The sequence below is a fragment of the Pseudomonas sp. Soil_N_39 genome, from assembly GCF_057655955.1.
On record NZ_JBDGLI010000027.1, the window covers coordinates 1 to 56562 of the forward strand.

General features: G+C 60.7%; 50 protein-coding genes and 1 pseudogene (1 of these 51 only partly in view). 30 read left to right on the forward strand and 21 right to left on the reverse strand.

All coding sequences use genetic code 11. The features are described 5' to 3' along the window. Window positions 1-261 precede the first annotated feature (261 nt). Window positions 262-540: a DUF3509 domain-containing protein gene (locus tag AC3A5O_RS27050; RefSeq protein WP_003204481.1), complete on the reverse strand. Its 279-nt coding sequence runs from the start codon at window positions 538-540 to the stop codon at window positions 262-264. A gap of 356 nt (window positions 541-896) precedes the next feature. Here AC3A5O_RS27050 and AC3A5O_RS27055 point away from each other — a divergent pair, with 356 nt between their 5' ends. From AC3A5O_RS27055 to AC3A5O_RS27070, 4 genes are all read left to right on the forward strand, one after another. Continuing rightward, a complete protein-coding gene (locus AC3A5O_RS27055) occupies window positions 897-2723 on the forward strand; it encodes a long-chain-acyl-CoA synthetase (protein ID WP_122565982.1) in 1827 nt (608 codons plus the stop codon). A gap of 94 nt (window positions 2724-2817) precedes the next feature. Continuing rightward, window positions 2818-3336 (forward strand): ankyrin repeat domain-containing protein, encoded by a 519-nt coding sequence (locus AC3A5O_RS27060; RefSeq protein ID WP_122565981.1) that lies wholly within the window; start codon window positions 2818-2820, stop codon window positions 3334-3336. 192 nt (window positions 3337-3528) lie between these two features. Beyond that, window positions 3529-4059, forward strand: a complete 531-nt coding sequence (locus AC3A5O_RS27065; RefSeq protein WP_122565979.1) for a hypothetical protein — start codon at window positions 3529-3531, stop codon at window positions 4057-4059. 71 nt (window positions 4060-4130) lie between these two features. Beyond that, window positions 4131-4322 (forward strand): PLDc N-terminal domain-containing protein, encoded by a 192-nt coding sequence (locus AC3A5O_RS27070; protein WP_003204476.1) that lies wholly within the window; start codon window positions 4131-4133, stop codon window positions 4320-4322. A 61-nt stretch (window positions 4323-4383) separates the two neighbouring features. Here the strand turns inward: AC3A5O_RS27070 and AC3A5O_RS27075 are convergent, their stop codons facing one another. The 9 genes from AC3A5O_RS27075 to gcl all read right to left on the reverse strand — a co-directional run bounded on the left by AC3A5O_RS27075 (window position 4384) and on the right by gcl (window position 15356). Continuing rightward, complete coding sequence (locus tag AC3A5O_RS27075) at window positions 4384-5571, reverse strand: MFS transporter (RefSeq protein ID WP_487753950.1); 1188 nt, start codon at window positions 5569-5571, stop codon at window positions 4384-4386. Between the two features lie 251 nt (window positions 5572-5822). Continuing rightward, a complete protein-coding gene (locus tag AC3A5O_RS27080; RefSeq protein ID WP_122565977.1) occupies window positions 5823-6821 on the reverse strand; it encodes a sulfate ABC transporter substrate-binding protein in 999 nt (332 codons plus the stop codon). 93 nt (window positions 6822-6914) lie between these two features. Then, on the reverse strand, window positions 6915-7736 hold the full coding sequence (locus AC3A5O_RS27085; protein ID WP_122565976.1) for an ion transporter: 822 nt from the start codon (window positions 7734-7736) through the stop codon (window positions 6915-6917). A gap of 20 nt (window positions 7737-7756) precedes the next feature. Next, window positions 7757-8656 carry an urea transporter gene (locus tag AC3A5O_RS27090; protein WP_305482328.1) on the reverse strand — a complete coding sequence of 300 codons (900 nt, stop codon included), beginning with the start codon at window positions 8654-8656 and terminating at the stop codon, window positions 7757-7759. 122 nt (window positions 8657-8778) lie between these two features. Continuing rightward, window positions 8779-10194, reverse strand: a complete 1416-nt coding sequence (pyk, locus tag AC3A5O_RS27095; protein WP_305482329.1) for a pyruvate kinase — start codon at window positions 10192-10194, stop codon at window positions 8779-8781. Next, window positions 10184-11464 carry a glycerate kinase type-2 family protein gene (locus AC3A5O_RS27100; RefSeq protein WP_305467933.1) on the reverse strand — a complete coding sequence of 427 codons (1281 nt, stop codon included), beginning with the start codon at window positions 11462-11464 and terminating at the stop codon, window positions 10184-10186. The genes pyk and AC3A5O_RS27100 overlap by 11 nt, the downstream gene beginning before the upstream one ends. A 147-nt stretch (window positions 11465-11611) precedes the next feature. After that, window positions 11612-12502, reverse strand: coding sequence for a 2-hydroxy-3-oxopropionate reductase (locus AC3A5O_RS27105; protein WP_305490922.1), 891 nt, complete (start codon window positions 12500-12502; stop codon window positions 11612-11614). A 159-nt stretch (window positions 12503-12661) separates the two neighbouring features. Then, a complete protein-coding gene (hyi, locus tag AC3A5O_RS27110; protein ID WP_487753951.1) occupies window positions 12662-13444 on the reverse strand; it encodes a hydroxypyruvate isomerase in 783 nt (260 codons plus the stop codon). A gap of 136 nt (window positions 13445-13580) precedes the next feature. After that, window positions 13581-15356: a glyoxylate carboligase gene (gene gcl / locus AC3A5O_RS27115; protein ID WP_487753952.1), complete on the reverse strand. Its 1776-nt coding sequence runs from the start codon at window positions 15354-15356 to the stop codon at window positions 13581-13583. Between the two features lie 268 nt (window positions 15357-15624). On the opposite strand from gcl, the gene AC3A5O_RS27120 reads away from it, so the two are divergent. Both AC3A5O_RS27120 and AC3A5O_RS27125 read left to right on the forward strand, forming a co-directional pair. Further along, a complete protein-coding gene (locus AC3A5O_RS27120) occupies window positions 15625-16065 on the forward strand; it encodes a GlcG/HbpS family heme-binding protein (protein WP_305490919.1) in 441 nt (146 codons plus the stop codon). Window positions 16066-16277: 212 nt separating this feature from the next. Further along, window positions 16278-16736 (forward strand): annotated as a pseudogene (locus tag AC3A5O_RS27125) (REP-associated tyrosine transposase). Between the two features lie 128 nt (window positions 16737-16864). On the opposite strand, the gene AC3A5O_RS27130 reads toward AC3A5O_RS27125, so the two are convergent. Then, complete coding sequence (locus AC3A5O_RS27130) at window positions 16865-17470, reverse strand: TetR/AcrR family transcriptional regulator (protein WP_014339596.1); 606 nt, start codon at window positions 17468-17470, stop codon at window positions 16865-16867. Window positions 17471-17760: 290 nt separating this feature from the next. On the opposite strand from AC3A5O_RS27130, the gene AC3A5O_RS27135 reads away from it, so the two are divergent. After that, the gene (locus AC3A5O_RS27135) at window positions 17761-18675 is read left to right on the forward strand and encodes a DUF808 domain-containing protein (protein ID WP_305467927.1); all 915 of its coding nucleotides are present in this window, start codon (window positions 17761-17763) and stop codon (window positions 18673-18675) included. Between the two features lie 133 nt (window positions 18676-18808). On the opposite strand, the gene AC3A5O_RS27140 is transcribed toward AC3A5O_RS27135, so the two are convergent. Next, the gene (locus AC3A5O_RS27140; protein WP_046063621.1) at window positions 18809-19597 is read right to left on the reverse strand and encodes an MlaA family lipoprotein; all 789 of its coding nucleotides are present in this window, start codon (window positions 19595-19597) and stop codon (window positions 18809-18811) included. Further along, on the reverse strand, window positions 19590-20888 hold the full coding sequence (locus AC3A5O_RS27145; RefSeq protein WP_122565964.1) for a serine/threonine protein kinase: 1299 nt from the start codon (window positions 20886-20888) through the stop codon (window positions 19590-19592). The genes AC3A5O_RS27140 and AC3A5O_RS27145 overlap by 8 nt, the downstream gene beginning before the upstream one ends. A 425-nt stretch (window positions 20889-21313) precedes the next feature. On the opposite strand from AC3A5O_RS27145, the gene AC3A5O_RS27150 reads away from it, so the two are divergent. From AC3A5O_RS27150 to AC3A5O_RS27160, 3 genes are all read left to right on the forward strand, one after another. Next, complete coding sequence (locus tag AC3A5O_RS27150; protein WP_122565963.1) at window positions 21314-22168, forward strand: glycine betaine ABC transporter substrate-binding protein; 855 nt, start codon at window positions 21314-21316, stop codon at window positions 22166-22168. Window positions 22169-22486: 318 nt separating this feature from the next. Next, window positions 22487-22798, forward strand: coding sequence for a DUF485 domain-containing protein (locus tag AC3A5O_RS27155; protein WP_122565961.1), 312 nt, complete (start codon window positions 22487-22489; stop codon window positions 22796-22798). After that, complete coding sequence (locus AC3A5O_RS27160) at window positions 22795-24453, forward strand: cation acetate symporter (protein WP_122565960.1); 1659 nt, start codon at window positions 22795-22797, stop codon at window positions 24451-24453. Before AC3A5O_RS27155 ends, AC3A5O_RS27160 begins: the two co-directional genes overlap by 4 nt. A 331-nt stretch (window positions 24454-24784) precedes the next feature. Here AC3A5O_RS27160 and gltA read toward each other — a convergent pair whose 3' ends face one another. Continuing rightward, window positions 24785-26074, reverse strand: coding sequence for a citrate synthase (gltA, locus tag AC3A5O_RS27165; protein WP_003204440.1), 1290 nt, complete (start codon window positions 26072-26074; stop codon window positions 24785-24787). A 365-nt stretch (window positions 26075-26439) separates the two neighbouring features. On the opposite strand from gltA, the gene sdhC reads away from it, so the two are divergent. The 11 genes from sdhC (at window position 26440) to AC3A5O_RS27220 (ending at window position 40622) form a co-directional block, all read left to right on the forward strand. After that, a complete protein-coding gene (gene sdhC, locus AC3A5O_RS27170; RefSeq protein ID WP_003179220.1) occupies window positions 26440-26814 on the forward strand; it encodes a succinate dehydrogenase, cytochrome b556 subunit in 375 nt (124 codons plus the stop codon). Continuing rightward, window positions 26808-27176: a succinate dehydrogenase, hydrophobic membrane anchor protein gene (gene sdhD / locus AC3A5O_RS27175; RefSeq protein ID WP_030138327.1), complete on the forward strand. Its 369-nt coding sequence runs from the start codon at window positions 26808-26810 to the stop codon at window positions 27174-27176. The genes sdhC and sdhD overlap by 7 nt, the downstream gene beginning before the upstream one ends. A 3-nt stretch (window positions 27177-27179) precedes the next feature. Beyond that, window positions 27180-28952 (forward strand): succinate dehydrogenase flavoprotein subunit, encoded by a 1773-nt coding sequence (gene sdhA, locus AC3A5O_RS27180; protein ID WP_053123969.1) that lies wholly within the window; start codon window positions 27180-27182, stop codon window positions 28950-28952. A gap of 11 nt (window positions 28953-28963) precedes the next feature. Next, window positions 28964-29668, forward strand: a complete 705-nt coding sequence (locus tag AC3A5O_RS27185; RefSeq protein ID WP_122565958.1) for a succinate dehydrogenase iron-sulfur subunit — start codon at window positions 28964-28966, stop codon at window positions 29666-29668. A 261-nt stretch (window positions 29669-29929) separates the two neighbouring features. After that, window positions 29930-32761 (forward strand): 2-oxoglutarate dehydrogenase E1 component, encoded by a 2832-nt coding sequence (locus AC3A5O_RS27190; protein WP_122565957.1) that lies wholly within the window; start codon window positions 29930-29932, stop codon window positions 32759-32761. 44 nt (window positions 32762-32805) lie between these two features. Continuing rightward, window positions 32806-34026, forward strand: coding sequence for a 2-oxoglutarate dehydrogenase complex dihydrolipoyllysine-residue succinyltransferase (gene odhB, locus AC3A5O_RS27195; RefSeq protein ID WP_487753953.1), 1221 nt, complete (start codon window positions 32806-32808; stop codon window positions 34024-34026). 111 nt (window positions 34027-34137) lie between these two features. Further along, entirely contained in the window at window positions 34138-35574 is a 1437-nt protein-coding gene (gene lpdA, locus AC3A5O_RS27200) for a dihydrolipoyl dehydrogenase (RefSeq protein WP_122565955.1), read from the forward strand. 196 nt (window positions 35575-35770) lie between these two features. After that, window positions 35771-36937 (forward strand): ADP-forming succinate--CoA ligase subunit beta, encoded by a 1167-nt coding sequence (gene sucC, locus AC3A5O_RS27205; RefSeq protein ID WP_003179235.1) that lies wholly within the window; start codon window positions 35771-35773, stop codon window positions 36935-36937. After that, window positions 36937-37821 carry a succinate--CoA ligase subunit alpha gene (gene sucD / locus AC3A5O_RS27210; protein ID WP_014339581.1) on the forward strand — a complete coding sequence of 295 codons (885 nt, stop codon included), beginning with the start codon at window positions 36937-36939 and terminating at the stop codon, window positions 37819-37821. Before sucC ends, sucD begins: the two co-directional genes overlap by 1 nt. A gap of 480 nt (window positions 37822-38301) precedes the next feature. Then, a complete protein-coding gene (brnQ, locus tag AC3A5O_RS27215; RefSeq protein ID WP_122565954.1) occupies window positions 38302-39615 on the forward strand; it encodes a branched-chain amino acid transport system II carrier protein in 1314 nt (437 codons plus the stop codon). A 269-nt stretch (window positions 39616-39884) separates the two neighbouring features. Continuing rightward, the gene (locus AC3A5O_RS27220; RefSeq protein WP_305467923.1) at window positions 39885-40622 is read left to right on the forward strand and encodes a DUF599 domain-containing protein; all 738 of its coding nucleotides are present in this window, start codon (window positions 39885-39887) and stop codon (window positions 40620-40622) included. 69 nt (window positions 40623-40691) lie between these two features. On the opposite strand, the gene AC3A5O_RS27225 is transcribed toward AC3A5O_RS27220, so the two are convergent. Next, a complete protein-coding gene (locus AC3A5O_RS27225) occupies window positions 40692-40943 on the reverse strand; it encodes a hypothetical protein (RefSeq protein ID WP_122565952.1) in 252 nt (83 codons plus the stop codon). Window positions 40944-41100: 157 nt separating this feature from the next. Here AC3A5O_RS27225 and AC3A5O_RS27230 point away from each other — a divergent pair, with 157 nt between their 5' ends. The 4 genes from AC3A5O_RS27230 (at window position 41101) to AC3A5O_RS27245 (ending at window position 44899) form a co-directional block, all read left to right on the forward strand. Beyond that, complete coding sequence (locus tag AC3A5O_RS27230; RefSeq protein WP_122565987.1) at window positions 41101-41577, forward strand: PaaI family thioesterase; 477 nt, start codon at window positions 41101-41103, stop codon at window positions 41575-41577. Further along, on the forward strand, window positions 41574-42035 hold the full coding sequence (locus AC3A5O_RS27235; protein ID WP_122565951.1) for a PaaI family thioesterase: 462 nt from the start codon (window positions 41574-41576) through the stop codon (window positions 42033-42035). The genes AC3A5O_RS27230 and AC3A5O_RS27235 overlap by 4 nt, the downstream gene beginning before the upstream one ends. 87 nt (window positions 42036-42122) lie before the next feature. Beyond that, window positions 42123-44027, forward strand: a complete 1905-nt coding sequence (gene htpG / locus AC3A5O_RS27240) for a molecular chaperone HtpG (protein WP_060743152.1) — start codon at window positions 42123-42125, stop codon at window positions 44025-44027. A 143-nt stretch (window positions 44028-44170) separates the two neighbouring features. Continuing rightward, complete coding sequence (locus AC3A5O_RS27245) at window positions 44171-44899, forward strand: dienelactone hydrolase family protein (RefSeq protein WP_122565950.1); 729 nt, start codon at window positions 44171-44173, stop codon at window positions 44897-44899. 153 nt (window positions 44900-45052) lie between these two features. Here AC3A5O_RS27245 and AC3A5O_RS27250 read toward each other — a convergent pair whose 3' ends face one another. Beyond that, the gene (locus AC3A5O_RS27250) at window positions 45053-45913 is read right to left on the reverse strand and encodes a pirin family protein (protein WP_487753954.1); all 861 of its coding nucleotides are present in this window, start codon (window positions 45911-45913) and stop codon (window positions 45053-45055) included. A 126-nt stretch (window positions 45914-46039) separates the two neighbouring features. Between AC3A5O_RS27250 and AC3A5O_RS27255 the strand changes: the two genes are divergently transcribed. Together AC3A5O_RS27255 and AC3A5O_RS27260 are read left to right on the forward strand one after the other, a co-directional pair. Then, window positions 46040-47056: an amidohydrolase family protein gene (locus AC3A5O_RS27255; protein WP_122565948.1), complete on the forward strand. Its 1017-nt coding sequence runs from the start codon at window positions 46040-46042 to the stop codon at window positions 47054-47056. 133 nt (window positions 47057-47189) lie between these two features. After that, window positions 47190-47654 (forward strand): DUF3859 domain-containing protein, encoded by a 465-nt coding sequence (locus AC3A5O_RS27260; protein ID WP_018610122.1) that lies wholly within the window; start codon window positions 47190-47192, stop codon window positions 47652-47654. Between the two features lie 213 nt (window positions 47655-47867). On the opposite strand, the gene fabB is transcribed toward AC3A5O_RS27260, so the two are convergent. The 5 genes from fabB to AC3A5O_RS27285 form a co-directional block, all read right to left on the reverse strand. Continuing rightward, a complete protein-coding gene (gene fabB / locus AC3A5O_RS27265; protein WP_122565947.1) occupies window positions 47868-49088 on the reverse strand; it encodes a beta-ketoacyl-ACP synthase I in 1221 nt (406 codons plus the stop codon). 11 nt (window positions 49089-49099) lie between these two features. After that, a complete protein-coding gene (fabA, locus tag AC3A5O_RS27270; RefSeq protein ID WP_003204400.1) occupies window positions 49100-49615 on the reverse strand; it encodes a 3-hydroxyacyl-[acyl-carrier-protein] dehydratase FabA in 516 nt (171 codons plus the stop codon). 248 nt (window positions 49616-49863) lie between these two features. Next, window positions 49864-51777: an ATP-binding protein gene (locus tag AC3A5O_RS27275; RefSeq protein WP_305467917.1), complete on the reverse strand. Its 1914-nt coding sequence runs from the start codon at window positions 51775-51777 to the stop codon at window positions 49864-49866. After that, window positions 51774-52706: an ABC transporter substrate-binding protein gene (locus AC3A5O_RS27280; RefSeq protein ID WP_122565945.1), complete on the reverse strand. Its 933-nt coding sequence runs from the start codon at window positions 52704-52706 to the stop codon at window positions 51774-51776. The genes AC3A5O_RS27275 and AC3A5O_RS27280 overlap by 4 nt, the downstream gene beginning before the upstream one ends. Next, window positions 52707-54830 carry a TonB-dependent receptor plug domain-containing protein gene (locus tag AC3A5O_RS27285; RefSeq protein WP_122565944.1) on the reverse strand — a complete coding sequence of 708 codons (2124 nt, stop codon included), beginning with the start codon at window positions 54828-54830 and terminating at the stop codon, window positions 52707-52709. A 199-nt stretch (window positions 54831-55029) separates the two neighbouring features. On the opposite strand from AC3A5O_RS27285, the gene AC3A5O_RS27290 reads away from it, so the two are divergent. The 3 genes in view from AC3A5O_RS27290 to sixA are tightly spaced (at most 30 nt apart) and all read left to right on the forward strand, a layout consistent with a single transcriptional unit that may run on beyond the window. After that, window positions 55030-56055, forward strand: a complete 1026-nt coding sequence (locus tag AC3A5O_RS27290) for an NAD(P)H-dependent glycerol-3-phosphate dehydrogenase (protein ID WP_122565943.1) — start codon at window positions 55030-55032, stop codon at window positions 56053-56055. A gap of 30 nt (window positions 56056-56085) precedes the next feature. Further along, window positions 56086-56433 (forward strand): DUF4389 domain-containing protein, encoded by a 348-nt coding sequence (locus tag AC3A5O_RS27295; protein WP_053123936.1) that lies wholly within the window; start codon window positions 56086-56088, stop codon window positions 56431-56433. Then, on the forward strand, window positions 56430-56562 hold the start of the coding sequence (gene sixA, locus AC3A5O_RS27300) for a phosphohistidine phosphatase SixA (protein WP_305482334.1). 311 nt of this gene lie beyond the right edge of the window; only the first 133 of its 444 coding nucleotides appear in the window; it begins with the start codon at window positions 56430-56432; the stop codon falls past the right edge of the window. The genes AC3A5O_RS27295 and sixA overlap by 4 nt, the downstream gene beginning before the upstream one ends.

Here is a 56562-nt window from a genome sequence, read left to right on the forward strand (position 1 = left end):
CATTAGTGCAAGCATGCTTTACCGCTCATCGCCCGTGGTTGCAGGAGATGGGCTGACCATACATTTGCTTACTTTTGACTGGGCCGGCTTCCGGGCTCTTCAAAAGTGAGCCGCTGTAAAAGCGGAACCGTCAGTAGCCGTTACCGCAGAAATGGATATACACACCAAAGCAGCCTCTCCCAACGCACAAAAAAACGGCGCTTCCCATCTCTGAAAAAGCGCCGTTTCCAAGTGAACAGCAAAGCGGATTTTCCAGCAGACTCAAGCGCTATGGTAAGTCGGCAGCGCAAACCGATGCTGGCTCTGCAACAACGTGATCTGTGGCAACTCACTAGCCTGTTCAGCCAAGTCACGACGAATCGCGCTGATCGCCCAGGACAACTGATCCCCAGCATGCAATTGAGCATAGGAAATCGTGCGTTTGAACAGCTTGCCGTCACTATTACGCAAGGTCAGCAAAATGCCGCCATCCGGGCGGGGCTGAGTGGTCACTTCGTAGTTGGAAAACAGGGATGCAAACTTTTCTTGAATCATGTTCATAGTTGACTGCTCCATGGTGTGGCAAACCGTGGAGAGGTGGTTGCACTGTCTGTGCCAGCATTTGCTCTTATAAAAAATACTTTAAAAACAACACGTTATGTTTTTTCTCTATTTTCGCTTTCGTGCATCTTGCATGAATGGTCATCGTGCATCCTGCATTTTGCGGGGTCGAGCAACGATTTTTGGAACCAAATCGTTTTCCGGCGCTCACGCACCTCCTGCCTCCGGCAGCGGATACAAAACATTGCAAAAACCGCATGTACAGCGCCGCAATCGCCAGCGTACTTTCGAGCCAAAATCACCGCCAGCCCGATAACAAGAACCGAGACCCACGAGGTCGAACGGGGAAGAACACCATGAGTCGTACACCCAGCGACGCCATTACCTGGGGCATGATGCTGCGCAAGCTGCCCGCCATCGCCAGAGTCGTACCCCGGATTGTCAAGGGCATGAAGCTGGCCAATGTCCAGGACCCGACCCAGCCATGTGGCCTGGGCTGGTGTTTCGAGCAGGCCACCCAACGCAATCCCCAGGGGCCGGCACTGCTGTGTGGCGATACGGTGTTGAGTTATGCACAGGTCAACGCGCAGGCCAATCGCATCGCCCATTACCTGTTGGCCCAAGGCATCGGCAAGGGCGATTGCGTGGCGATCTTCATCGAGAACCGGCCACAGCTGTTGATCAGCGTGCTGGCGATGGCCAAGATTGGCGCGGTCAGCGCCATGCTCAACACCTCGCAAACCGGTGATGCGTTGGTGCACAGCCTGGCCCTGGTCAACCCGGTCGCGGTAGTGGTCGGGGATGAGCGGGTCGCGGCTTTCAACGATGTGCGAGCGCGCACCGCACTGTCGAGCAGCAGGGCCTGGTGGCTGGCGGATCAGGACAGTACCGATGCCCCGTCCGGTTTCATCGACCTGTTGGCCGGTTGCGAGGATTACCCGGACGATAACCCGGCGTGCAGCCGGGAGGTTTTCTGCAACGATCCGTGTTTTTACCTCTACACCTCGGGCACCACCGGGCTGCCCAAGGCCGGGGTGTTTCGCCACGGTCGCTGGATGCGCACGTCCACCAGCTTCGGTCTGATCGCCCTGGACATGCAGCCCGACGATGTCGTCTATTGCACCTTGCCGCTGTACCACGCCACGGGCCTGTGCGTGTGTTGGGGGGCGGCGATCTGTGGGGCATCGGGGTTCGCGATTCGACGCAAGTTCAGCGCCAGCCAGTTCTGGAGTGACGTACGCCGCTACCGGGCGACCACGCTGGGTTACGTCGGTGAGTTGTGCCGCTACCTGATCGACCAGCCTGTCGCTGCCAATGACCGCCACCACGGCGTAAAGAAAATGATCGGCAACGGCCTGCGGCCCGGGGCCTGGTCGGCCTTCAAGACGCGTTTCGGTATCGATCATATCTGCGAGCTATATGCAGCCAGCGACGGCAATATCGGTTTCACCAACATCCTGAATTTCGACAACACCGTCGGGTTCTCCCTGATGGGCTGGGAGCTGGTGCAGTACGACCATGCCAGTGGCCTGCCGTTGCGCAACCTGCAAGGGCACATGCAAAAAGTACCCAGGGGCCAACCGGGACTGCTGCTGGCGCGGATCGACGAGAAGGCGCCACTGGACGGCTATACCGATCAGGCCTTGACCGAAAAGACTATCTGCCGGGATGCCTTTGCGCCGGGCGACCGTTATTTCAACACCGGGGACCTGCTGCGCAACATCGGCTTCGGGCATGGGCGGTTTGTTGACCGCCTTGGCGACACCTATCGCTGGAAAGGCGAAAACGTCTCCACCACGGAAGTCGAAAACGTTTTGCTGCAACACCCGCAGGTGGCCGAGGCGGTGGCTTATGGCGTGGAGATCAATGGCACCAATGGCCGTGCCGGCATGGCGGCGATCACCCCGTCCGAATCCCTGGCGACCCTGGACTTCAGCGAGTTGCTGCAATTCCTGCAATGTAAATTGCCCGCTTATGCCGTGCCGCTGTTCCTGCGCATCAAGGTGAAGATGGATACCACCGGCACCTTCAAGTACCAGAAGACGCGCCTCAAGGCTGAAGGGTTCGACCCGTGCATCATGGGGGATGAGCCGGTCTATGCCTGGCTGCCGGGCACTGATACGTACGTGCGGGTGGACCGACAATTGGCGACCCGGATTCAGGACGGACAATTGCGTTATTGATTCTGGCTATGGCGGGCACAGTGAAAAAAGGGATGACAGCGCCCAGGTCCCTCGGGAAACTAGCCGCTTTGCGAAGAGCCGAGTGGAGTTTCCCATGTCCGATACAAGCCGCCAGATGACCCCGGAAGAGGCTGCCGAGTTTGCCGAGCAGGTGTTCAACGTCGCACGCCAGGGCGACGCGGCCATGATGGCCGCGCTGCTGAGCAAGGGCCTGCCGCCCAACCTGCGCAACCACAAGGGCGACACCCTGTTGATGCTGGCCGCTTACCACGGGCATGTGGAAACGGTGAAAGTGTTGCTGGAGCACAAAGCCGATCCGGAAATCCGCAACGACAACGGCCAGAGCCCGATTGCCGGCGCGGCCTTCAAGGGCGACCTGGCCGTGGTCGCGGCGCTGGTGGACGGCGGCGCGCAAGTGGAAGGCGCCTCCTTCGATGGCCGTACCGCCTTGATGATGGCGGCGATGTTCAACCGGGTGGAAATCGTCGACTACCTGATCGGCAAAGGCGCCGACCCGAAAGCCAAGGATGCCAACGGCGTCTCGGCCCTTGATGCCGCCCGGACCATGGGCGCGGTGGACACCACGGCGCAGTTGGAAAAGATGTTGGGCTGATAGGCTGTGGGAGCAAAGCTTGCTCGCGATACAGGCACCTCGTTTCCAGAGAAACCGCGTTGTTTTCATCGCGGGCAAGCCTTGCTCCCACAAAATGCTCGTTCACCACAGGTCCTTCTCCAATCCTAATCCGCATGCGAATGCGCTATCCTGCCCGCCCTCAAAACACCCTTCGCCACAGGATTCATCCCCATGAAAGCCGCCCTCATCGAACTCATCGGCAAAATCAGCTCCGGCTGCCTTGGCGAGGCTGACATTGAACGAATCGCTGACGAAGCGGCCCAGGCCTACGCCGATCCGGCGGCTTTCCTGACGGCCAACCCCGATATCAACTACGACGACACCTTCCCGATCCCGTTGGGGGAATGGGTGGTGGCGGGCAGCCTGCCAGACACCGTGCTGTTCCAGGCGGACACCTACGTGGACCTGTTCGAGCAGATCGTTGCCTCGTTCGGCCCTGGCGTGGCGTTCAACCTCAAGCCCAAGCAATTGGCGAAAACCGAAGCCCTGACCGCGCTCAACCGTATCCAGATCCAGATGAGCAGCTTGAACAAGGAAAACGGTGGCTATGTGTTGATGAACTTCAGCCAGTTGCTCGACGATGAGTTGCAAATGGTGCTGGTGTACGGCAACGACGTGCCGCGAGTGCTGGAATTGTGTGCCGAAGTCGGCATCGCCGCCGCGCCGGCCCTGGAAGCCCTCAAGGTCGCGGTTCACGTCTGAAGCAATAAAACGGAACCCATGCCGGGGGCCCGCTATCCTAAGGGGGCACATCACCATTTGGGAGCGACACCATGGGTTCCACCTTCAACGGCCTGGTCGGCCTGATTATCCTGGCGCTCGATATCTGGGCGATCATCAATGTCCTCAAGAGTGGCGCGGAAACCGGGATGAAAATCCTCTGGGTGCTGCTGATCCTGCTGTTGCCGGTCCTGGGCCTGATCATCTGGGCGATTGCCGGGCCGCGGGGCAACGTGCGGATCTGACCGCTCCAATGAAAATGCCCGATCGCTTCAAGCGAACGGGCATTTTTTTATGCGTGGGGTTTCAGGCCGTGGCCAGGGCTGGCTTGCGCGAGGCACTCAAGAAGCGCAGCAAGGCCAACAGCGGGAAGGCGCTGCCGACGATCACCACCCACAACCAGCCGCCGTGCTCGTACACCGCACTGGCAATCGATGAACCGAAGGCGCCGCCGACGAAGATGCTGGTCATGTACAACGCATTCAGCCGGCTGCGGCTCTTGGCATCGAGGGCGTAGATGGTGCGCTGGCCCAGGACCATGTTCATTTGCACGCAGAAATCCAGGACCACGCCGGTCACCGCCAGGCCGATCACGCTGTAGAGCGGATGGATGAACGCCGGCAGGAAACTCAGGCTGGCGAACAACATCGCCAGCAGCGAGGCGTTGCGGGTATGGCCGGCATCCGCCAGGCGACCGGCGATGGGCGCGGCGATGGCACCGATGGCGCCGACCAGGGCAAACAGGGCGATTTCAGTCTGGGACAGGCCATGGTTGCGTGACAGTTCCAGCGGCACGGCAGTCCAGAACAGGCTGAACGTGGCGAACATGCAGGCTTGGTAGAACGCCCGTTGCCGCAACAGCGGTTGTTGGCGCAGCAGGGTGCCGAGTGAACCCAGCAGTTGGCCATAGGAAGCGCTATGGTCGGGCTGGCGCTTGGGCACGATCAGCGCCAGGACGATGCTGATCGCGGCCATCAACGCGGCGGCGATGATGAACATGGCCCGCCAGCCGAAGTGATCGGCCACGACGCTGGAGATCGGCCGCGCCAGCAGGATCCCCAGCAGCAGGCCGCCCATGATCCCCCCGACGACCCGCCCCCGGGACTCCTCCGGCGCCAGGTGCGCGGCCAGCGGAATCAGGACTTGTACCGACACCGAACTGAACCCCACCAGCAGCGAGACCAGCAGGAACACATTCGGCTGGTCAGTGAACGCCGCCCCCAACAGGCTGGCAATCGCCACCAGCGTGGTGATGATCATCAGCCGCCGGTTCTCCAGCAAGTCCCCCAGCGGCACCAGGAAAAACAGGCCCAGGGCATAACCGATCTGGGTCAGCGAAACGATCAGGCTGGCCATGGTGCTGCTCAGGCCGACATCGGGGGCGATCAGTTCGATGATGGGTTGGGCGTAGTAGATGTTGGCGACGATGGCGCCGCAGCAAAAAGCGAACAGCAGGACCATGCCTCGGGTCAGGGTGGCGGGGTGGGCACTCATGGCAATCTCGTCAGTGAACAGGAAAGATGGCGTGAGGCTAAAGAGTTGTGCTGCTCTGGAACAGGCTTTGTGGCTGATACCAGACATGTTTGTGGTTGATGATGGTTGCTGTGATGAGCGCTTTATGTGGCGAGGGAGCTTGCTCCCACTCGAGTGCGAAGCGCTCATCGTTTTCAGGGTGGCTTCGCCACCCAGCGGGAGCAAGCTCCCTCGCCACAAAAGCTCTCTGGCAACCCTATGCGATCAGTGCCTCACTGCCCGCTATAGATCTGGTCGAAAACCCCACCGTCATTGAAGTGAGTCTTCTGCACCGTGCGCCAGTCGCCGAAGGTTTTTTCCACGGACAAAAAGTCCACCTTCGGGAAGCGGTCGGTGTATTTGGCCAGCACCGCCGGGTCCCGTGGGCGCAGGTAGTTGGCGGCGGCGATTTCCTGGCCTTCAGGCGACCACAGGTATTTGAGGTACGCCTCGGCGGCTTCGCGGGAGCCTTTTTTCTCGACGACTTTGTCGACCACGCTGACCGGTGGCTCGGCCTCGGCGGAAACGCTTGGGTAGATCACTTCGAACTGGTCGCGGCCAAACTCGCGGGCGATCATTTCCGCCTCGTTTTCAAAGGTCACCAGCACGTCGCCGATCTGGTTGGTCATGAAGGTGGTCGTCGCGGCGCGACCGCCGGTGTCCAGTACTGGCGCCTGCTTGAACAGTTTGCCGACGAAGGCCTTGGCCTTGTTCTCGTCACCGCCATTTTTCAGCACGTAACCCCAGGCCGACAGGTAGGTGTAGCGACCGTTGCCGGAGGTCTTCGGGTTGGGCACGATCACTTGCACGCCGTCCTTGAGCAGGTCGGGCCAGTCTTTCAGTGCTTTCGGGTTGCCTTTGCGCACGATGAATACCGTGGCCGAGGTGAACGGCGCGCTGTTGTTCGGCAGGCGGGTGACCCAGTTCTCGGGCACCAGTTTGCCGTTGTCCGCCAGGGCGTTGATGTCGGTGGCCATGTTCATGGTGATGATATCCGCCGGCAGCCCATCGATCACCGAGCGTGCCTGCTTGCTGGAGCCGCCGAACGACATCTGCACGGTGATGTTTTCGTTGTGCTCGGCCTGCCAGTGCTTTTGGAAGGCGGCGTTGTAGTCCTTGTAGAAATCACGCATCACGTCGTAGGAAACGTTGAGCAGGGTCGGGGCGGCGTGGGCCAGGCTGCCGAAGGTCAGGCCAGCGGCGAGAAGGGAGGCGCCAAAGAAGTTCTTCACTGCGAATTCCTTTTTATTAACGGGGGTTCCGGGCAATTAGCCAGCACACTAGCTGCAAGCCTATAGACCTTCAAGCATCAAAAAGTGCTTTGCTTATTCCAATTTTTTAAACAGCGCATTGCCACAACGGGAGCAGAAGGCGGCGCCATGTTCATGGTTGTTTTTGCTGCACACCGGGCAATCGTGCTTGAGCTGGTCACCGCGCATGGCCGTGGCCAGTTCAGCCGTGAAAATACCCGTTGGCACGGCGATGATCGAGTAACCGGTGATCATCACCAGAGACGACACCACTTGGCCCAGGGGCGTCTTGGGCACGATGTCGCCGAAGCCTACGGTGGTCAGTGTCACGATAGCCCAATAGATGCCCTTGGGAATGCTGGTGAAACCGTGCTCGGGCCCTTCGATGACATACATCAGCGTGCCGAAGACGGTCACCAGGGTCGAGACGCTGACCAGGAACACGATGATTTTCTGCTTGCTCCCGCGCAGCGCCGCCATCAAGTAGTTGGCCTGCTTGAGGTAAGGGCTGAGCTTGAGCACACGGAAAATCCGCAGCATGCGGATGATCCGAATGATCAGCAGGTATTGGGCATCGCTGTAGTACAGCGCCAGGATCCCCGGCACGATCGCCAGCAGATCCACCAGCCCATAGAAACTGAAGGCATAGCGCAGCGGCTTGGGCGAGCAATACAGGCGCAGGCCGTACTCGACGATGAAGATGAAGGTAAAGCCCCACTCGATAGCGGCCAGCAGGGTCGCGTAGTTTTTGTGCACGCTGTCGATGCTGTCGAGCATCACGATCACCAGGCTGGCGAGGATGATCAACAGCAGGGTGCTGTCGAAGCGCCGGCCGGCCACGGTGTCGGTCTGGAAAATGATCACGTAGAGGCGTTCACGCCAGTTGCTGCTGTCCATACTCGTCGCCTGAACCGGAATCAGCGAAGCCTAGGGTGATTGCCCCGTAGAGCGCAAGGCGCGCTGTCGAGGCTGGCCTGGTGCCACGCCCGGCTGGTGGCCTGGATCAGCCAGCAGGCCAGGATGAACGGTGCCGTCAGGGGCGGCAGGCCAAGGGCGATAAAACCTGGCGTGAGCACGACCGCCAGGCAGATGCCCGTCAGTGGTAGCCATGGGCGGCGTTGTTGGCTGAGGGCCAGCGCTACCAACACCGGGTTGTAGCCGCCCAGCCCGGAGAGGGCGGTTGCGTTTTCATGTTGCGACAAGGTGAAGGCCAGGCCGACGGCGGAAGCGAACAATGCCCACGCGACGGCGCGCCGGTTGGCCAGCAGCAGGCCGGCGGCGATCAGCGCACCGGCCGCCGGGTGGCCGAGAAACATGACCTGGCCCAGTCCGCTCAGAAGCGCGGCCAGCAGGTTGGGTATCGTCATTTCAATCGCGGTGGCGGGGGATGACGGCAGGGTGAACCCCGTCAGTAGCCAAGCCAATCCGACAAAGGGCGCGGTGTAGGCGGGCAGGCAGCGAGGGCCTCGGGTGCGTTTGAGCCACTGCTGGGTCAGCATCGCGCTGAGGCCGCCTGCGGCGAGGATCAACGGCGGCAACAGCACGGACCAGGGCAACGCGAGGCTCAGCAGCAAGCCCAGCAGGATGCCGTTGTAGCTGAACAGCCCGGCTTGCCGGTCGGCCTTGGCGTAACCGCGTCGCTGGGCCGTCAGCAACCCGGCCACCCCGCCGAGCAACGCGCCGCCGAACAGGGCGGGCGCCGTGAGCAGGATCGCCAGCAGGCACAGCAGGCCGCACAGCGGATGGCGCTGGAGGAAGATTTGGCTGAAGCCGTTGAGCAGGGCGGTGGCCCAGTCGGGGCAGTGGGTGTTAGGCATGATGGGTATGTCTGATGGACCGAGTTGCCCTTATCGCGAGCAATCTCGCTCCCACACTGGATTTGCGGCGATCACAAACCCCTGTGGGAGCGAGCTTGCTCGCGATGAGGCCAGTACAAACGCTAGAGCAACGTCTCAATGCGCAGCGAATTGGTCGACCCCGGCTGCCCGAACGGCACGCCCGCGGTGATCAGCAAGGTATCGCCGCGCTGGGCCATGCCTTGGGCCTGGGCGATTTCCAGGGCGGTGGAGCAGACTTCATCCACCTGCTTCAACCGGTCATTGACCACCGAGTGCACGCCCCAGGCTACCGTCAGGCGGCGGGCGGCCTGCAGGTTCGGCGTGAGGTTGAGGATCGGCACCGTCGGCCGTTCCCGCGCCGCCCGCAGACTGGAGCTGCCCGATTCGCTGTAGTTCACCAGCACCGCCACCGGCAGGATGCTGCTGATGCGCCGGATCGCGCAGCTGATGGCATCCGACACCGTGGCCTCGGCTTTCGGCCGGCTGACGTCCAGCTGCGCCTGGTAGTCGGGGCCATTTTCCACCTGGCGGATAATCTTGCTCATCATCTGCACGGCTTCGAGGGGGTAATCACCGGAGGCGGTTTCCGCCGACAGCATCACTGCATCAGCGCCCTCGGCCACGGCGTTGGCCACATCGGTGACTTCGGCACGGGTGGGCGCCGGGGAAAAGCGCATCGACTCAAGCATCTGGGTCGCCACCACCACCGGTTTGCCCAGGGCGCGGCAGGTGCCAATGATATTTTTCTGAATCTGCGGCACGCTTTCGGCCGGGACTTCGACCCCCAGGTCGCCACGGGCGACCATGATCGCGTCGCTCAATTCGGCGATTTCCCGCAGTTGGCTCACCGCCGACGGTTTCTCGATCTTCGCCATCAGGAACGCCTTGTTGCCGATCAGCGCACGAGCCTCGCGTATGTCTTCGGGGCGTTGGACGAACGACAACGCCACCCAGTCCACGCCCAGTTCCAGGCCGAAACTCAAGTCGCGTCGGTCCTTGGCGGTCAACGGGCTCAGGTCGAGCACGGCCTGGGGCACGTTCACGCCTTTGCGGTCCGACAGCTCGCCGCCGTTGAGCACTTCGGTGTCGATGGCGTCGCGGTGCCTGGCGGTCACGCGCAGGCGCAACTTGCCGTCGTCCAGCAGCAGGTCCATGCCGGGCTCCAGGGCCGCGATGATTTCCGGGTGGGGCAGGTTGACCCGGCGTTGATCACCCGGTGTCGGGTCCAGGTCCAGGCGCAGGGCCTGGCCCCGTTGCAGCAGGACCTTGCCGTCGGCGAATTGGCCAACCCGCAGCTTCGGGCCTTGCAGGTCCATCAGGATGCCCAGGGGGTAATTGAGCTGCTGCTCGACGTCACGAATCCACTGGTAGCGCTGGGCGTGGTCGGCATGCTCGCCGTGGCTGAAGTTCAGGCGGAAGATGTTCACGCCGGCCTGCACCAGCGCGCGGATGTCATCGATGCCACGGGTGGCGGGGCCGAGGGTTGCGAGGATCTTGACCTTTTTATCAGGCGTCATGGTTGGGGTTCTCGAGGATCAGGATGGCGCGAAAGTCGTTGACGTTGGTGCGGGTCGGTTCAGTGACGATCAGCGCATCCAAGGCGGCGAAGTAGCCGTAGCCGTTGTTGTTATCCAACTCGTCGCTGGCGTTCAGGCCTAGCTCGGCGGCGCGACGATAGCTGTCCGGGGTCATGAGGGCGCCAGCGTTGTCTTCGGAACCGTCGATACCGTCCGTATCACCGGCCAGCGCGTAGATGCCGGGATGGCCCTTGAGGCTGTCGGTCAGGCTCAGCAGGAATTCGGCATTGCGCCCGCCACGGCCATTGCCGCGCACGGTGACGGTGGTTTCGCCGCCAGAGAGAATCACGCACGGTGCCGCCAGTGGCTGGCCGTGCAGGGCGATTTGCCGGGCGATGCCGGCGTGGACTTTTGCCACCTCCCGGGATTCGCCTTCCAGGTCGCCGAGGATCAACGGGCTGAAACCGGCTTGGCGAGCCTTCACCGCTGCGGCTTCCAGGGATTGCTGGGGGCGGGCGATCAGTTGGAAATGACTGCGGGCCAGGCTCGGGTCGCCGGGCTTGACGGTTTCCGATGCCGGGCTTTGCAGCCAGTTGCGCACCGACGCCGGCACCTCGATGTGGTAGCGCTGGAGAATCGCCAGGGCTTCGGCCGATGTGCTGGGGTCGGCCACGGTGGGGCCGGAAGCGATGACCGTGGCGAGATCCCCGGGTACGTCGGAAATCGCGTAGGTGTACACCGTCGCCGGCCAGCAGGCCTTGCCCAGGCGCCCGCCCTTGATCGCCGAGAGGTGCTTGCGCACGCAATTCATCTCGCCGATGGTCGCGCCGGATTTGAGCAGGGCTTTGTTGATCGATTGCTTGTCAGCCAGGGTGATGCCGTCGGCCGGCAAGGCGAGCAGGGCGGAACCGCCGCCAGACAAGAGGAAGATCACCCGGTCGTCTTCGCTGAGGTTGCTCACCAGCCCCAGCACTCGCTGGGCCACGGCCAGGCCAGCGGCGTCTGGCACCGGGTGGGCGGCTTCCACCACTTCGATTTTCTGACAGGGCGCGCCGTGACCGTAGCGGGTCACCACCAGGCCGGACACTTCGCCCTGCCAGCAGCGCTCAACCACCTGCGCCATGGCCGCCGCGGCCTTGCCGGCGCCGATGACGATCACCCGGCCGCTGCGGTCGCGGGGCAGGTAGGGTTCAAGGACGTGCTGCGGATGGGCCGCGTCGATGGCTGTGGCAAACAGCTCGCGCAGCAGTTGTTGCGGATCGACCGACATGGCGGGCTCCCGGTTCTTATTCTTAGTGTTGATACGGCCCCTGTGGGAGCGAACTTGCTCGCGATAGCGGTGGCCCAGCCAACATCGTTGTTGAATGTAAAACCGCTATCGCGAGCAAGCTCGCTCCCACAAGGGGCGGTGCAGGGCTTATTTGTCGCGGATGGAGAAATTGGCCATATGCTCCAACCCCTTGATCAGCGCCGAGTGATCCCAGTTGCTGCCACCAATGGCCGCGCAGGTGCTGAACACTTGCTGCGCGTTGGCGGTGTTGGGCAGGTTGATGTTCAGTTCCTTGGCGCCTTGGAGGGCCAGGTTCAGGTCCTTCTGGTGCAGGCTGATGCGGAAGCCTGGGTCGAAGGTGCCCTTGATCATGCGTTCGCCATGCACTTCGAGGATCTTCGACGATGCGAAACCGCCCATCAGCGCTTCACGGACCTTGGCCGGGTCGGCACCGTTTTTCGCGGCGAACAACAACGCTTCGGCCACCGCCTGGATATTCAGGGCGACGATGATCTGGTTCGCCACTTTGGCGGTCTGGCCATCGCCGTTGCCGCCCACCAGGGTGATGTTCTTGCCCATGGCCTGGAACAGCGGCAGGGCACGCTCGAAGGCGGCGCTGTCGCCACCGACCATGATGCTCAGGGTCGCGGCCTTGGCGCCGACTTCACCGCCGGACACCGGGGCATCGAGATACTGCGTGCCTTTCTCATTGATCTTCGCTGCGAACGCCTTGGTGGCGGTGGGAGAGATCGAGCTCATGTCGATCACCACCTTGCCCGGGCCCACGCCCGCCGCCACGCCGTCGGCGCGGAACAGCACGTCGTCGACCTGGGGTGTGTCCGGGACCATGACGATGATGAACTCGGCTTCCTGGGCCACTTCCTTCGGGTTGGCCAACGCCACCGCGCCACCGGCCAGCAGGTCGGCTGGGGCTGCGTCGTGGTGCTGGGACAGGAACAGGCTGTGACCGGCCTTTTGCAGGTTCAGTGCCATGGGGTGGCCCATGATGCCGGTGCCGATGAATCCGATTTTAGCCATGTGGAAATCCTCTTGTTGTTATCGCTGCTTCAGGCAAATGAGGGACTGCTTTCCTGTGGGAGCGAGCTTGCTCGCGATAGCGGTGGGTCAGTGCCGGTGATGTTGGCTTTACTGACGTCATCGCGAGCAAGCTCGCTCCCACAGGGGGAAAGAGTTGGGTCAGATCGCGTTGTGGGTTTTCAGCCAGCCCAGGCCCGCTTCGGTGGTGGTCAGTGGTTTGTATTCGCAGCCGACCCACCCCTGGTAGCCGATGCGGTCCAGGTGTTCGAACAGGAAGCGGTAGTTGATTTCCCCTGTACCCGGCTCGTTGCGGCCCGGGTTGTCCGCCAGTTGTACGTGGTTGATCTCGCCCAGGTGCGCCGTCAGGGTCCGGGCCAGGTCACCTTCCATGATCTGCATGTGGTAGATGTCGTATTGCAGGAACAGGTTGGCGCTGCCCACCTGCTTGCGGATCGACAGGGCCTGGGCGGTGTTGTTCAGGTAGAAGCCGGGAATGTCGCGGGTGTTGATGGCTTCCATCACCAGCTTGATGCCTTTGGCCTGCAGCTTCTCGGCGGCGTATTTCAGGTTGGCGACGAAGGTTTTTTCCACCAGGGTTTCACTGCAGTTCTGTGGGCGAATCCCCGACAGGCAGTTGACCTGCGTGTTGCCCAGTACCTGGGCGTAGGCGATGGCCAGGTCGACACCGGCGCGGAATTCCTCGACGCGGTCCGGCAGGCAGGCAATGCCGCGCTCGCCCTTGGCCCAGTCGCCGGCCGGCAGGTTGAACAGCACTTGGGTCAGGCCGTTGGCATCGAGCAAGGCCTTGAGTTCGGCGGAGCTGTAGTCATAGGGGAACAGGTATTCGACACCACTGAAACCGGCCTTGGCGGCGGCTTCGAAACGGGCGAGGAAATCCTGCTCGGTGAACAGCATGGACAGGTTGGCGGCGAAACGCGGCATGGTGGTCTCCTGTAGAAAGTTGGCAGGCCCCCTGTGGGAGCGAGCTTGCTCGCGATAGCGGTGTGTCTGCTTGCATCCGGGTTGAATGTAGCGCCGTCATCGCGAGCAAGCTCGCTCCCACAGGGATGCCGATCGGTCAATCGAGCAACGAAATGGCTGTCGGTGCATCGTTGCCCACAAGCGCCAGGTCTTCAAACTCATTGACGGCGTTGATCTCGGTGCCCATGGAGATGTTGGTCACCCGCTCCAGGACGATCTCGACGATCACCGGCACCTTGAACTCCTCGATCATCGCCTGGGCCTGGCGCAGGGCCGGTTGGATACCGGCCGGTTCGAACACCCGCAGCGCCTTGCACCCCAGGCCTTCGGCCACGGCGATGTGGTCCACGCCATAGCCGTTGAGTTCCGGGGCGTTGAGGTTGTCGAAGGACAGTTGCACGCAGTAGTCCATGTCGAATCCGCGCTGGGCCTGGCGAATCAAGCCCAGGTAGGAGTTGTTTACCACGACATGGATGTAGGGCAGCTTGAACTGCGCACCCACCGCCAGCTCTTCGATCATGAACTGGAAATCATAGTCGCCCGACAGCGCCACGACCTTGCGACTCGGGTCGGCCTTGACCACCCCCAGCGCTGCCGGAATCGTCCAGCCCAAGGGACCGGCCTGGCCGCAGTTGATCCAGTGGCGTGGCTTGTAGACGTGGAGGAACTGCGCCCCGGCGATCTGCGACAGGCCGATGGTGCTGACGTAGCAGGTGTCCTTGCCGAACACTTGATTCATTTCTTCGTACACCCGCTGTGGCTTGACCGGCACGTTATCGAAGTGGGTCTTGCGTTGCAGGCTGGCCTTGCGTTGTTGGCAGTCTTGCAGCCAGGCGCTGCGGTTTTTCAGCTTGCCGGCGGCTTGCCACTCGCGGGCCACTTCGATGAACACCGTCAAGGCCGAGGCAGCGTCGGACACGATGCCCAGGTCGGGGGTGAAGACGCGGCCGATCTGGGTCGGCTCGATGTCCACGTGAATGAACGTGCGGCCTTCGGTGTAGACGTCCACCGAACCGGTGTGGCGGTTGGCCCAGCGGTTGCCGATGCCCAGCACCACGTCCGACTTGAGCAAGGTGGCATTGCCGTAGCGGTGGGACGTTTGCAGGCCGACCATGCCGACCATCTGCGGATGATCGTCGGGAATGGTGCCCCAGCCCATCAAGGTGGGGATGACCGGGATGCCGGTCAGCTCGGCGAACTCCACCAGCAGGTCGCTGGCGTCGGCGTTGATGATGCCGCCGCCGGCCACTAGCAATGGACGCTCAGCCTGATTGAGCATCGTCAGGGCTTTCTCTATCTGCACGCGGTTGGCCGCGGGTTTGGCCAGCGGAAGTGGTTGATAGGCGTCGATGTCGAATTCGATCTCGGCCATCTGCACGTCGAACGGCAGGTCGATCAGCACCGGGCCCGGGCGGCCGGAGCGCATCTCGAAGAAGGCTTTTTGGAAGGCATATGGCACCTGGCCCGGTTCCAGCACGGTGGTGGCCCACTTGGTCACGGGTTTGACGATGCTGGTGATATCCACAGCCTGGAAGTCTTCCTTGTGCATACGGGCGCGGGGGGCTTGCCCCGTGATGCACAGAATCGGGATCGAATCGGCCGAAGCGCTGTAGAGCCCGGTCACCATGTCGGTGCCGGCCGGGCCCGAGGTGCCGATGCACACGCCGATGTTGCCGGCCTTGGTCCGGGTGTAGCCCTCGGCCATGTGCGAGGCGCCTTCAACGTGGCGAGCGAGGACGTGATCGATGCCACCCACCTTCTGCAGGGCGGAGTACAGCGGGTTGATCGCGGCACCCGGGATGCCGAAGGCCGTGTCCACGCCTTCACGGCGCATCACCAGAACGGCGGCTTCGATTGCTCTCATTTTGCTCATTATTTTGTGCCTCTTACGTTTTGTAATTGTATACAAGTGGCTTTGTGCAGAGTGTATTCACGGCTAACGACACAGGTCAATCCCTTTCCTCAAGCACCTGTTTCATTCGTCGGAAGGCCAGGTTTTGCTGAGGTCTTTTGTCGGTAAAGGTGCTTTGTGAGAATTATTGTATACAAAAATATAGAGGGTTGTGTTCTATTTGTGGTGTTCGGTTTTTCTGAAAGTGAAGCCCGCAAGGCTCTCCCATAACAAAAGAAGGACAGCACCCATGAGCGTTTTAACCTTGAAAATCGCCGTCAACCTGGCCGGGCAAGCCCTTGCCGCGGGTCGTGAAATCAGCGCAGCGCCCTTGACCGTCGCGGTCCTGGACAGTGGCGGACACCTGGTTGCCTTGCAGCGCGAAGATGGCGCCAGCCTGCTTCGCCCGCAAATCGCCATCGGCAAGGCCTGGGGCGCCATCGCCCTGGGCAAAGGCTCGCGCCTGCTCGCCCAGGACGCCCAGCAACGCCCGGCATTCTTTGCCGCGTTGAATGGATTGGGGCAGGGCAGCGTCGTACCGGCCCCGGGTGGGGTGTTGATCAGGGATCAGGACGGGAGGGTGCTGGGGGCGATTGGTGTCAGCGGTGATGTATCGGATGTGGATGAGCAGGTGGCGGTCAGGGCCGTGGAGGCGGTGCAGTTGAGGGCGGATGTGGGGGTTGCTGTTTGATTTTTCTGGTGAATTGACTGGCGTCATCGCGAGCAAGCTCGCTCCCACAGGGTTCGATGTTGGACACATAATGTCTGAACACCGCAAACCCCGTGTGGGAGCGAGCTTGCTCGCGATGGCGACCTCCCAGACACATCCAGCCAAGAGTCTGCCCGGCATTCAAAATCCACTGACCTAGCCTTTGATCACCTGATCATTGGAGAGGCGAAGGAATGCCTGATCTACCTGCTTCACATCGCTTGCGCACTGGCCGTTACGGTGAGTTGAATCGAATCTATTTATTGACCACTAATACGGTCGAGCGAAAGCCGATTTTCCAGGATTTCGCTTTAGGCAGATTGGTCGTTGAACAATTTCGGTATGCCCAGGATGAAAGATGGGCGAAGTCATTGGCTTGGGTGGTCATGCCTGACCATTTCCATTGGTTGATTGAATTGCAGCAAGGCTCGTTGAATGAGTTGATGCAAAAAACCAAATCCTTGAGTGCTCGGGCGGTGAACATATCCACAGGGTACAGAGGCAGGCTATGACAGCCGGGCTTCCATGACCGGGCTTTGCGGCGGGAAGAAGAGTTAATATTAATGGCGCGCTATGTCGTTGCTAACCCGCTGCGGGCAGGTCTGGTGAAGCGGCTTGGCGATTATCCGCTGTGGGATGCCATTTGGCTTTGACTCGAAATCTAGTTGCCTTCAATCGCGAGCAAGCTCGCTCCCACAAGGGATTCAGGTTGTTAGCAGAACCTGTATTCACAACAAAACCTGTGGGAGCGAGCTTGCTCGCGATGAAGACCACTCGGTCTTCAGTCTGGCTCACACCCCTTCAACACCAACCGAATAATCGTCTGCGCCGCCGCTTCGTAATCCGCCTCATCCAGCTTCGCCTTGCCAGTCACGGCGCTGATCTGCCAGTCGAAATCGGCATAGGTCTGGGTGGCGGCCCAGATGCTGAACATCAGGTGGTTGGGGTCGATGGGGGCGATCTGGCCGCGGTCGATCCAGGTCTGGATGCAGTCGATGTTGTGCCGGGCCTGGGCGTTGAGTTGTTCCACCAGGTCGGGGCTCAGGTGGGGGGCGCCGTGCATGATTTCGCTGGCGAAGACTTTCGAAGCGAAGGGCAGGTCGCGGGAGATGCGGATCTTGGAACGGATGTAGTGACTCAACACCTCACCGGGTACGCCGTCGGCATTGAACGGTGTCGAGGCCTGGAGAATCGGTTCGATGATGCTCTCCAGCACTTCGCGGTAGAGGTTTTCCTTGGATTTGAAGTAGTAGTAGACGTTGGGTTTGGGCAGGCCAGCCTTGGCCGCGATGTCGCTGGTCTTGGTCGCGGCGAAGCCCTTGTCGGCAAATTCTTCGCTGGCGGCACGCAGGATCAGTTCTTTGTTGCGCTCGCGGATTGTGCTCATAAACCCAGGGGTTCCTTGCCTGTTCTGGCGGTGGCGCATGGTAGCACCGGCTTCGCGCGGCGCTCAAGAATGCCCCTAGTGGCCTGTGTGGCTAATTCGTGCACTCAACTTCGGCGCCAGTGCTTGCCAAGCTGCGTTACCATTCCTCGCCGTAGCGGGCTACGACTCGTCATGGCGCCTTGCCTGGCAATCACTGGCACTCGAACTTGAGTACTCGAATTAACCGTACAGGCCACCAGGCACCGCGGCTCGCGGTATGCTGCGCAACATTATTATTCAAGGAGCCCCCCATGGCTGGAAGCAGTTTGCTGGTACTGATCGACGACATCGCCACCGTGCTCGACGATGTTGCGTTGATGACCAAGATGGCCGCCAAGAAAACCGCCGGCGTGCTCGGCGATGACCTTGCGCTCAATGCCCAGCAAGTGTCGGGTGTGCGTGCCGAGCGGGAGCTGCCAGTGGTGTGGGCAGTGGCCAAGGGGTCGTTCATCAACAAATTGATCCTGGTGCCGTCGGCGCTGGCGATCAGCGCCTTCGTCCCTTGGCTGGTGACGCCGTTGTTGATGGTGGGCGGCGCCTACCTGTGTTTTGAAGGGTTTGAAAAACTCGCCCATAAGTTCCTTCACAGCAAGGCCGAGGACCAGGCCGAACATGCGCAATTGGTCGAGGCGGTGGCGGATCCGGCGGTCGATCTGGTGGCCTTTGAAAAGGACAAGATCAAGGGCGCGGTACGCACCGACTTCATCCTCTCGGCGGAAATCATCGCCATCACCCTCGGCACCGTCGCGGATGCGGCGCTGACCCAGCAGGTGATCGTGCTGTCGGGCATCGCCATCATCATGACCGTCGGTGTCTATGGCCTGGTGGCGGGCATCGTCAAGCTCGATGACCTGGGCTTGTGGTTGACCCAGAAGCCAGGACAGGCCGCCAAAAGCATCGGCGGCGCCATCCTGAGCGCGGCACCCTACATGATGAAAGGCCTGTCGGTGATCGGCACCGCAGCGATGTTCCTGGTGGGTGGTGGCATCCTCACCCATGGCGTGCCGGCGGTGCACCATTGGATCGAAGGCGTGACGGCCAGCGCCGGTGGTGCCGGGTTTATCGTGCCGACGTTGCTCAATGCGGTGGCGGGGATTGTGGCGGGGGCAGCGGTTTTGGTGGGTGTACTGGCGATTGGCAAAATCTGGAAGGCGCTGAAAGGCTAACCCTGACAACCCAAAACAACTGTGGGAGCGAGCTTGCTCGCGATGAAGGCCTGACAGTCAGCATTAATGCTTTCTGGTAGACCGCTATCGCGAGCAAGCTCGCTCCCACAGTGGGTTTTGGGGTGGCCGAAAGTTACTCGGCAATCTGCAACTTGCGCGACTCGGTGTACACGTAACGCACCTTTTCATACTCGAACGGCGTGTTCAGTTGCCCATAGCGGAAACTGGTCTGGTAGCGCTTGTCGACGCCGCGCAGAAGCAGCAACTCCGGGTGGTTGGAGCTGACTTCAGAGACGTTCAGGAAGTTGATCGCCGATTCGGCTGTGTAGTCCACCAGCAGGCCGGAGGTGTCGCGCAGGTTAGACGGGCCGAAGATCGGCAGCACGAAATACGCGCCGCCCGGCACGCCGTAGAAGCCCAGGGTCTGGCCGAAATCTTCGCTCTGGCGCGGCAGGCCCATGGCGGTGGCTGGGTCCCACAGGCCGGCGATGCCGACGGTGGTGTTGAGCAGCAGTCGCGCCGTGGTTTCCATTGAACGCTTACCCTTGAATTGCAGCAGGCTGTTCATCAGGTTCGGCACGTCCCCCAGGTTGTTGAAAAAGTTGCTGACGCCGGTGCGCACGAAGCCGGGGGTAATGTAGCGATAGCCATCGACGACGGGCAGGAAGACCCATTGGTCGAAGCGATAGTTGAAGTGATAGACCCGGCGGTTCCAGGATTCCAGCGGGTCATAGACGTTCAACGCGTTGAGGGTCGAGCGCTCGAACTCGCGCTGGTCCAGCCCTGGGTTGAACTTGAGCTTGGTCAGCGGTTCCTTGAAACCGTCCGAATCCACCACCACAGGCGCATTGGCTTTGCTGTTGTCGGCGTGGACCATGCCCGCACTCATTAACGCAGCGATAAGCAGCAGATATTTAGCCACGGAAAAACTCCAGCATGGCGTCGCTGTTGACGCGGTAGTTAAGGTTGCCGCAGTGACCGCCCAGTGGATAAACCGTCAGGCGATCGCCAAAAGTCTTGCGTAGGAAGCCCAGGTCGCCCGGTCCGAGAATGACGTCGTCGGCATTGTGCATGACGGCAATCTTCGAGCTGTCGTGCAGGTAATCCTTGAGCGCGTACAGGCTGACCTGGTCGACCAGTTGCAGCAGGCTGCCGCCGTCGGTGCGCGCGCGCCACATCGGGATCACCTGCTCGGTGAGGTAGCAGTCGAAGTCGCATTGCAGCGCACGCTTGAGGAACGGCGTCAGGCTGGTGCTTTCGGTAATCGGGAACTTGGGTGGGATGATCAGGCCGCGCCGGTTGATCAGGTCCGAGGTGAACGCGATGTCGGCCGCCGAAAAGCGGAACGAGGTGCCGATCAACATCGCCATCTGCTCGTTGCTCAGGTGCTGCTTGGACTGTTGGAAGTCATAGAGCAGGGCATCGTTGAGGTCGATGTAGCCTTTTTGCTGGAAGTAGCGGGTCAGCTTGTTCAGCACCAGTTCATAGAAGGTCGTGGTGCTGTTGATGCCCTTGACCTCGGTCTGCACCAGTTTGTCCAGGTTGGTGATCGAGGTGTAGAGGTTCACCGGCGGGTTCAGCAACAGCACCTTCTTGAAGTTGAAGCTGCGCCGGGTTTCGTCCAGGTGGGCGACGAAGGCCGCGTCCAGGGCGCCGAGGCTGTAGCCGGTCAGGTAGTACTCGGTGACGGGCACTTTCGGGTTTTGCGCGCGTACCGCCTGCATTACCCGGTACATGTCTTCGGCGTCTTCCTTGCTGATGCCCGGGGTGGCAAAGCGTGAGGCGGCGCTCATGAAGTCGAAGCTGGTGGGCGAGGACAACTGCACAACGTGGTAGCCAGCCTTGTAATAGAGCCGCTTGAGGTATTCATTGATGCTACTGTCAAAGCGCGCACCGGTGCCGGCGATCAGGAAGATCAGCGGCGCGGGCTTGTCCTGGGTGGCCATGCGGTAGGTGAGGCTTTTCACCGGCCAGAAGTTGTCCGGCAGGATGAACTCGCGTTCCGGGCGCAGGGTCAGGCTGTGGTCCGCCTGATTGATGTCTTCGATCAGTGGCAACTCCGGACGCAGGTCCGGCGGGGTGGTGGCAATGGTTGCCTCGAACGGGTTGGTCAAGGGGTAGCCATAGCTGGCGGCGTCAATATCTGCCGCCAGCGCGGACGCACTCAGGATAAGGCCGCCGAGGAGGGCAGCGAAGCGCAAGGAACGGAGCATGACTGGATCCCTTAGAGGAAGGTGCCGAATGAAGTTCGCAGGCTATGACCACCGAAGCGGAGCCAAGTGCCATGACGGGCACAAAACAGGCACGGACGGGGTGCGATAGTAGCGGGACGATACACGGTCATGAGCAGTGGCGGCTAGTTATCTGGCATTTGCCGGATTTGGCCTGCGAATCTCACGCGTGAGAGGGGCGCCAATTGCCCGTAATCATTAGCTGGCGTTCTGATGTCGTTTCTCGTTGCTTCGACGTCGCAGGCAGAGCAGGTTCCGGAACGGCACAGGTTGATGATCGATCCTGTCAGTACTCCACTGGCGTTCAGACCGGTTTGAGGGCGAGCGTGATGGGGGCGCTGAGCATCATAACAATACGTTGACGCCGTCCGGCATCCGTCGGGCGCAGCACTTTCGGGGAAGTAACGATGAAGATGCGACGACTCTTGGGCGCAGGTGCCGCACTGGTACTGGCCATCAGTTCCACCTTGGCCAGCGCCGAAACCAAAACCCTGAGCATCGGTTACGTTGACGGCTGGTCCGACAGCGTCGCGACCACCCACGTGGCCGCCGAAGTGATCAAGCAAAAACTCGGTTATGACGTGAAGCTGCAAGCGGTCGCGACCGGGATCATGTGGCAAGGCGTGGCCACCGGCAAACTCGACGCGATGCTCTCGGCCTGGCTGCCGGTGACTCACGGCGACTATTGGACCAAGAACAAAGACAACGTGGTCGACTACGGCCCCAACTTCAAGGATGCAAAAATCGGCCTGATCGTGCCGGAGTACGTCAAGGCCAAGTCGCTCGAGGATCTCAAGACCGACGACTCCTTCAAGAAGCGCATCGTCGGCATCGACGCCGGTTCAGGCGTGATGCTCAAGACCGAACAGGCGATCAAGGATTACGACCTGACCGGTTATCAACTCAAGGCCAGTTCCGGCGCCGGCATGATCGCCGAGCTGACTCGTGCCGAGAAGAAAAACGAATCCATCGCCGTCACCGGTTGGGTGCCGCACTGGATGTTCGCCAAGTGGAAACTGCGCTTCCTGGAAGACCCGAAAGGCGTCTACGGCGCGGCTGAGACTGTAAACAGCATCGGCAGCAAGGAGCTGGGCACCAAGGCCCCGGAAGTGGCCGAGTTCCTGAAGAAATTCCAGTGGGCGTCGAAAGACGAGATCGGCGAAGTCATGCTGGCGATCCAAGAGGGTGCCAAGCCAGACGCCGCTGCCAAGGACTGGGTCGCCAAGCACCCGGACCGCGTGAAGGAGTGGACCGGCAAGTAATCGGCCTGGTTTAGCTGTTCCGAAAGCCGCATGACCGTGTGTCATGCGGTTTTTTTTGTGCCCGCAATTCCTGGTTTCTCCACAATCCCCTTGTGGGAGCGAGCTGGCTCGCGGTAGCGGCGTATCTGCTTGCTGTCATGTTGAATGTAGCGCCGCCATCGCGAGCTGGCTCGCTCCCACAGGAGGGCAACTGCGAAAATGTGCGGGAAACCGGCAGCACCGTCATGTCGTTCTAATACTAAGGTCGTCTGGAACCTGGCCTTGAGCCGCATAGAGTAGGGCTGTTCCAATTAAATCTGTGCTGCGAGGATAAAAACAATGAACGACAGCATTTACCTCTCGATTCAAAACAGCCCGCGCTTCAAGGAGCTGGTGAGAAAAAGGGAAAAGTTCGCCTGGATTCTCTCGGCGATCATGCTTGGGCTGTATTCCGGCTTCATTCTTCTGATCGCCTACGGGCCACACATTCTCGGGGCCAAGATCACGCCTGAGTCCACCATCACCTGGGGTATCCCCATCGGCGTCGGCCTGATTGTCTCGGCCTTCGTCCTGACCGGCATTTACGTGCGACGCGCCAACGGCGAATTCGACGACCTGAACAATGCGATTCTCAAGGAGGCTCAGCAATGATCCGGCGTCTACTGGCTCTTTTGAGCGTCGCAGCGTTTGCACCGGGTGCCTGGGCGGCTGACGCCCTGACGGGTGCCGTGCAGAAACAACCCCTCAACGTCGCGGCTATCCTGATGTTCGTGGCCTTCGTCGGCGCGACTTTATATATCACCTACTGGGCGTCCAAGAAAAACAACTCGGCGGCCGACTACTATGCGGCCGGCGGCAAGATCACCGGCTTCCAGAACGGCTTGGCAATCGCTGGCGACTATATGTCGGCGGCGTCCTTCCTGGGGATTTCCGCACTGGTGTTCACCTCCGGCTACGATGGCTTGATCTACTCCATCGGCTTCCTGGTGGGCTGGCCGATCATCCTGTTCCTGATCGCCGAGCGCCTGCGTAACCTGGGTAAATACACCTTTGCCGACGTGGCGTCCTATCGCCTCGGGCAAACCCAGATCCGCAGTCTGTCCGCCTGCGGCTCGCTGGTGGTGGTGGCGTTCTACCTGATCGCGCAAATGGTCGGTGCCGGCAAGCTGATCCAACTGCTGTTTGGCCTGGACTACCACGTTGCGGTGATCCTGGTGGGTATCCTGATGTGCCTCTACGTGTTGTTCGGCGGCATGCTGGCCACCACCTGGGTGCAGATCATCAAGGCGGTGTTGCTGCTGTCGGGTGCGTCGTTCATGGCCCTGATGGTTATGAAGCACGTCAACTTCGACTTCAATATGTTGTTCGCCGAAGCGGTGAAGGTTCACCCTAAAGGCGAGGCGATCATGAGCCCCGGCGGCCTGGTCAAGGATCCGATCTCGGCCTTCTCCCTGGGCCTGGCGCTGATGTTCGGTACCGCTGGCTTGCCACACATCCTGATGCGCTTCTTCACCGTGAGCGACGCCAAGGAAGCGCGCAAGAGCGTGCTGTATGCCACTGGCTTCATCGGCTACTTCTACATCCTGACCTTCATCATTGGCTTCGGCGCGATTCTGCTGGTCAGCACCAACCCGGCCTTCAAGGACGCGGCAGGTGCCTTGCTGGGTGGCAACAACATGGCGGCGGTGCATCTGTCCAACGCAGTTGGCGGCAGCATCTTCCTGGGCTTCATCTCGGCGGTGGCGTTCGCGACCATCCTGGCGGTGGTAGCGGGCCTGACCCTGGCCGGTGCCTCGGCGGTGTCCCATGACCTGTATGCCAGCGTGATCAAGAAAGGCAAGGCCAACGAGAAGGATGAGATTCGCGTCTCGAAAATCACCACCATCTGTCTGGCGGTGCTGGCGATCGGCCTGGGTATCCTGTTCGAGAAGCAGAACATCGCGTTCATGGTGGGCCTGGCGTTCTCCATCGCGGCGAGCTGCAACTTCCCGGTACTGCTGCTCTCGATGTACTGGAAGAAGCTGACCACCCGTGGCGCCATGATTGGCGGCTGGTTGGGTCTGGTCAGTGCTGTGGGCCTGATGGTGCTCGGTCCGACCATCTGGGTGCAGATCATGGGGCACGAGAAGGCTATCTTCCCGTACGAATACCCAGCGCTGTTCTCCATGGCCATTGCGTTTGTCGGCATCTGGTTCTTCTCCGTCACCGACAAGTCGGCTGAAGGCGCGAACGAGCGGGCGCTGTTCTTCCCGCAGTTCGTGCGTTCGCAAACTGGTTTGGGGGCGAGTGGGGCGGTTAATCACTAAGCAGCGACAAGCTGAAAGCTTCAAGTTAAAGCGGTGCGTTTGAAGAAATACCCCGGTCCAGAGGCTGGGGTATTTTTTTGTGCTGGGTTTAAGGGTTGGCAGGGCTGCCGTCATCGCGAGCAAGCTCGCTCCCACAGGGGATCTCAAGTGAGTACAGGTTCTGTGTTCACAACCGGTCAACGGTGGGAGCGAGCTTGCTCGCGATGGCGCCGGGTCTGCCAATGCAGCTTCTGGATCAGATGAAAAGAGACCCAAACAAAACAGCCCCTGCTCTTATATAAGAAGCAGGGGCTGTTTCGGTGCAGCTCAAGACCTCATTGCAAGGCAGGTCTTACTTGCGGTCTTCCAGCTGGGTGATGTCACGCGACTCGTAGCCGGTGTACAACTGGCGCGGGCGGCCGATCTTGTACGGGCTGGAGAGCATTTCCTTCCAGTGGGAGATCCAGCCCACGGTCCGCGCCAGGGCGAAGATCACGGTGAACATGCTGGTTGGAATGCCGATCGCCTTGAGGATGATCCCCGAGTAGAAGTCGACGTTCGGGTACAGCGAGCGCTCGATGAAGTACGGGTCGGTCAGGGCGATCTCTTCCAGGCGCATGGCCAGTTCGAGTTGCGGATCGTTCTTGATCCCCAGTTCCTTGAGTACTTCGTCGCAGGTCTGCTTCATGACGGTGGCGCGCGGGTCGCGGTTCTTGTAGACCCGGTGACCGAAGCCCATCAGCTTGAACGGATCGTTCTTGTCCTTGGCCTTGGCGATGAACTTGTCGATGTTCGAGACATCGCCGATTTCATCGAGCATGGTCAGTACCGCTTCGTTGGCACCGCCGTGGGCAGGGCCCCAGAGCGCGGCGATACCGGCGGCGATACAGGCGAACGGGTTGGCGCCCGAGGAACCTGCCAGACGCACGGTGGACGTAGAGGCGTTCTGCTCGTGGTCGGCATGGAGGATGAAGATCCGGTCCATGGCCTTGGCGAGCACCGGGCTGATCGGTTTGATCTCGCACGGGGTGTTGAACATCATATGCAGGAAGTTCTCTGCATAGGTCAGGTCGTTGCGCGGGTACATCATGGGCTGGCCCATGGAGTACTTGTAGACCATGGCTGCCAGGGTCGGCATCTTCGCCACCAGGCGGATCGCGGAGATTTCGCGATGCTGGGGGTTATTGATGTCCAGGGAGTCGTGGTAGAAGGCCGAGAGGGCGCCGACAACGCCGCACATGACGGCCATCGGGTGGGCATCGCGACGGAAACCGTTGAAGAAGGTCTTCAACTGCTCGTGAACCATGGTGTGGTTCTTCACGGTGCTGACGAACTGGGCCTTTTGCTCTGCGGTTGGCAGCTCGCCGTTGAGCAGCAGGTAGCAGGTTTCCAGGTAGTCCGATTTTTCAGCCAGTTGCTCGATCGGGTAGCCGCGGTGCAGCAGGATGCCGTTGTCGCCGTCGATGTAGGTGATTTTCGACTCGCACGAGGCGGTCGACATGAAACCTGGGTCAAAGGTGAAACGGCCCGTGGCCGTCAGGCCCCGTACGTCGATTACATCGGGACCAACGGTGCCGGTTAAAATGGGCAGCTCGACGGGGGCTGCGCCCTCGATGATCAACTGCGCTTTTTTGTCAGCCATGTGGCCTCCTATTAATGCTTGAAATCATCAGACAGACCCCCCACGCAGGGCCCGCACCACTATAGTGAGATAAATCCGAAAGTCAATTTGCCTAAAGTCTTGCTCCAGAAGGCTTTAACCGCACTTTTTCCGCGAAATTGCCTGCCGTTTACGCCTTTTGCGCCATATGTGCAATGCGCTATTAGGGGAAGGTGAACGCGTTGTCATTAGTAGCCTAACTGTCTATACTCGGCCACCGACCGCCAGGGGCTTTTGGGCCTGCTTTCTTGGGGGTCGTCACTCCCTGGGTGGTGAGTACCTGACCAGTGCGCGCCCCAACAACTTTGCCCTGATTGTTAGGGGCTCTTCAGTGTGAAAAAAAAGCCGTGAAAAGCCAACGACCTGTAAACCTAGACCTAAGGACCATCAAACTCCCAGTCACTGCTTACACGTCCATTCTTCACCGTATTTCCGGTGTCATCCTCTTCGTCAGCCTGGCCATCATGCTTTATGCATTGGACAAGTCGCTCGATTCGGAAGAAGGCTTCGGTCAGGTGAAAGCGTGTCTGACCAGTCCGCTAGCCAAGCTAGTGATTTGGGGCATCCTGTCCGCCTTGCTGTATCACTTGGTTGCCGGTGTGCGCCACTTGATCATGGACATGGGCATCGGTGAGACGCTGGAAGGCGGCAAGCTGGGCTCGAAAATCATTATCGCCGTGTCTGCGGTGCTGATCGTTCTGGCAGGAGTCTGGATATGGTAACCAACGTCACGAACCTTTCGCGTTCGGGCCTGTATGACTGGATGGCCCAGCGTGTGTCTGCGGTCGTTCTCGCGGCTTACTTCATTTTCCTGATTGGATATGTCGTGGCAAACCCTGGCATTGGCTACGCCCAATGGCATGAACTGTTCGCAAACAACTGGATGCGCATCTTCAGTCTGCTGGCACTCGTCGCACTGGGCGCTCACGCCTGGGTCGGCATGTGGACCATCGCGACCGACTACCTGACGCAAATGGCGTTCGGCAAGTCGGCGACTGCCGTACGTTTCCTTTTCCAGGCGGTATGCGGCGTTGCGATGTTCGCTTACTTCGTCTGGGGTGTGCAGATTCTCTGGGGTATCTGATCCATGGCTAACATTCCAACGATTTCTTTCGACGCCATCATCATTGGTGGTGGCGGTGCCGGCATGCGCGCAGCGCTGCAACTGGCACAGGGCGGTCACAAGACTGCCGTGATCACCAAGGTTTTCCCAACGCGTTCGCACACCGTTTCCGCCCAGGGTGGCATCACCTGTGCCATCGCTTCGGCCGACCCGAACGATGACTGGCGCTGGCACATGTACGATACCGTCAAGGGTTCCGACTACATCGGTGACCAGGACGCGATCGAATACATGTGTCAGGAAGGCCCGGCGGCTGTGTTCGAGCTGGACCACATGGGCATGCCGTTCTCGCGTACCGAGCAAGGTCGTATCTACCAGCGTCCGTTCGGTGGCCAGTCCAAGGACTACGGCAAGGGCGGCCAGGCTGCGCGTACTTGCGCGGCGTCCGACCGTACCGGTCACGCACTGCTGCACACCCTGTACCAGGGCAACCTGAAAGCCGGTACTACGTTCCTGAACGAGTACTACGCCGTTGACCTGGTGAAGAACCAGGACGGCGCCTTCGTCGGTGTGATCGCGATCTGCATCGAAACCGGCGAAACCACCTACATCCGCGCCAAGGCCACCGTACTGGCGACCGGCGGTGCAGGCCGTATCTACGCTTCCACCACCAATGCCCTGATCAACACCGGTGACGGCGTTGGCATGGCCCTGCGTGCTGGCGTGCCGGTACAAGACATCGAAATGTGGCAGTTCCACCCGACCGGCATCGCCGGCGCCGGTGTACTGGTCACCGAAGGTTGCCGCGGTGAAGGCGGTTACCTGATCAACAAGCACGGCGAGCGTTTCATGGAGCGTTATGCGCCGAACGCCAAGGACCTTGCCGGTCGCGACGTAGTTGCCCGTTCGATGGTGAAAGAAATCATCGCCGGCAACGGTTGCGGTCCGAATGGCGACCACGTGATGCTCAAGCTCGATCACCTGGGCGAGGAAGTGCTGCACAGCCGCCTGCCAGGTATCTGCGAACTGTCCAAGACCTTCGCCCACGTCGACCCGGTCGTCGCGCCGGTTCCAGTGGTTCCAACCTGCCACTATATGATGGGCGGCGTTGCCACCAACATTCACGGCCAGGCGATCACCCAGAACGGCGAAGGCGTGGACGAAATCATCCCTGGCCTGTTCGCAGTGGGTGAAGTGGCGTGCGTATCGGTCCACGGTGCCAACCGCCTGGGCGGCAACTCGCTGCTCGACCTGGTGGTCTTCGGTCGTGCTGCCGGCCTGCACTTGGAGAAAGCGCTGTCCGACGGTATCGAATATGACGATGCCACCGACGCCAACATCGAAGCCGCCCTGGCGCGTCTGTCCGCTCTGAACGAGCGTACCGAAGGCGAGGACGTGGCAACCCTGCGTCGCGAGCTGCAAAACTGCATGCAGAACTACTTCGGTGTGTTCCGTACCGGCGAATACATGCAGAAGGGTATTGCCCAGTTGGCGCAATTGCGTGAACGAATCGCCAACGTGAAGATCAACGATAAGTCGCAGGCGTTCAACACTGCCCGTATCGAAGCGCTGGAGTTGCAGAACCTGCTGGAAGTGGCAGAAGCCACCGCCATCGCCGCAGAAGTGCGTAAAGAGTCCCGTGGCGCCCACGCCCGCGAAGACTTCGAAGACCGTGACGACGAAAACTGGCTGTGCCACACCTTGTACTTCCCGGGTGAAAAACGCGTCGCCAAGCGTGCCGTGAACTTCTCGCCGAAGACTGTTCCGACTTTCGAACCAAAAGTCCGGACTTATTAAGGGTGACCGCTATGTTGCAAGTCAGTGTTTATCGCTACAACCCTGATCAGGACGCTGCGCCGTTCATGCAGGAATTCAAGGTCGATACCGGTGGTAAAGACCTGATGGTGCTGGACGTGCTGGCCCTGATCAAGGAGCAGGACGAAGGTTTTTCCTATCGTCGCTCTTGCCGTGAGGGCGTTTGCGGCTCCGACGGCATGAACATCAACGGCAAGAACGGCCTGGCCTGCATCACGCCGCTGTCGGCCGTGGTCAAGGGCAACAAGCTGGTGGTTCGTCCGTTGCCAGGTTTGCCGGTTATCCGTGACCTGGTCGTCGATATGAGCATCTTCTACAAGCAATACGAGAAGGTGAAGCCATTCCTGCAGAACGACACGCCGGCTCCGGCCATCGAGCGTCTGCAGTCCCCGGAAGAGCGTGAGAAGCTCGACGGTCTGTACGAGTGCATCCTGTGCGCTTGCTGCTCGACCTCGTGCCCATCCTTCTGGTGGAACCCGGACAAGTTCCTGGGCCCGGCCGCCCTGCTGCAAGCGTACCGCTTCCTGGCAGACAGCCGTGACACCAAGACGTCCGAGCGTCTGGCCGCACTGGATGACCCGTTCAGCGTATTCCGCTGCCGCGGGATCATGAACTGCGTCAACGTCTGCCCGAAAGGCCTGAACCCGACTAAGGCCATCGGTCACGTACGTAACATGCTGCTGCAAAACGGCGTGTGATTCAGCTGCTGTACCCGTAGAACCGCTGTACCCGTAAAGGCCAGGCGCGGGCTTCAACCCGCGTCTTGGCTATAACCAGAACAGCCGCTCACAAAGCGGCGGTTCTTATTTTGAAGAAATGAGACAAGCAGGGGCATCCGGGCTGGTACCCGGACTATCAGCGTGATCCTAAGTGGCTTGTTTTAGTCGCTGCACTCGGACTTCTGCAAGTTTGCTCGGTGTTTTCGCCGGTGGTGTTCCCCTAATCGAGGGTGACCAAGCATGCAAGAAAGCGTGATGCAGCGCATGTGGAACAGTGCCCACCTCTCCGGTGGTAACGCTGCCTATGTGGAAGAGCTCTACGAGCTCTACCTGCACGACCCTAACGCTGTGCCAGAAGAATGGCGCACCTACTTTCAGAAGTTGCCGGCTGACGGTAACTCTGCCACTGATGTTTCGCACTCGACGATTCGCGATCATTTCGTGCTGCTGGCAAAGAACCAGCGCCGCGCTCAACCGGTGTCTGCCGGCAGCGTGAGCTCCGAGCACGAGAAGAAGCAAGTTGAAGTATTGCGACTGATCCAGGCCTACCGGATGCGTGGCCACCAGGCAGCCCAGCTTGACCCGCTGGGGCTGTGGCAGCGTCCTGCACCTGCAGACCTGTCGATCACTCACTACGGCTTGACCAATGCCGACCTTGATACGACCTTCCGTGCCGGCGACCTGTTCATCGGCAAAGAGGAAGCGAGCCTACGCGAAATTCACGAAGCGTTGCAGCAGACATATTGCCGCACCATCGGCGCTGAATTTACGCACATCACCGATTCCGAGCAGCGCCAGTGGTTCCAGCAGCGTCTGGAAAGCGTTCGTGGCCGTCCGACGTACTCCGCCGACATCAAGAGCCACTTGCTCGAGCGCGTCACCGCCGGTGAAGGCCTGGAAAAATACCTGGGTACCAAATACCCGGGCACCAAGCGTTTCGGCCTGGAAGGCGGCGAAAGCCTGATTCCAATGCTGGATGAGCTGATCCAGCGTTCCGGTTCCTACGGCACCAAGGAAGTGGTCATCGGCATGGCCCACCGTGGCCGCCTGAACGTGCTGGTCAACACCTTCGGCAAGAACCCGCGCGAGCTGTTCGACGAGTTCGAAGGCAAGAAGAAGGTCGAGCTGGGCTCCGGTGACGTGAAGTACCACCAGGGCTTCTCGTCCAACGTGATGACCACCGGTGGCGAAGTCCACTTGGCCATGGCTTTCAACCCGTCCCACCTGGAAATCGTTTCCCCGGTGGTCGAGGGTTCGGTCCGTGCCCGCCAGGATCGTCGCAACGACCCGACCGGCGAGAAGGTGCTGCCGATCTCCATCCACGGTGACGCGGCATTCGCCGGTCAAGGCGTGGTCATGGAAACCTTCCAGATGTCGCAGACCCGCGGTTTCAAGACCGGCGGCACCGTGCACATCGTGATCAACAACCAGGTCGGTTTCACCATCAGCAACCCGCTGGACTCGCGTTCCACCGAGTACGCAACCGACGTCGCGAAGATGATCCAGGCGCCGATTCTCCATGTGAATGGCGATGACCCGGAAGCCGTGCTGTTCGTGACCCAGTTGGCCATCGACTACCGCATGCAGTACAAGCGCGACGTGGTGATCGACCTGGTCTGCTACCGTCGTCGCGGCCACAACGAGGCCGACGAGCCTAGCGGTACCCAGCCTCTGATGTACCAGCAGATCGCCAAACAGCGCACCACCCGTGAGCTGTATGCCGAGCGCCTGACCCAAGGCGGCGTGCTGGATGCAGAGCGCGTCCAGGAAAAAGTCGATGAATATCGCAATGCCCTGGATAACGGCCTGCACGTTGTAAAAAGCCTGGTCAAGGAACCGAACAAAGAGTTGTTCGTGGACTGGCGTCCGTATCTGGGCCACGCCTGGACCGCGCGTCACGACACGCGTTTCGACCTCAAGACCCTGCAGGAACTGTCCGCCAAGCTGCTGGAAATCCCGGAAGGCTTCGTGGTCCAGCGCCAGGTTGCGAAGATCTACGAAGACCGGCAGAAGATGCAAGCCGGCGGCCTGCCGATCAACTGGGGTTACGCCGAAACCATGGCGTACGCGACCCTGGCGTTCGAAGGTCACCCGATTCGCATCACCGGCCAGGACGTAGGCCGCGGTACTTTCTCGCACCGCCACGCGGCGCTGCACAACCAGAAAGACGCCAGCACCTACATCCCGCTGCAACACCTGTACAAAGGCCAGCCACGTTTCGACTTGTACGATTCGCTGCTGTCCGAAGAAGCCGTCCTGGCGTTCGAATATGGCTATTCCACCACCGAGCCAAATGCCCTGGTGATCTGGGAAGCCCAATTCGGCGACTTCGCCAACGGTGCCCAGGTGGTTGTCGACCAGTTCATCACCAGCGGCGAGCACAAGTGGGGCCGTCTCTGCGGTCTGACCATGCTGTTGCCACACGGTTATGAAGGGCAGGGGCCGGAGCACTCGTCGGCACGTCTGGAGCGTTACCTGCAACTGTGCGCCGAGCACAACGTCCAGGTTTGCGTACCAACGACCCCGGCACAGATCTACCACCTGCTGCGTCGCCAGGTCATCCGTCCGCTGCGCAAGCCGCTGATCGTGCTGACACCGAAGTCGCTGCTGCGTCACAAGCTGGCGATCTCAACGCTCGAGGACCTGGCCGAAGGTTCGTTCCAGACCGTCATTTCGGAAATCGATACCCTGGACGCGGCGAAGGTGACTCGCCTGATCCTGTGCAGCGGCAAGGTCTACTACGACTTGCTGGAAAAACGTCGTGCCGAAGGCCGCGAAGACATCGCCATCGTGCGTATCGAGCAGCTTTACCCGTTCCCGGAAGAGGACCTGATGGAGGCCATCGCGCCTTACACCAACCTCACCCATGTGGTGTGGTGTCAGGAAGAACCGATGAACCAAGGCGCGTGGTACAGCAGCCAGCATCACCTGCGTCGCAGCATCGGCAACCATAACAAGGCCCTGGGCCTGGAATATGCCGGCCGTGATGCTTCCGCTGCACCTGCGTGTGGTTATGCGTCGATGCACGCCGAGCAGCAGGAAAAACTGCTGCAAGATGCCTTCACTGTTTAACGCCTTCGCGCTGACTGAAACCGAATTTTAAGGACCCACAGATAATGGCTATCGAAATCAAAGCCCCGTCATTCCCGGAATCGGTTGCCGATGGCACCGTTGCCACCTGGCACAAGAAACCAGGCGAGGCCGTCAAGCGTGACGACCTGATCGTCGACATCGAGACCGACAAGGTCGTGCTGGAAGTGTTGGCCGAAGCTGACGGCGTGCTGGGCGCAATCATTGCCGAGGAGGGCGCTACCGTTCTGTCGAACCAGGTCCTGGGCTCGATCGAAGAGGGCGGCGCCGCCGCCGCTCCAGCCGCCGCTGCTGCGCCTGCCGCTGCCCAAGCTGCTGCTCCAGCCGCCGATGGCGAAGACGATCCAGTCGCTGCGCCTGCTGCTCGCAAGATTGCCGAAGAGAATGGCATCAACATCGCTTCCGTTGCCGGCACCGGCAAGGGCGGTCGTGTGACCAAGGAAGACGTGGTGGCCGCCGTTGCCGCCAAGAAAGCCGCGCCAGCCGCTGCCCCGTCCAAGCCTGCCGCGCCGGCCGCCGCCGCTCCGGTGTTCGCTGCCGGTGACCGCGTTGAAAAGCGCGTTCCAATGACCCGCCTGCGTGCCAAGGTTGCCGAGCGTCTGGTTGAAGCTCAGTCGAACATGGCGATGCTGACCACCTTCAACGAAGTCGACATGACCGAAGTCATGGCCCTGCGTTCGAAGTACAAGGACCTGTTCGAGAAGTCCCACAACGGCGTACGCCTGGGCTTCATGTCGTTCTTCGTCAAGGCTGCCACCGAAGCGCTGAAACGCTTCCCGGCCGTCAACGCGTCGATCGACGGTTCCGACATCGTCTACCACGGCTACGCCGACATCGGTGTCGCGGTTTCCAGCGACCGTGGCCTGGTGGTTCCGGTACTGCGCAACGCCGAACTGATGAGCCTGGCCGAAATCGAAGGCGGCATCGCCACCTTCGGCAAGAAGGCCCGTGACGGCAAGCTGTCCATCGAAGAGATGACCGGCGGTACGTTCACCATCACCAACGGTGGTACATTCGGTTCGATGATGTCGACCCCGATCGTCAACCCGCCGCAAGCGGCTATCCTGGGCATGCACAACATCCTGCAGCGTCCGATGGCGATCAATGGTCAGGTCGTGATTCGTCCGATGATGTACCTGGCTCTGTCTTACGATCACCGCCTGATCGACGGCAAAGAAGCCGTGACGTTCCTGGTCACCATCAAGAACCTGCTTGAAGATCCGGCTCGTCTGCTGCTGGATATCTGATTTTCGCCGCGAGGGCCGGTCTGTCGACCGGCCTCTTGCTGAAACAACCGGTTTCGTCCCTCGACGGTCATCACAAGTGATCGTCCGGTTTGATTCGAAAAGGAATGACTCATGACTCAGAAATTCGACGTGGTAGTGATTGGTGCGGGCCCTGGCGGCTACGTAGCGGCCATCAAGGCTGCGCAACTGGGCCTTACCACTGCCTGCATCGAGAAATACACCGACAAGGAAGGCAAACAGGCCTTGGGCGGTACTTGCCTGAACGTCGGTTGCATTCCTTCCAAGGCGCTGCTGGACAGCTCCTGGAAATACAAGGAAGCGAAAGAAAGCTTCAACGTTCACGGTATCTCTACCGGTGAAGTGAAAATGGACGTCGCCGCGATGGTTGGCCGCAAGGCTGGCATCGTCAAGAACCTGACCAGCGGTGTCGCCACCCTGTTCAAGGCCAACGGCGTGACCTCCATCGAAGGCCACGGCAAGCTGCTGATGGGCAAGAAAGTCGAAGTGACCAAGCCAGACGGTTCGGTTGAAGTGATCGAAGCCGAAAACGTCATCCTGGCGCCAGGCTCGCGTCCGATCGACATCCCACCGGCTCCGGTCGACCAGAACGTGATCGTCGACTCCACCGGCGCCCTGGAATTCCAGACCGTGCCAAAACGCCTGGGCGTGATCGGCGCTGGCGTGATCGGCCTCGAGCTGGGTTCGGTATGGTCGCGCCTGGGCGCTGAAGTGACCGTGCTCGAAGCCCTCGACACCTTCCTGATGGCCGCTGACACCGCGGTGTCCAAGGAAGCGCTGAAAACCCTGACCAAACAGGGCCTGGACATCAAGCTGGGCGCTCGCGTGACCGGTTCGAAGGTCAACGGCGAAGAAGTCGTGGTGAACTACACCGACGCCAAGGGCGAACAGACCATCACCTTCGACAAGCTGATCGTAGCGGTCGGCCGTCGCCCGGTGACCACCGACTTGCTGGCTGCCGACAGCGGCGTGGAAATCGATGAACGCGGCTTCATCCACGTTGACGATCATTGCGCAACCGCCGTACCGGGCGTCTTCGCCATCGGTGACGTGGTCCGCGGCATGATGCTGGCGCACAAGGCGTCCGAGGAAGGCATCATGGTTGTCGAGCGCATCAAGGGCCACAAAGCCCAGATGAACTACGACCTGATCCCTTCGGTTATCTACACCCACCCGGAAATCGCATGGGTTGGCAAGACCGAGCAGGCCTTGAAAGCCGAAGGCGTTGAAGTTAACGTCGGCACCTTCCCGTTCGCCGCCAGTGGCCGTGCCATGGCAGCCAACGATACCGGTGGTTTCGTGAAAGTCATCGCCGATGCCAAGACGGACCGCGTATTGGGCGTTCACGTTATTGGCCCAAGCGCTGCCGAGCTGGTACAGCAAGGCGCGATCGGTATGGAATTCGGCACCAGCGCTGAAGACCTGGGCATGATGGTCTTCTCCCATCCGACCCTGTCCGAAGCCTTGCACGAAGCGGCCCTGGCCGTAAATGGCGGCGCCATCCACGTGGCCAACCGCAAGAAGCGTTAATAGACAATAAGAAACCACGGCGGTATGGCCCGTCGTGAGCCTTGCGAGCAAGACTCACCGCGGAATATCCGCTGGACGCAGCCTTGCGTAGCGACACCGGTTGTCCGGAACGCTACGCAAGCAGCAGTCACAGGTGGTGCGGCACCAGCACGGTGCAGCACCGAATGCGCAGTACCTAACGAAGACGGTAATAAGCATGAATCTTCACGAGTATCAGGGTAAGCAGCTGTTCGCTGAGTACGGCCTGCCAGTATCCACCGGTTACGCGGTAGACACCCCGGAAGCGGCAGCAGAAGCTTGCGACAAAATCGGCGGCAGCGAATGGGTTGTCAAAGCCCAGGTTCACGCCGGTGGTCGCGGTAAAGCGGGCGGCGTCAAGCTGGTTCGCAGCAAAGAAGACGCCAAAGCCTTCGCACAGCAGTGGCTGGGCAAGCGTCTGGTGACTTACCAGACTGACGCCAACGGTCAGCCAGTCACCAAGATCCTGGTTGAATCGTGCACTGATATCGCTAAAGAGCTGTACCTGGGCGCTGTCGTTGACCGTTCGAGCCGTCGCATCGTGTTCATGGCTTCCACCGAAGGTGGCGTGGACATCGAGAAAATCGCTCACGATACCCCTGAGAAAATCCTCAAGGCCACCATCGATCCACTGGTTGGCGCACAGCCATTCCAGGGTCGCGAGCTGGCTTTCCAGCTGGGTCTGGAAGGCAAGCAGGTCACTCAATTCGCCAAGATCTTCGTAGGTCTGGCCAAGCTGTTCCAGGACCACGACCTGGCACTGCTGGAAGTGAACCCGCTGGTGATCAAGGCCGACGGCGATCTGCACTGCCTCGATGCCAAGATCAACATCGACGCCAACGCCATGTACCGTCAGCCTAAGCTGAAGACTTTCCACGATCCGTCGCAAGACGATCCGCGCGAAGCGCACGCTGCCAAGTTCGAACTGAACTACGTAGCCCTGGAAGGCAACATCGGCTGCATGGTCAACGGTGCCGGCCTGGCCATGGGTACCATGGACATCGTCAACCTGCATGGCGGCAAGCCAGCCAACTTCCTCGACGTGGGCGGCGGTGCTACCAAGGAACGTGTAACCGAAGCGTTCAAGATCATCCTGTCCGACACCAACGTCGCCGCAGTACTGGTCAACATCTTCGGCGGCATCGTTCGCTGCGACATGATTGCCGAAGGCATCATTGGCGCCGTGAAAGAAGTCGGCGTGAAAATCCCGGTTGTTGTTCGCCTCGAAGGCAACAACGCTGAGCTGGGCGCTAAAGTACTGGCAGAAAGCGGTTTGAACATCATCGCTGCTACCAGCCTGACCGACGCTGCTCAACAAGTCGTTAAAGCTGCGGAGGGCAAATAATGAGCGTCCTGATCAATAAAGACACCAAGGTTATCTGCCAGGGTATTACCGGTTCGCAAGGTAGTTTCCACACCCAGCAAGCCCTGGAATACGGCACCAAGATGGTTGGCGGCGTAACACCGGGCAAAGGCGGCACCGAGCACCTGGGCCTGCCGGTCTTCAACACCGTGAAAGACGCTGTAGCTGCCACTGGCGCCACCGCCAGCGTGATCTACGTTCCAGCTCCTTTCTGCAAGGATTCCATCCTTGAAGCAGCGTTCGGCGGCATCAAGCTGATCGTCTGCATCACCGAAGGCATCCCGACCATCGACATGCTGGAAGCCAAGGTCAAGTGCGACGAGCTGGGTATCACCCTGATCGGCCCTAACTGCCCAGGCGTGATCACCCCAGGCGAATGCAAGATCGGCATCATGCCAGGTCACATTCACTTGCCAGGCAAGGTCGGTATCGTTTCCCGTTCCGGCACCCTGACCTACGAAGCTGTGAAGCAGACCACTGACGCCGGTTTCGGTCAGTCGACTTGCGTCGGCATCGGCGGTGACCCGATCCCAGGCTCGAACTTCATCGACATCCTGAAGCTGTTCCAGGAAGACCCGAAGACCGAAGCGATCGTCATGATCGGTGAGATCGGCGGTTCGGCTGAAGAAGAAGCCGCTGCCTACATCAAGGCCAACGTGACCAAGCCGGTTGTTTCCTACATCGCTGGTGTGACTGCTCCTCCGGGCAAGCGCATGGGTCATGCTGGTGCAATCATCTCTGGCGGCAAAGGCACTGCAGACGAGAAATTCGCTGCGCTGCAAGACGCAGGCGTGAAAACCGTGCGTTCGCTGGCAGACATCGGCAAGGCCCTGGCCGAGCTGACTGGCTGGGAAATGAAGAAGTAAGCTTCGGCTGACTTTTTTGTTCCAGCAACAAAGGCCACCTTCGGGTGGCCTTTGTCGTTTCTGGCACGGTGGGAGCAAGGACATGTGGGAACAAGACTGTGTAGGAGCAAGGCTTTGTGAAAACAACTCTCTGTGGGAGCAAGGCTTGCCCGCGATACAGGCGACTCGGTTCTATCTGTCAGATCACGTTGATGCCATCGCGGGCAAGCCTTGCTCCCACAGATAAATCCCCTTGCCACAGGGTTTTGTGAGGAAAAATAGATACGTAAACGCGACACAAGAACGTCGCGCATCGGATAGTTTGCCCCTTTACAGTGCGTTTTATCGCCAGATTCGTTAGGCTAGCAGCCATTTTTGCGACCGCTGCCTACAAGGAAGCGCCGCGCTAAACGGGTCGATCCCATACGGATCGGCAGCATTTCCCTCTACCCATAAGGGAAATCCCTCTCTAAATTCCGATTCAGTAGTGTGGTTTCCTTAATGAAAGTGTTGAAAGGCCAGGATATCCTGGCGCTTGGTTTCATGACATTTGCCCTGTTCGTCGGGGCTGGCAACATCATCTTCCCGCCTATCGTCGGTTTGCAGTCCGGGCCTCATGTCTGGATGGCTGCGCTGGGCTTCTTGATCACGGCGGTCGGGCTGCCGGTCATTACGGTCGTGGCACTGGCCAAGGTGGGTGGTGCGATGGACGCCTTGAGTAGCCCCATCGGCAAGATCGCCGGCGGCTTGCTGGCGGCGGTGTGCTACTTGGCCGTCGGCCCGTTGTTCGCCACGCCGCGTACCGCCACCGTTTCGTTCGAAGTTGGTCTGGCGCCGTTGACTGGCGAAAGCCCGCTGGCACTGTTCCTCTATAGCGCCGTGTATTTCCTGCTGGTGTTTTTCATCTCGCTCTACCCGGGTCGCCTGCTGGACACCGTCGGACGTTTCCTTGCCCCCCTGAAGATCATCGCCCTGGCCGTGCTCGGCATCGCCGCGTTTGCCTTGCCGGCCGGCGATATCGGCGTGGCGACCCCCGAATACGTGGCGGCACCGTTCTCCCAAGGTTTCATCAATGGCTACCTGACCATGGATACCCTGGGCGCCTTGGTGTTCGGCATCGTCATCGTCAACGCGATCCGTTCCCGGGGCGTCGAATCGCCGGCCTTGATCACCCGCTACGCGATCATCGCCGGGCTGATTGCCGGGGTGGGCCTGGCGCTGGTCTACGTCAGCTTGTTCCGCCTGGGTTCGGGCAGCCACGAAGTGGCCACGGGCGCGACCAACGGCGCCGCGGTGTTGCATGCCTACGTGCAACACACCTTCGGCAGCCTGGGCAGCGGTTTCCTGGCGGTACTGATCTCCCTCGCATGCCTGGTGACCGCGGTCGGCCTGACCTGCGCCTGCGCCGAGTACTTCAGTCGCGTCCTGCCGCTGTCCTACAAGACTCTGGTCGTGATCCTGGCAGCCTTTTCGCTGCTGGTGTCCAACCTGGGCCTGACCAAGCTGATCGCGTTCTCGATTCCGGTCCTCACCGCGATCTACCCGCCGTGCATCGCCCTGGTGGCCCTGAGCTTTTGCAAGGACTTCTGGCACGAGCAGGGTCGCATCGTTGGTCCGGTGATGCTGGTGTCGTTCCTGTTTGGCCTGATCGATGCGCTCAAGGGCGCCGGGCTGGCGGACTGGATGCCGACGCAACTGGCCCACTTGCCGCTGAGCGAACAAGGCCTGGCCTGGTTGGTGCCTTCGGTGATGACCTTGGCCGTCGCGGTGGTGTGTGATCGCCTGCTGGGCAAGCGCAGCGAAGCGTTGGCCTGATCGGCTTCAAGCAGCTTCACCGATAAAACCGAAATGCCCCGTATCAATCGATACGGGGCATTTTTCTTGAGTGCGGTGTCTTTTTTCGTGGGCTAACGTCGAAGCAGTGTCTTGAAAGGCTTGCACAAAACCTTGTGGGAGCGGGCTTGCTCGCGAATGCGGTGTTTCAGCTACAAATGTGCGGTCTGATACACCGCATTCGCGAGCAAGCCCGCTCCCACAGGGTCCATTGCAAGTTGCCACAGATTAGTTTCGTCACAGGAAATCGAATGTCATTCATCCAAGCCAACCTGATCCATCTGCTTGCCGCCGCCTGGTTCATCATCTGCTGGGCGGGCTACACCCGTTACGCCACCTGGAAGGCCCGCGATACCGCCTGCCTGGCCAGTGTCATGCACCTGTACCGCGAAGATTGGATGCGGCGCATGCTGTTGCGCGAGAACCGCATCGCCGATGCCAGCGTGATCGGCAACCTGGAGCGCAACGCTTCATTCTTCGCCTCCAGCACGCTGATTATTCTGGCCGGCATCCTGACGGTACTTGGGGCGTCTGATCGGGCCGTATCGTTGCTGGCGGACATCCCCATGGTGCAGCAGGCTTCCCAGGGCATGGCGGAGGTCAAGTTGCTGTGCCTGGCGCTGGTGTTTGTCTACGCGTTTTTCACCTTCAGTTGGTGCATGCGCCAATACAACTTCGCGGCGGTGCTGATTGGCTCGGCGCCGATGATCGGTGAGCGGCATGTCTCGGAACAGGAGCGCAAGGCCTTTGCACTCAGGGCGGCGCGGGTGATCTCCATGGCGGCCAACCAGTTCAACTTCGGCCTGCGTGCCTATTATTTCGGCATGACCATGTTGGCGTGGTTCGTCAGCCCCTGGTTATTCATGCTGATGAGTGCGGGTGTGGTGTTTGTCTTGTATCAGCGCGAGTTTCACTCCGACGTGCTGGACGTCATGGTCTATACCCCGACGGAAGCGCCAGCGCCTGAAGTGGGTAAAGAGGCCGCCTGATCGATCAGCTAAATCCCAGGCAAAAGAAAACCCGCACCAGGCGGGTTTCTTTTTGTCACTAAAACCGTATCAGTTGGTTTTAGGCGCGGTAGCAGGTGCTTCTTCCTTCGCAGCGGCTGCGTTCGATTCGGCCTGAGCTTTGGCAGCTTCGGCGTTTTCTTTCGCCGCGTCGTTCACTTTATCCTGTGCTTTGTTCATGTCTTGCTGAGCTTGCTCAGCGTGTTGGTTGGCATCTTGAGCTTTGTCCTCGGATTTTTTATCGCAGGCAGCGAGACCGAGGGAGGCGGCCAACATCAAGGCAATAGCAAAAGTCTTACGCATGGGGTGTTTCTCCTTATGGAAATAACTACTGGCCTTTTGAGCTACCCCCCTCAGGTTAAGTTCCTCTTTTGCTACAGATATATAACTTTGCACGGTCGCGGAACTTTAGCGAACGTGCTGTTGCCAGGCCTCTAAACGAACAAGGGCATTGATGGACATGGCTGAAGATCCCATTTTTGAGCGTGCCACGCGCTTTTTATCCGCCTTGCGGCATTGCCAGGTGCTGGGCTTGAAGTTGCACAGCGCCAGTCGTGACGGGCTAACGCTCATCCTGCCGTTCAGCCCGCAAATCGTCGGCAACCCCCTGACGGGCATCATCCACGGTGGCGCGTTGACCTCGTTGATGGACAGCGCGTGCGGCATGTCGACCTTGTGTGTGCTGCCGCAATTCGAGGTCTGTCCGACCCTCGACCTGCGCATCGACTACATGCACGCCGCCGAGCCCCACAAGGACGTCTACGGCTTTGCTCAATGCTATCGGGTGACCCCGGACGTGATCTTCACCCGGGGTTTCGCCTATCAGGACGACCCCGAGCAACCCATTGCCCATGTGGTGGGCACGTTCATGCGCCTGGGCCAGCATGCCAAGGGGATGGGCAAGGCCAGCCCGATGACCGCCGTGGGCCAACCATGACCGATACCACCCAGGAACAACTGCGTCGCGCCTGCGAGCAGGGCGACTACGCGCTGCTGCTCGCCTCGATCCCCTATGCCCAACTCATCGGCGTCGAATGCGCGCGCCAGGGCGATGACTTGGTGTTTCGCCTGCCAGCCAACAAGGACAATATTGGTAACCCTTTACTGCCGGCCATCCATGGCGGGGTCATTGCCGGCTTCATGGAGCTGTCGGCCGCCGTTCACCTGTTGATCGCCACCGGCACGCCGGGGGTGCCAAAGATCATCGACTTTTCCCTGGATTACCTGCGCACCGGGCAGTTTCGCGACACCTATGCCAAATGCCAGGTCTGGCGCCAGGGGAGGCGGGTGGCCAACGTTGCGATCACCGCCTGGCAAGACGTCGAGGCCGAACCCATCGCCACCGCCCGGGCGCATTTCAAGATCCAGGAGCCATCAAAACCGGATCGCCCTTGAAATCATCAGCGTTGCCCCCACCTTGAGGACATCCCGCCGCCAATCTCAGCGAGGCGGACACCACCATCCACTTGGAGTTTGATGACCATGAGCGTGGAAACTCAAAAGGAAACCCTGGGCTTCCAGACCGAGGTGAAGCAACTGCTGCACCTGATGATTCACTCGCTGTATTCGAATAAGGAAATTTTCCTTCGCGAGCTGATTTCGAACGCCTCTGACGCTGTCGACAAATTACGTTTCGAAGCCCTTTCCAAGCCTGAACTGCTGGAAGGCGGCGCTGAGCTGAAAATCCGTGTGAGCTTCGACAAGGACGCGAAAACCGTCACCCTTGAAGACAACGGCATCGGCATGAGCCGCGAAGAGGTGATCACGCACCTGGGCACCATCGCCAAGTCTGGCACGGCCGACTTCATGAAGAACCTGTCGGGCGATCAGAAGAAAGATTCCCACCTGATCGGTCAGTTCGGCGTCGGTTTCTATTCGGCGTTCATCGTGGCCGACCAGGTCGAAGTGTTCAGCCGCCGTGCCGGCCTCGCTGCGAGCGAAGGCGTGCACTGGTCGTCCAAGGGCGAGGGCGAGTTCGAAGTCGCCACCGTCGACAAGGCTGATCGCGGTACCCGCATCGTGCTGCACCTCAAGTCCGGCGAAGACGAGTTCGCCGATGGCTGGCGTCTGCGCAACATCATCAAGAAGTACTCCGACCATATCGCGCTGCCCATCGAGCTGCCGAAGGAAGTCACCGCTGCTGAAGGCGAAGAGAAGCCTGAAGTGGAATGGGAAACCGTCAACCGCGCCAGTGCCCTGTGGACCCGTCCGCGCACCGAAGTGAAAGACGAGGAATACCAGGAGTTCTACAAGCACATCGCCCACGACTACGAGAACCCGCTGAGCTGGAGCCATAACAAGGTCGAAGGCAAGCTGGAATACAACTCGCTGCTGTACGTGCCGGCCCGTGCGCCGTTCGACCTGTACCAGCGCGAAGCGCCACGTGGCCTGAAGCTGTACGTGCAGCGTGTGTTCGTGATGGACCAGGCCGAATCGTTCCTGCCGCTGTACCTGCGCTTTATCAAGGGTGTAGTGGATTCCAACGATTTGTCGCTGAACGTTTCGCGGGAAATCCTGCAGAAAGATCCGATCATCGACTCCATGAAGTCGGCGCTGACCAAGCGTGTATTGGACATGCTGGAAAAACTGGCGAAGAACGAGCCCGAACAGTACAAGAGCTTCTGGAAGAACTTCGGCCAGGTGATGAAAGAAGGCCCGGCCGAGGACTTCGCCAACAAAGAGAAAATCGCCGGCCTGCTGCGCTTTGCGTCGACCCAGGGTGACGATGGCGAGCAGATCGTTGGCCTGGCCGATTACCTGGCCCGCGCCAAGGAAGGCCAGGACAAGATCTACTACCTGACCGGTGAAACTTATGCACAGGTCAAGAACAGCCCGCACCTGGAAGTTTTCCGCAAGAAAGGCATCGAAGTGCTGCTGCTGACCGACCGCATCGACGAGTGGCTGATGAGCTACCTCAACGAGTTCGATGGCAAGAGCTTTGTCGATGTGGCCCGTGGCGACCTGGATCTCGGCAACCTGGATTCGGAAGAAGACAAGAAAGCCGCCGAAGAGGTCGCCAAGAGCAAGGAAGGCTTGGTCGAGCGGATCAAGACAGCCCTGGGCGACGCCGTCAGTGAAGTGCGTGTCTCGCACCGCCTGACCGACTCCCCGGCGATCCTGGCTATCGGTGAGCAGGACCTGGGTCTGCAGATGCGCCAGATCCTCGAAGCCAGCGGCCAGAAAGTCCCGGACTCCAAGCCGATCTTCGAATTCAACCCGGCCCACCCGCTGGTGGAAAAACTCGACAACGAGCAGAGCGAAGAGCGTTTCGGCGATCTGTCGCACATCCTGTTCGACCAGGCGGCCCTGGCGGCCGGCGACAGCTTGAAGGATCCGGCGGCGTATGTGCGTCGCCTGAACAAGCTGTTGGTTGAACTGTCAGCTTAATCTGACGCAGGAAAGTCCCTTGTGGGAGCGAGCTTGCTCGCGATGACGGTCGATCAGTCAACTCATCGTTGAGGGTTGGACCGAATCGCGAGCAAGCTCGCTCCCACGGTTGCATTTCAGGCATTTACCAAGAGGAGTCCGTCATGAGTCAGGTTACGGTTCGTTCGCTGGTCTATCAGATCGATGGTCAAAGTTATGAAGGCCGCCTGGCCTACGACATCAACCAACAGGGCCCGCGCCCGGGTTTGTTGATGGCGCCGAACTGGATGGGCGTAGGGGCGGGTGCCGAGGAGATCGCCAAGTCGGTGGCAGCCAACGGTTATGTGGTGTTGATTGCTGACCTGTATGGGCAGGCGGTGCGCCCGAGCAACGCCGATGAAGCGGGGGCAGCGATGATGCCCCTCAAAAACGACCGAGCCTTGTTGCGCAAGCGCATGCAGGCGGCGTTCGAACAACTGCAGAGCCAGGGTGAAGCAAAGGTCGATGCGTCGAACCTCGCCACGTTCGGTTTCTGCTTCGGTGGCTGCTGCGCCCTGGAATTGGCCCGTACCGGCGCACCGCTGAAGGCTGCGATCTCATTCCATGGCACCCTGGATACACCGAACCCGGCCGATGCGCAGAACATCAAGGGCGCGGTGTTGGTGATGCACGGTGCCTCCGACCCGCTGGTGCCGAAAGAGCAGCTACCGGCCTTCGAGGATGAAATGAACGCCGCCGGGGTGGATTGGCAACTGCTGAGCTATGGCGGTGCGGTGCACTCGTTTACCGATCCGCAGGCCAATGTGCCGGGCAAGATGATGTACGACGCCAAGGTCGCCGGTCGGGCGTTCCGGTCGATGCATAACTTGTTGGGTGAGGTGTTCAAGGACTGAGATAGGGGCTGGATCTCTGTTGTTTGATACACAGCCATCGCGAGCAAGCTCGCTCCCACATTTGACCGAGGTGTTCACAGCATTTGTGAATGACATCGATCCAGTGTGGGAGCGAGCTTGCTCGCGATGACTGCCTGACAGACAACCCTGAATCTAGGGCAGCTCGATCCGCTCGCTTTCCCCCGGCACAGTCGGCCAGTCCCCAGCGGCCCAGCGCCGGCGGGCTTCATCGATCCGGGCCGGGTCGCTGGCGACGAAATTCCAGTTGATCCGTCGCGGTCCATCCAGCGGCGCACCGCCGAACAGCACGGCGTGGCAGTCACTGTCGGCACACAGCGTCATCTCTTGCCCAGTCGGCAATATCACCAGGGAATGGGCTTCTACCGGCTCGCCATCCAATAGTGCCTCGCCGCTCAGCACGTACAGGGCCCGTTCTTCATGCTCAGTGGGGATCAACAACGTCGTCGCGGTCTGCAGGTGCAGTTCGGGATACAGCGTAGGCGAGAGCACCGGCACCGGCGATTCCAGGCAAAAGCCTGACCCGGCGATCATGCGGATGCTGACCCCCAGGTTCTCGCTGACCGGCAGGCTGTGTGCCGGGTGATGACTGTAGTGCCCCGGGCCTTGTTCGTGGGACTTGGGCGAGGCCAGCCAGACTTGCAACCCGTGCATGACGAAAGCGTTGCCCAGCAATGATTCTGGAGTGCGCTCGACGTGGGCGATGGCGCTGCCGGCGGTCATCCAACTGACCTCCCCGGCGTCCACTACCTGATCGGAACCCAGGCTGTCCTTGTGTTGGAGTTTGCCTTCGAACAGATAGGTGAGGGTGGACAGGCCGATATGCGGGTGTTGGCGGATGTTCATGCCTTTGCCGGCGGGGTAGGTGGTTTGCAGCATGTGATCGAAAAACACGAAAGGCCCGACGCTGCGGCATTTGGCGGACGGCAGCGGGCGAAGAATCGGCTGGCCTTCTACGTCTTCGGCGCGGGGGCGAACGGTCAGGGGAGTGGTCATGTTGTCTTCCAGGTTGAACAACGGTCGCACGAAGCATAACCCGCCGCCGGCAGAGGCGGCAGATGCGCCTTGAACCCGAGCGGGACGGCGGGGGTCTATGTTGCTTATAGCTTCTGGAGACTGCCCGTGCCTTTGACCCGTTTGATCTTCGCCTGGCTGCTGGTTGTTTCGAGTAGCAGCGCCGTGGCCCGCGAATATGCCTACAGCGATGCGCACCTGCATTACGTCGATTTCTTTCAGGAAACCGCCGGCATGCCCAAGCTGCTCCAGGCGATGGCGGACAATCGCATCGAACATGTGATGATTTCCGGTGTGCCGGTGGCCAAGAAATGGCATGAGGACGAGCCCAAGCGTCCACGTTATTACGCCGGTGACGACGCGGATGCCTACTGGTACAGCGCCACCGATGTGATTGTTGCGGCGGCAGTGAGCAAGCTGACCGAGGAGCAACGCCAGCACTTTCATCCGTTCCTGTCGGGCTTCAATCCCAACGACAAGAACTCCGCCGCCCACATCCAGCGCATGCTCGATCTCTACCCGGGCTTGTGGCAAGGCATCGGCGAGGTCTTCACCCGCCATGACGACCTGACAGCGCTGACCTCGGGCGATACCCCGCGGGCCAACAACGAAGCCATGACCCGGATCTATCACTTGGCGGCCGAGAACGACCTGCCGGTGATGCTGCATTCCAACATCACCTCCAAGCGTGAGAGAAATCCGCTGTACCTGGCTGAAATCGAGGAGCCGCTGCGCAATCACCCGCACACGCGCTTCATCTGGGCTCATGCCGGCACCAGTATGGAAATCCATCGCCACCAGACCCGTTTGGATTTTCTGCTGCCGACCCTGAGCCGCATGCTCGAGGCCTACCCCAATCTGTACATAGACCTGTCCTGGAGCGTGCTCACGCCGTACTTGCTGGACAAGGCGGGCAAGCCCCGGGACGAGTGGGTAAAGCTGGTGGAACGCTTTCCTGAGCGTTTCATGGTGGGGTCGGATGTCGTCGGGCGTTTCAATCAGTTGGGCAAGGAACTGCGCAGTTTCGATCCGTTCCTCGATGCCTTGCCAGAAGACGTGGCGAGGAAAGTGGCGCGGGATAACTTCCTTTCGGTGTTGTGTGGGAGCAAGGCTTGCCCGCGATGAAGGTCATGCGGTCTTGAAGTCTGAAGTGCCGGCATCGCGAGCAAGCTTTGCTCCCACAGACCAACATCGCTTTGTCATCAGCCTGTCACGCCCGCGTCATACCCTCGCGCTCATCTCAATCAAGGAGCGCACTATGCACCTCACCCGTTCAAGCGCACTGGTCGCGCTGTTGTTGACCTGCGGCCTGGCACAGGCCGAAGTCCGTGTCGAAGGCCCGGTGGAATATGGCGTCTTCGAAGGGCCGCAAGCGGAGCTGCAATCGGGAGAGCGGGTCCTGCGGCGCAGCAACGAGCAGATTCGCCAGACCGAGAGCGTGCCGGCGAAGCTGGGCACCAAGTTCGGCATGCGCTATCAGTTGGCCGGCAAGGTCGCAGACGACCAGCCGTTGACCCTGTTGTACTTCACCCCTGGTATCCGCACCCCCGATGGCGTGCGCCACGACAAGTTCGAGGTCATCCAGAAACTGGTGCCCGGCGCGCCTCAGGATGTCATGGCCTACGAATTCACCGAAAGCCACGAAGTGGTGCCGGGGGAGTGGCGGTTCATGGTGTTCCAGGGTGATCGGTTGCTGACGCAGCAGCGGTTTGTCGTGCGCTGAATTGGAGTCAACTGTGGGAGCGAGCTTGTGTGGGAGCGAGCTTGCTCGCGATAGCGGTGGATCAGCCAACTTCAATACTGACTGACCCGGCGCCATCGCGAGCAAGCTCGCTCCCACAAGGGCGTTTTCCACAGAAACTTTGTGGTGTAAGCAGGCAAAAAAAACGCCCCGAACCAGTCGGGGCGTTTTTGTGTGTGGCGTTAGCGGCGGGGCTTACTTGCCCTGCCAGCGCTTCAATACCAAGGTGGCGTTGGTGCCACCGAAGCCGAAGCTGTTGCTCATCACGGTATTGATGGTGGCGTCTTCGCGAGTCTTGGTCAGGATGGGCAGGTCGGCCACTTCCGGATCCAGTTCGTCGATGTTGGCCGAACCGGCCATGAAGTTGCCTTCCATCATCAGCATGCAGTAGATCGCTTCGTGAACGCCGGCGGCGCCCAGGGAGTGACCCGACAGGCTCTTGGTGGAGCTGATGGCCGGGGCCTTGTCGCCGAACACTTCGCGCACACCCTTCATTTCCGCGACGTCGCCGACCGGGGTCGAGGTGCCGTGGGTGTTCAGGTAGTCGATCGGTGCGTCGACGGTGGACATGGCCATCTGCATGCAACGTACGGCGCCTTCACCGCTTGGTGCGACCATGTCGTAGCCGTCGGAAGTGGCGCCGTAGCCGACGATTTCCGCGTAGATCTTCGCGCCACGGGCCAAGGCGTGTTCCAGCTCCTCGACCACGACCATGCCGCCGCCGCCGGCGATGACGAAACCGTCACGGTCGGCATCGTAGGCACGGGAAGCTTTTTCCGGGGTGTCGTTGCGCTTGCTGGACAGCGCGCCCATGGCGTCGAACAGGAACGACTGGCTCCAATGTTCTTCTTCACCGCCACCGGCGAACACGATGTCCTGCTTGCCCATCTGGATCTGTTCCATGGCGGTACCGATGCAATGGGCACTGGTGGCGCAAGCGGAAGCGATGGAGTAGTTCAGGCCCTTGATCTTGAACGGCGTGGCCAGGCAGGCGGAAACGGTGCTGCTCATGGTCCGCGTGACGCGGTATGGGCCAACGCGCTTGACGCCTTTTTCGCGCAGGATGTCCAGCGCTTCCATCTGATTCAAGGTGGAGGCGCCGCCCGAGCCGGCGATCAGGCCGGTGCGCGGGTTGGACACTTGCTCTTCGGTCAGGCCGGAGTCAGTGATGGCGTCCTTCATGGCCAGGTAGGCGTAGGCCGCCGCATGGCCGACGAAACGGTAGATCTTGCGATCGATCAGCTCTTCGAGGGGAAGGTCAATGGAGCCGGAAACCTGGCTACGCAGACCCATTTCGGCATATTCCGGGTTGAACCGGATGCCAGGGCGACTTGCACGCAGGTTAGCGGAGACGGTCTCTTTGTCATTGCCCAGGCACGAAACGATGCCCAGACCAGTGATAACGACGCGGCGCATGCGGATAACCCTTAGAAGTTGTCAGTGGAGGTGAAAACGCCGACCCGGAGGCCTTCGGCGGTGTAGATCTCGCGACCATCCACGGCTACCGAACCATCGGCAATGGCCATGTTCAGCTTGCCCTTGAGGACGCGTTTGATATGAATGTTATAGGTGATTTTCTTGGCGGTCGGGAGGACCTGACCAAAGAACTTCACTTCGCCCGAACCCAGGGCGCGACCGCGACCCGGCAGGCCTTGCCAGCCGAGGAAGAAACCGACCAGTTGCCACATGGCGTCCAGGCCCAGGCAGCCCGGCATCACCGGGTCACCTTCGAAGTGGCAGGCGAAGAACCACAGGTCCGGAGTGATATCCAGCTCGGCGACCAATTCACCTTTGCCGTACTTGCCACCCTCTTCGCTGATATGGGTGATGCGATCCACCATCAGCATGTTCGGGGCGGGCAGTTGCGCGTTACCTGGGCCGAACAGCTCACCGCGACTGCAGCGCAGCAGATCTTCCCGGGTAAAGGCGTTTTGTTTGGTCATGCGAGCTCCTCAATAGTCCCATGCGGCAGGGTGGGGCAAATCTTCCCGGCCGATCGAAGCGTTCATGCCTCGAATCGACAGCCTACTCATAGACTATTGCGTTGTAGTGAAAGTCACAGCACACGGGAAATGAATGTACACCTGTGCACTGAAATTTTTATTCAAGCCCCAATCGAGGCTTGTTCGGGTGCCTAAGACTGCCGCACTTTCGCCTTTCACGCCAGTCACAGATGGTCCGGCGACCTGTTCTAATTCACCCAGCGCTGCAGAATCTGCTGCAGGTCGTTCCTTTTGAACGGCTTGGCCAGGTAATCGTTCATGCCTGCCGCGAGGCAGGCTTCGCGGTCGCCCTGCAAGGCGTTGGCCGTCAGGGCGATGATCGGCACCTCGTCGCAGCCCGGCAACTGGCGGATCTGCCGCGTGGCTTCGTAGCCATCGATGATGGGCAATCGGCAATCCATGAGGATCGCTTCGAAAATCAGGCTTTCGGCGCTGCGTACGGCCTGGGCGCCATCGGTGGCGACGCTGACGGTGAAGCCCAGGCTGCGCAGCATGGCTTCGATCACCGTCTGGTTGACCGGATTGTCTTCCACCAGCAACACGTTGCGACCTTCGCCATTGCCATTGCCATTGCCATTGCCGGTGGGCAGGCGCGGCGCCAGGGTCGGTGGCGTCTGGCGCGACAGGGCCAGCGGGATCTCGAGGGTGAACACCGAGCCTTGGCCTTCTTCGCTCTGGGCCCGCAGTGTCCCGCCCATGCGTTCAGCCAGGGTGCGGGCGATCGGCAGGCCCAGGCCGGTGCCGCCGTAGCGCCGGGAAATCGAATTGTCGGCCTGCTGGAAGGCGTCGAACATGCGCTCCAGGCTCTCGGCGGGGATACCGATGCCACTGTCGCGCACCGTGCAGGTGAACCACAGCAGTTCGTGATCCAGGGCCTGCCACTGGCATTGCACGGTGACGCGGCCTTGCTCGGTGAATTTCAGCGCGTTGCCGATCAGGTTCACCAGGATCTGCCGTATCCGCGTCGGATCGCCCTGCACCTGCAAGGCCTGCATGTCGTCCGGGACCAGCAGGTCCAGGCCGAGCTTGCGTTGCGCGGCGCTGTGCTGGAACGACTGCGCGCAACTGCCCACCAGTTCGGCCAGGTTGAACGGGATGTGCTCCAGTTCCAGGGCCGAGCGTTCGATGCGCGAGAAATCGAGGATGTCGTTGATCACCTTCAGCAGGTGTTCGGTGGATTCCGAGGCCAGTGCCGTGTACTCGTGCTGCTCGTCGGTCATGCGGGTGGTTTCCAACAACTGCAGCATACCCAGTACGCCGTTCATGGGCGTGCGCAGTTCATGGCTCATCATCGCCAGGAACTCGGACTTGGCGCTGTTGGCTTTTTCCGCTTCTTCGCGGGTCTTGATCAACTGCGCCATGGCCTGGTGCTGTTCGCGGCTGGCTTGCTCCAGGCCGTCGGCCAGGTTGTTGATGTGCCGGGACAAGGCGCCCAGTTCGGCGTCATCGACGATCGGCAGCGGGGTACTGTAGTCGCCTTGCTGGATGGCCTTGACCGCGTTGCCGATGTCGCGGATCGGCCGGGACAGGTTGGTCGCCAGCCGGCGCGCCACCAGGAAGGTAAACAGCAGGGCGAACAGCGCGAGGATCGCGGCCTTGAACAGGATCTCCTGTTGCCGCTGGCTGAAGGCGTCACTGGACATGCCGACGATCACGCGGCCCAGGTAGTCTTCGCCGGACGCTTCGACGGCGGTGCTGTTGCCTTGCAGGAAATCATTGTTCAGGGCAATGCGTTGCAGGCGCACCGGGGCCTGGAAGACTTCGATCTGCTGGGCACGGCTGTGGACCTGCTCGGGTTGTTCGACGTACACCAGGACCTTGTCGGTGCTGTCCTGCACCTCCAGGAAACGCACGTGCGGGGTGGCCAGGGTCGCGGTGAGCAGGCTTTCCAGCACTTCGTTGTTGCCGGAAATTACCCCGTACTCCGTGGCGGGGGCCAGTTGGTTGGCGATCAGTTGACCGGTGTGATTGAGCTCCTGGCGCAAGTCCTGGATCCGCACGAAGGTAAAGAAGCTGATCAGCAGCAAGGTCAGCAGCAACGCCGGGCCGAGGGCGATGAGCTGGGTACGGGTGTTGATGTCCCAACGGCGACGCAAGGTCATGGGCGGTGTTCTCCTTCGGCCAGCGTTGCCGCGACGGATTCGGCGTCAATCGGTTCGATTCCCAGCGAGCGGGAGACCTGCCGGTTGCCCAGGACCTTGAAACGGTCCGGATACAACGTGCGCGGCCAGGTCGTGGCGGGGCGGTCGAGCAGGTCGTCGAGAATCGCCAGCCAGTCGTGTTGGTCGCTGTAGGTGCTGGCCAGGCTGCCGGCCTTGACGAATGCGGCGCTCGGCCCGATCAGGGCGCGTTGCCGGGCGTAGCTGCTGAGCAACAGGTTCTTCACGGTCTTGGGGTTGTACAAGTCGGGGTCATCGAGGCCCAGCAGCACGTCGCTCTGGCCCAGCAGGTTTTGCAGGGGACGGCTGTCGCTGGTGTCGTCCCAGCGTTCGCTGACGATCACCAGGCCCAGCGGTGCCGCGGCCTGTCGGATGTCCTTGAGCAGGAATTCACTGTGGGTGTCGTATAGCACGCCGACCCGTCGCACTTGCGGCAGGATGGTGCGGATCAGCCGCAATTGCCGCGCCATCGGTGGGTCACTCCACAGCAGGCTCAGGTGCGCGGGCGTAGCGTCGCCCAGGCGGTCGCGGGCTTGCTGGCGGCTGATGCGCAGGACCAGGGTGGCCGGCCCCTGGGCATCCTGCAGGCGCCACTCCAGGCTGGGCAGGTCAAGCAGGACCAGGCGGACATTGTCCGGCAACTTATCCGGCGTCGGCAGGTTGGCCAGCGACGTAAACCGCACGCTGTCTTCGGGGCGCAGGGTTTTCAGGGCCTGGGTGAAAGACTGCACGCCGGGGCTGTCCTCGGCGCCGGTCAACAGAATTTCGGCGGCCCGGGCTTGGAAGGTTGCCAGCCACCCGGCAAACACCAGGCACAGGGTCAGCCTCAGGCGGCCATGAAATGGCGTCTTGCAGGGTGAGTGCCGGGACATCTAGAACGACAACTCCGCGCTGAAGTACACGACATGGCGGGCGTCGTAGCGGTTGTCGACGAAGGTCATGGGTTGGTTGTCCAGGCGCTGCTGCAGGACGCCCGCCAGCTCCAGGCTGGCCTTGCCCAGGGGAATGCGCCGGGCGACGCGGGTGTCCACCCGTTCGAAGCGATAGCCGTTGAGGTCGTCGGCGGCGTAATAGAACAGTGCGCTGTTCCAGCCCTGGCCCCAATCCCGTAGCCAACCGGCCGAACCGCTGTTGCGGGCGGTCAGTTGTTCATCGAGAGGGTTGCTGGCCTGGGCGTCGACATAGGCGTAGGTCAGGCGCAAGCGATCGGTGCTGGTCATGCGCCAGTCGAACTGGGTCTCGACCCCGGAGAACTGTGATTCATTGGCGTTGCTGGCAATGTACTGATTGTTGCGCAGCGGCTCGCTGATCATGCCGGTGATTTCGTCATGGAACAGCTTCACGTCGACGGCCAGGCCCAAGTCCACGAAGTAACCGTTGTAGCCCAGTTCCCGGGAGCGCATGTGTTCTTGCTCCAGATTGCCCGGGCCGCGGGTCCGGACGAAGTAACGGGCACTGTTCTGGCCGAAGGCGGCGGGTTGCAGGTTGGTGACCTGATAGCTCCAGTTGACGTTGTTTTCGAACATGTCCGGCGAGCGCACGGCTTCGGAGTACACCGCCCGCAGGCCGTGGCGCGGGGTGATCAGGTAGTTGACCGCGACCCGCGGAGTCAGCGAACTGCCGGTCAAACGGGTGTCTTCGAACATCGCGCCACCCTGCAACAGCCAATGCTCGGTGGCCCGCCATTCGAGCTGGCCGAACAGGCGCCAGGTGGTGTCGTCCAGGGTGCCGTTGAAGTACGTCTCCGAGTCGGCCCGGTCGTAGCGATAGTTGGCGCCGGTGACCAGTCGCAGGCTGTCGGACAGGCTCAGGGTGTCCTGGATCTCCAGGTCGTAGCGCGATTCCCGGGCGCTCTGGTCGATATCGCCGCATAGGGTTTGCGAGGCACCGTTGCGCCACTGGTCGAGCACCTGATTGGCCAGCGCCTGTTCCTGTGGCGTGCCGGTTGGCGCGCCGTTGTTGATGTAGCTGGGGATATTGCGCGCCAGCTTCTCGGCATAGTTGGGGTTGAGCTGCCACAGGTCGGTCAGTTGTGGGCTGAAGGACACCTCGGCGTCACAGGCGCGCCAGGTCTGCTGGCGATCCCAGTGCTGGATCGAGCCCTGTACATAAAGGCTGTGGTCGGGGTCCAGGTCCAGGTTCCAGCGCAGTGAGCCGGCGTAGTCCTTGGCGATGACGTCGGAGTTATCCCCGGCGGCGGTAATCCCGGCGAACACGGGGCGGTAGGTATAAGGCCGCTGGTTGGTCCCATCCTTGGCGTTCAATTGCCAGTCGATGCTCTGCCGTTCGTCCAGGGTCTGGCTGACGGACAGGTTGAAGCGGTTCAGGCGGCGGCTGTCGCGGTAGTCGGCGCCGTTGCGGTCGCTGTCAAAACCATCATCTTCTTGGCCTGACAGCGACAGCCGCAGGTCGCCGCCTTCCCAGCCGCTGCCCTGACTGGCGTACCAGTCGCTGATGCCACGCTGGCCCCGGGTGATTTTCAGCCGGGTGCCGTGGCTGTCGGCCGGGGCGCGGGTGATGATGTTGACCACTGCCATCAGCGCGTTGGCGCCATAACTGACGGTGTTGGGGCCGCGAAAGACTTCGATCCGCTCGATGTCTTCCATGGCCACCGGAATATCGCTCCAGTCCACCGTGGCCAGGCCGGCGCGGTACACCGAGCGGCCGTCGATCAGCACTTGCATGCGGCGCGCTTCGCTGGCGTTGGTGCCATGGTAGTTCACGGCGGCCTGGTTGCCGGTGATGTTGCCGACCATCATGCCCGGTACCAGGCGCAGCAGCTCGCTGATGTCCCGGGCGCCGCTGGCCTTGATCAGCTCGCTGTCGAGCACGGTCATGCTGCCCGGCACCGCCGCCGGCGATTGCTTGAGGCGCGTGGCCGTCAGCACCTGGGGCAGGGGCTGGCTGTCCACGAACAAGTCGTCGGCCAGCACTGGCGGGCTGATGATCAGTGCCAAAAGCAGGGACGAACCTGAACGGGAAGGGCCAACGGACACGGCACAGCCTATGAGAATGGGTGGGTGACGGGCATGTTAACTGAGCTGAACGACTTTTCCATTCACGTTGACAGCATTTTCCTAGGAATTGGTGGTCAGCTTCCTACAGCTGGCGGTAATTGTTGCCGGGGCTGGTCGCCATCCGGCCGCTCCGTATAATGCCCCGCATTGCCACTTGGTATGGATGAACGGATTGCATATGACTGAACAGCGCCCGATTGCGGTCCTGGGGGGCGGGAGTTTCGGTACCGCCGTGGCTAACCTGCTGGCCGAGAATGGTCACCCGGTGCGCCAGTGGATGCGTGACCCGGAACAGGCCGAGGCCATCCGGGTCAATCGCGAGAACCCGCGTTACCTCAAGGGCATCAAGATTCGCCCGGAAGTGGTGCCGGTGACTGATTTGCAGGCCACCCTGGAGGGCAGCGACCTGTTCTTCGTCGCCTTGCCGTCCAGTGCCTTGCGTTCGGTATTGGCGCCCCATGCCGAACGCTTGAGCGGCAAGCTGTTGGTGAGCTTGACGAAGGGCATCGAAGCCCAGACCTTCAAGCTGATGAGCGAGATTCTCGAAGAAATCGCCCCCAAGGCGCGGATCGGTGTGATTTCCGGTCCGAACCTGGCGCGGGAAATCGCCGAGCACGCGCTGACCGCCACGGTGGTCGCCAGTGAGGATGAGGAACTCTGCCAACGGGTCCAGGCCGCACTCCATGGCCGCACCTTTCGGGTCTACGCCAGCGCTGACCGTTTCGGGGTGGAGCTGGGCGGGGCGCTGAAAAACGTCTATGCCATCATCGCCGGCATGGCGGTGGCGCTGGGCATGGGCGAGAACACCAAGAGCATGCTGATCACCCGCGCGCTGGCGGAAATGACCCGCTTCGCCGTCAGCCAGGGCGCCAATCCGATGACCTTCCTGGGATTGGCCGGGGTGGGCGACCTGATCGTCACCTGTTCCTCGCCCAAGAGCCGCAACTACCAGGTCGGCTTTGCCCTCGGCCAGGGCTTGAGCCTTGACGAGGCCGTGTCGCGCCTGGGTGAAGTGGCCGAAGGGGTCAACACCCTCAAGGTGCTCAAGGCCAAATCCCAGGAGGCGGGGGTGTACATGCCGCTGGTCGCCGGGCTGCACGCGATTCTGTTCGAAGGGCGCACGCTGGAACAGGTGATCGAGCTGTTGATGCGTGGCGAACCGAAGACCGACGTCGATTTCATTTCCACCAGCGGTTTCAATTGAACCGCTATTGACCGCAAGCAGGAGCGAGCCATGAACGATCCGCAAGGGCAACCCCAATACGAATCCATCCTGCTGCGTGTGCTGTGGATGGTGGTCTATCTGCTGGTCTGGCAGGTGGCGCAATTCATCCTCGGCGCCGTGGTGCTGGTGCAATTGATCTATCGACTGATCTACGGCGCGCCTAGTGCAAGCCTGATGAACTTCGGCGATAGCCTGAGCCAGTTCCTGGCCCAGATCGGCCGCTTCGGCACCTTCCACAGCGACCAGAAGCCGTGGCCGTTCGCCGACTGGCCGACCCCGCGCACGCCGGAAGGTGAAGCGCCACACGCCGTGGCACCGGCCCCGCACCCCGTCCGTGACGAGGAGCCGAAGCTATGAAACTGTGGATATTGCGGCACGGTGAGGCCGAGCCCCATGGTGTCCGCCCCGATCCGGAACGGGTCTTGACGGTGCATGGCCGCGAGGAGGTGTTGCTCAGCGCCGGCCGGTTGATGGGCGAGCCATTGC

Bases quoted from the DNA above. Each gene is read 5' to 3' on its own strand.
- AC3A5O_RS27185 (WP_122565958.1), top strand. From the start codon at position 28,964: ATGTTGCAAGTCAGTGTTTATCGCTACAACCCTGATCAGGACGCTGCG.
- gltA (WP_003204440.1), bottom strand. From the start codon at position 26,074: ATGGCTGACAAAAAAGCGCAGTTGATCATCGAGGGCGCAGCCCCCGTC.
- odhB (WP_487753953.1), top strand. From the start codon at position 32,806: ATGGCTATCGAAATCAAAGCCCCGTCATTCCCGGAATCGGTTGCCGAT.
- pyk (WP_305482329.1), bottom strand. From the start codon at position 10,194: ATGACGCCTGATAAAAAGGTCAAGATCCTCGCAACCCTCGGCCCCGCC.
- AC3A5O_RS27160 (WP_122565960.1), top strand. From the start codon at position 22,795: ATGATCCGGCGTCTACTGGCTCTTTTGAGCGTCGCAGCGTTTGCACCG.
- AC3A5O_RS27280 (WP_122565945.1), bottom strand. From the start codon at position 52,706: ATGTCCCGGCACTCACCCTGCAAGACGCCATTTCATGGCCGCCTGAGG.
- AC3A5O_RS27190 (WP_122565957.1), top strand. From the start codon at position 29,930: ATGCAAGAAAGCGTGATGCAGCGCATGTGGAACAGTGCCCACCTCTCC.
- AC3A5O_RS27220 (WP_305467923.1), top strand. From the start codon at position 39,885: ATGTCATTCATCCAAGCCAACCTGATCCATCTGCTTGCCGCCGCCTGG.
- AC3A5O_RS27055 (WP_122565982.1), top strand. From the start codon at position 897: ATGAGTCGTACACCCAGCGACGCCATTACCTGGGGCATGATGCTGCGC.
- AC3A5O_RS27155 (WP_122565961.1), top strand. From the start codon at position 22,487: ATGAACGACAGCATTTACCTCTCGATTCAAAACAGCCCGCGCTTCAAG.
- hyi (WP_487753951.1), bottom strand. From the start codon at position 13,444: ATGCCGCGTTTCGCCGCCAACCTGTCCATGCTGTTCACCGAGCAGGAT.
- AC3A5O_RS27070 (WP_003204476.1), top strand. From the start codon at position 4,131: ATGGGTTCCACCTTCAACGGCCTGGTCGGCCTGATTATCCTGGCGCTC.
- AC3A5O_RS27295 (WP_053123936.1), top strand. From the start codon at position 56,086: ATGAACGATCCGCAAGGGCAACCCCAATACGAATCCATCCTGCTGCGT.
- AC3A5O_RS27090 (WP_305482328.1), bottom strand. From the start codon at position 8,656: ATGCCTAACACCCACTGCCCCGACTGGGCCACCGCCCTGCTCAACGGC.
- brnQ (WP_122565954.1), top strand. From the start codon at position 38,302: ATGAAAGTGTTGAAAGGCCAGGATATCCTGGCGCTTGGTTTCATGACA.
- AC3A5O_RS27145 (WP_122565964.1), bottom strand. From the start codon at position 20,888: ATGCTCCGTTCCTTGCGCTTCGCTGCCCTCCTCGGCGGCCTTATCCTG.
- AC3A5O_RS27065 (WP_122565979.1), top strand. From the start codon at position 3,529: ATGAAAGCCGCCCTCATCGAACTCATCGGCAAAATCAGCTCCGGCTGC.
- sdhA (WP_053123969.1), top strand. From the start codon at position 27,180: ATGGCTAACATTCCAACGATTTCTTTCGACGCCATCATCATTGGTGGT.
- htpG (WP_060743152.1), top strand. From the start codon at position 42,123: ATGAGCGTGGAAACTCAAAAGGAAACCCTGGGCTTCCAGACCGAGGTG.
- sucD (WP_014339581.1), top strand. From the start codon at position 36,937: ATGAGCGTCCTGATCAATAAAGACACCAAGGTTATCTGCCAGGGTATT.
- AC3A5O_RS27130 (WP_014339596.1), bottom strand. From the start codon at position 17,470: ATGAGCACAATCCGCGAGCGCAACAAAGAACTGATCCTGCGTGCCGCC.
- gcl (WP_487753952.1), bottom strand. From the start codon at position 15,356: ATGAGCAAAATGAGAGCAATCGAAGCCGCCGTTCTGGTGATGCGCCGT.
- AC3A5O_RS27060 (WP_122565981.1), top strand. From the start codon at position 2,818: ATGTCCGATACAAGCCGCCAGATGACCCCGGAAGAGGCTGCCGAGTTT.
- AC3A5O_RS27105 (WP_305490922.1), bottom strand. From the start codon at position 12,502: ATGGCTAAAATCGGATTCATCGGCACCGGCATCATGGGCCACCCCATG.
- lpdA (WP_122565955.1), top strand. From the start codon at position 34,138: ATGACTCAGAAATTCGACGTGGTAGTGATTGGTGCGGGCCCTGGCGGC.
- AC3A5O_RS27120 (WP_305490919.1), top strand. From the start codon at position 15,625: ATGAGCGTTTTAACCTTGAAAATCGCCGTCAACCTGGCCGGGCAAGCC.
- AC3A5O_RS27260 (WP_018610122.1), top strand. From the start codon at position 47,190: ATGCACCTCACCCGTTCAAGCGCACTGGTCGCGCTGTTGTTGACCTGC.
- AC3A5O_RS27290 (WP_122565943.1), top strand. From the start codon at position 55,030: ATGACTGAACAGCGCCCGATTGCGGTCCTGGGGGGCGGGAGTTTCGGT.
- AC3A5O_RS27275 (WP_305467917.1), bottom strand. From the start codon at position 51,777: ATGACCTTGCGTCGCCGTTGGGACATCAACACCCGTACCCAGCTCATC.
- AC3A5O_RS27235 (WP_122565951.1), top strand. From the start codon at position 41,574: ATGACCGATACCACCCAGGAACAACTGCGTCGCGCCTGCGAGCAGGGC.
- AC3A5O_RS27135 (WP_305467927.1), top strand. From the start codon at position 17,761: ATGGCTGGAAGCAGTTTGCTGGTACTGATCGACGACATCGCCACCGTG.
- AC3A5O_RS27050 (WP_003204481.1), bottom strand. From the start codon at position 540: ATGAACATGATTCAAGAAAAGTTTGCATCCCTGTTTTCCAACTACGAA.
- AC3A5O_RS27150 (WP_122565963.1), top strand. From the start codon at position 21,314: ATGAAGATGCGACGACTCTTGGGCGCAGGTGCCGCACTGGTACTGGCC.
- AC3A5O_RS27245 (WP_122565950.1), top strand. From the start codon at position 44,171: ATGAGTCAGGTTACGGTTCGTTCGCTGGTCTATCAGATCGATGGTCAA.
- AC3A5O_RS27075 (WP_487753950.1), bottom strand. From the start codon at position 5,571: ATGAGTGCCCACCCCGCCACCCTGACCCGAGGCATGGTCCTGCTGTTC.
- sdhD (WP_030138327.1), top strand. From the start codon at position 26,808: ATGGTAACCAACGTCACGAACCTTTCGCGTTCGGGCCTGTATGACTGG.
- AC3A5O_RS27085 (WP_122565976.1), bottom strand. From the start codon at position 7,736: ATGGACAGCAGCAACTGGCGTGAACGCCTCTACGTGATCATTTTCCAG.
- AC3A5O_RS27250 (WP_487753954.1), bottom strand. From the start codon at position 45,913: ATGACCACTCCCCTGACCGTTCGCCCCCGCGCCGAAGACGTAGAAGGC.
- AC3A5O_RS27230 (WP_122565987.1), top strand. From the start codon at position 41,101: ATGGCTGAAGATCCCATTTTTGAGCGTGCCACGCGCTTTTTATCCGCC.
- AC3A5O_RS27225 (WP_122565952.1), bottom strand. From the start codon at position 40,943: ATGCGTAAGACTTTTGCTATTGCCTTGATGTTGGCCGCCTCCCTCGGT.
- sucC (WP_003179235.1), top strand. From the start codon at position 35,771: ATGAATCTTCACGAGTATCAGGGTAAGCAGCTGTTCGCTGAGTACGGC.
- fabB (WP_122565947.1), bottom strand. From the start codon at position 49,088: ATGCGCCGCGTCGTTATCACTGGTCTGGGCATCGTTTCGTGCCTGGGC.
- AC3A5O_RS27100 (WP_305467933.1), bottom strand. From the start codon at position 11,464: ATGTCGGTCGATCCGCAACAACTGCTGCGCGAGCTGTTTGCCACAGCC.
- fabA (WP_003204400.1), bottom strand. From the start codon at position 49,615: ATGACCAAACAAAACGCCTTTACCCGGGAAGATCTGCTGCGCTGCAGT.